The organism is Reyranella humidisoli (assembly GCF_019039055.1).
Taxonomy (GTDB): Bacteria; Pseudomonadota; Alphaproteobacteria; order Reyranellales; family Reyranellaceae; genus Reyranella; species Reyranella humidisoli.
Map to the genome: position 1 here is coordinate 2,560,687 of NZ_JAHOPB010000001.1, position 56,548 is coordinate 2,617,234.

The window sequence follows — 56,548 nt, forward strand, 5'->3', positions numbered from 1 at the left end:
AACTTCTTCTCGCCGGCATACTTGTCGGCTTCGTTCAGGATCTCGACCAGATTGCCCAGCATCTTGCTGAACTGGCCGACGACGAGCGTGTGGATCATGCGAACCTCGGATGGGAGTTGTGGATGCGAGCGCAGGGCCCTACGCGATTCCACCGCCCGCCGCCAGAGCCCCTCATGTTCCTCTCCCCCCTAGCGGGGGAGAGGAGTCTGAGCCTTCAGCATCTCCACATGCTCGGTGAGATGGCGATGGAAGTGGCCGATCGCCTGCTCGTAATGGCCGAAGGTGAAGTGGGTGTTGGCACCCGAGGCGAGGCCAAGCTGGATCTCGCGGGCGGCGTGGCGGTCTTCCAGGATGCCGCTCTCCTGCACGAAGTTGGCATCCTTGCGGGCCTGCTCGATGTCGAGCGGCTTGCCGTTCTTGATGCGCGGCGCGAGCTGGTAGACGACCCAGTGCGTCTCCGACGGCGACACCGGCTCGAGGATGATCAGGATCGCGTGGCTCGACAGCACGCTGACATGGGTGTTGGGGAAGAGCTGGTGGACGTCGGTGATGCGGCCCTGCGTGCTCCATTCCTCGCGCGGCATCGCTCGCAGCTTCTCGATGCGGCGGAACGGGAAGACGATGCGTGAGTTGCGGCCGTGCAGCTCGACGACATTCAGGTTGTCGTAGCCGTAGGGAAAGAACGACTGATTGTGCAGCGCCTTGATGTGGTAGCCCTCCATCGAGGTCTCGCCCAGCACCTTCCAGTTCGCCTTGTCGTCGAACTCGATCTTGTTGAACAGCACGTAGTCGTCGGTCAGCACTTCCGGGAGGTCGCCCAGCGCGCCGTCCGACAGCGGCTCGTCCTGCGTCACGAACACGATGCCGTTCCGCTCCTGCACCGCGGCGACCGGCACCAGCCCGTGCGCGTCCTTGTCGAGGCCGGGGAAACCGTCCTCGCCCGGGATGTGGCGCAACGCGCCGTCGAGCCCGTAGGTCCAGGCATGATAGGGGCAGGCGAAGGCGCGCTTGCAGCCCTCGCCTTCCTCGAGCTTCATGCCGCGATGACGGCAGGCGTTGCGGAAGCCGCGCACCACGCCGTCGGTACCGCGTACCACCAGTAGCGGCGTGCCCACCGTTGTCCGCGCAATATAGGAGCCGGGCTCCGGCAGCGCCGCCGAGGGGCAGAAGGCCATCGGCACGCGGCGCAGCACCTGCAGCTCGGCCTCGAACCGCTCGGGCGAATGATAGTTCTCGACCGGCTCGCGCCAGACCACTGTCCCTTTGTCGGTTGTCTTGCCGTCGATGTGCGCGAGGATGCGATCGATCAGGTCGGTTTCGTTGAGCAGCGCAGCCATCTTCGTTCCCTCAGCAATCCGGCGGGGCGATACTAGGTCCCGCCTGTCGGGGCGGGCAACATGGCGCTGCTTCGATGCGAAACGGACGGCGGCGCCCGCGTCTGTTAAGCAGGTCGATGCTCGATCGTTCGTACCTGCTCATCTGCCTCTTCGCGCTGATCGCAATGTTCGGCGGCGGACTGATCGGCCTCTATGTGGCGCGCGCGCTGCCCAGCCATCACCTGACCAAGGAGTCGGGCGCGGTGGTCAAGCTGTCGGCGGCCGTGGTGGCGTCGCTCACCTCGCTGGTTCTGGCGCTGATGCTGTCGGCGGCCAACGGCGCCTATTCCGTCAATGCCGGCATCGTGACCAAGCTCGGTTCCGACATCATCCAGCTCGACCACATGCTGCGCGCCTACGGGCCCGAGGCCGACGCCGCCCGGGTCCATCTGCGCGACTATGCCGGCCGCAAGAGCGAGGAACTGTTTCCCGCCGCGCCGCCGCCGTCCCGCGATTCGCGCGGCACCGCCGATCTTCTCGACCGGCTGCTCGATTCCATCCTGTCGCTCACGCTGCCCGACCGGCGGCACACGGCGCTGGCGGCGCAGGCGCTCAGCATCACCAACCAGATCTACGCCGAACGCTGGCTGCTGTGGGAAAATCCCGGCACGACGGTGCCGGCGCCGTTCCTGTTCGTGCTGATCTTCTGGTTGTTCCTGGTGTTCGTGAGCTTCGGCGTGTTCGCGCCACCCAACCTCACGGTGGTGGCGAGCCTGTTCCTCTCCGCGCTCGCCGTCACCGGCGCGATCTTCCTGATCCTGCAACTCGGCGATCCCATGCATCACAGCTGGCTGCAGATCTCCGGCGAGCCGCTGCAGCGCGCCCTGTCGGAGATCGGCCGGCCCTGATCCGCCGCCGCTGGAGCGGCGATCACGCACAGGTGAACTGCCGGTTGAAATTCCGGGAGCTGCCGATTGACACGGGTCAAGGAGCGCTCTTGATTCGATCATCAGTCTGGCCGCCAAAGACTGCATCGACGATCGCCTCCTCGAACGGGAGCGCCCGATCGGATTTGTTTCGGCAGGAAGGCTGCGGGGCAGGATGAGCGACGTCGACCGGCCTAGGAATATCGTCCTTGCAGGGGGCTGGCTCAGCCGAACGCCGGCATCCTTCCAGCAGGCGGTGCTCGCCCGGTGCATTCTGCGCAGTTTCAAGGCTGGCGCCGCGATCTTCCGCAAGGGCGATCCGCCGGGCGGCCTGTTCGGCCTGGTGAGCGGAGGTCTCGCCGTCGACATCGCGCCGGCCGAGCGCGGGCCCTACATGGCCTACTTCCTGACTCCCGGTGCCTGGTTCGGCGGCGCGCCGGCATTCAGCGGCCAGCCGCGGCAGGTCGGTTTGAGGGCCACGCGGAGCACGGAACTTCTCTATCTGCCGCTACACGCCATCAATGCGATCATTGCCGAGGATCCCATGGCGTGGCGGAGCTTTGCGCTGGTCGGCTTCGCCAACCTGGAGACCGCCATCTCGGTCTGCGACGACCTCATGATCCGCGACCATACCAAGCGCTTCATCGCCATGCTGCTGCAACTGGGCAGCTGCCGGCTGGCCACGCCAACGGGGGGCGAGCCGATGGAGATCGATGTCGGTCAGGCCGAACTCGCCACCATGGCCAATGTCGCGCGGAACACGGCGGGCATCATCCTGCGCACGCTTGCGCAAGGCGGGTTCATCGACATGTCCTACCGTCGCATCAGGATCGTCGATCCCGATCGGCTGCGGGCCAGGCTGACGCGGCGATCCGCGACGCCCAAACGCCCGCGGTCAGCGGAGCCCGACCTCCACCTTGTGGATCCTGCCGCCAAAGCGAAACGGCCGGCGGTCGAAGTAGGCCATCGAGACCGGCGAACCTAGGTCGACGCCGACGTCGAACGTCTCGCTGGCGGTGAAGGCCGCCGGCACCGTGCGCTGGACCGTGGTGCGCGCCACCTCGACACCGTCTACCTTGAGGACGACGGTGGCCGGCGAGAGCGGCCGCTTGTCCATGAACGTCGTGTCGACCTCGATGCGATGTCGCCCCGCGGCGATCTTCTGCGCCGATCGCGCAGTGTACCGCTCGATGATCATCATGTTGTATTCGTAGACGAGCTGGCCGCCATCCATGAACAGGGTGAGACCGCCGCTGGCGCCGCCCATTGCATACAGCACCCCCGACGCGTCGTTGCCGAACTCGGCGTCGATGGCGACGTGGCTGCTTTCGCGGCCCAGTCCCGGCGCCGTGAACTCCGGCATGCGCGTCGTCGTGTCGTCGAACAGCCAGCTCGTATAGGGCGTCTTGAGACGGTCCTCGGGATGGATGCGCAGCCAGATGCCCGCACCGACCGGAAACACCTTGTTCTCCCGCGCTTCGCCCAGGAAGACCTCCTTCAGGCGGGCGAGGTGCTGCGGATCCTTCGTCGCCAGATCGTTGGCCTGCGAGAAGTCCTTCGACAGGTCGTAGAGTTCCCAGACGTCCTTCGACGAATCCCAGGTCGCGAGACCGGGGCTCACCGTCAGCCACGGCGTGAGCGGCCCGAAGGTCGAGGCGAACCAGCCGTCGCGATAGACGCCGCGGCTGCCGTTATTGTCGAAGTACTGCGTCGTCTTGCGGCCCGCCGCGCGGCTGTCGTCGAATGTGTAGGCGAGGCTGACGCCGTCGATCGGGTCCTGCACGAAACCGTCGACGACCTTGGGCGCCGTGATGCCGACGGTTTCGTAGATGGTGGGCACGATGTCGTTGACGTGGTGGAACTGCCCGCGCGGCGTGCCGTCGGTCTTGATCTTCTTCGGCCAGGAGACCGCCATCGGGTTGCGCGTGCCGCCGAAGTGCGAGGCAATGAGCTTCGTGTACCGGAAGGGCGTGTTTCCGGCCCACGCCCAGCCGGCGTGATACATGTTGTCGGTCTTGGGCGAGCCCAGCGCATCGAGGCCACCGATCCTGTTCAGCGCCTCGATCTGCTGCTCGACCGTGTTGGGGATCTGGTTCTGCGCCAGCAGTTCGCTGATCGAGCCGTTCTGGCCCTCGGCGCTCGAGCCATTGTCGCCGAAGATGTAGAAGATCAACGTGTTGTCGCGCTGGCCCTGGCGTTCGAGCTCGTCGATGAGCTTGCCCGCCTGCACATCGACATGCTCGACGAAGCCCGCGAACACTTCCATCAGCCGGAGCTGGAAGGGCCGCTGGCTGGCCGGAATGCTGTCCCATGACGCCATCGACTCGGGTCGCGCCGTGAGCGCCGTGTCGGCCGGGATCCAGCCCAGCTCCTTCTGACGCTTGAAGACGCGCTCGCGCATGGCGTCCCAGCCGTCGTCGAACCGGCCTTTGTACTTGTCCGCCCACTCCTTGAAGATCTGATGCGGCCCGTGTCCGGCGCCCGGCGCCCAGTACATCAGGAAAGGCTTGTCGGGCGCGTAGGAGCGGTGGTGGCGGAGCCACGTCACCGCCTTTTCGGCGAGATCCTCGCTCAGGTGATACTTCTCGTCGTGCGGCGGTTCGACCGGCGTGGTGTTCTCGTACAGGCGCGGCTCCCACTGCGAGGTTTCGCCGGCGACGAAGCCGTAGAAATAGTCGAAGCCATGCCCGGTCGGCCATCGGTCGAACGGCCCCATCGCCGTCGTCTGGTCCGCCGGCGTGTTGTGCCACTTGCCGAAAGCCGAGGCCTTGTAGCCGTAGTGGCGCAGCGTTTCGGCGACCGTCGCGGAGGTCTTCGGGATCACGCCGACATAGCCGTCCCAGTCGACCGCGCGTTCGGCGATGGTGCCGGCGCCGATACGCTGGTGGTTGCGGCCGGTCAGCAGCGAGGCGCGGGTCGGCGAGCAGATCGCGGTGGTGTGGAAGCTGTTGTAGCTCACGCCCGTTCCGGCGATCCGGCTGAGCGTGGGCGTCCGGATATCGCCGCCGTAAGTGCTGGGCAGGCCGAAGCCGACATCGTCCAGCAGGATGATCAGGATGTTGGGCGCACCGGCGGGCAGATGGCTCGCTTCCTCGCGGCGCTGGTGCCTGGACGCCTGCAGCGTCGATGCCGCCACGCTCGCCGACGGCACGGGCGGAAACGGCAGGACGGACCCGTCAGCTCCCGGCGGGCCGGCGTGGGCTGGCGCGGCGAGCAGAAGGGTGCCCAGAGCCCCGACGAGAAGCCTGCGCTTGAACATGGGTCAGTCCCCCTCAGCGAAATCCATGTATCCCGGACGCGATCAGTTCGCGGTCAGGTATTTGACGTCGAGCCTGTCGATCCTGCCGGTAAACTTGAAAGGCGCGCGCTCGGCGTACGCGGGCGACACGGGCGAGTAGCTGTCGCGCCCGACATCGAAGGCGTCGTTGCCGCTCATTGCATATCCCGTCGTGCGCTGGACACGACCCCGGGCCATCTCGGTGCCGTTGACGCGGATCGTCACGTCCATGGGCCCATTGCGGACCTTGGGGTCGGCCCGTGACTCGATCTCGATCTTCACCCGGCCGCTCGGCAGGGCGCCGGTGGTCTCGATGCGCGTCCGCTCGATCTCGTAGAGATTGTACTCGAAGCTGATCCGGCCCTTGTCGACCCAGGCCGCGAGGCCGCCGGAGAAGCCGCCGAGGGCATAGAGGACGCCTTCCGAACCGGCCGTCAGGTCGGCTTCGATGGTGACCAGGCTGCTGCGCAGTCCGAGCTTGGGCGCACCGGCTTCCGGAATGCGGACCACGTCGGCCGTGTAGTGGAATTCCGTGGCCGGGTTCTGCTTCGTGTACTCGGGATGCAGTCCCACCCAGAGGCCGCCGCCGATCGGATAGGCGTGGTTGGCCTTGGCCTCGACGTCGAACAGCCTGATCATCTCGGCCAGCTTTTCCGGCTGCTGCTTTGCCAGATCGACGGACTGCGAGAAATCGCGCTTCAGATCGTAGAGTTCCCAGACGTCGTTGTCCGGGGTCCACTTGAAGATCGCCGGGTCGATGCCGGTCTGCCAGGGCAGGCGCGGTCCAAGCGCGGAGGCGATGAAGCCTTCATGGTAGATCGAGCGGCTTCCCATGATCTCGAAATACTGCGTCTTCTTGCGGTCGGGCGCCTCGGCCGACGACAGCGCGTAGACCATGCTGGTGCCGTCCAGCGGCTCCTGCGTCACGCCATCGACTTCCTTCGGCGCCGGGATGCCAAGGACTTCGTAGATCGTCGGCACGACGTCGTTGACGTGATGGAACTGCGGATGCGGTTTGGCGTCGGCTTTCACCGACCGGGGCCAGGACACCGCGAGGGGATTGCGTGTCCCGCCGAAGTGCGAGGCCAGCAGCTTGGTGCCCTGATAGGGCGCGCTTCCCGCCCATGCCCAACCGGCGTGATAGTGGTTGTCCATCTTGTCGCCGCCGAGGGCATCGAGGCCCCCTAGCTCGTTCATGACGCGGATATGGTCCTTGATCTCGGTGGCGGTGCCGCTCTGCGCCAGGAACTCGCTGATGGAGCCGCCCTGACCCTCGGCGCTCGAGCCGTTGTCGCCCCAGATGTAGAAGACCAGCGTGTTGTCGCGAATCCCCAGCCGCTCGAGCTCGTCGATCAGCCGTCCGGCCTGGGTGTCCGTGTGCTCGGCAAATCCCGCGAAGACTTCCATCAGCCGCCGCTGGAACGGCTTCTCGCTCTCGGGAATGTCCTTCCACGCCGCAAGCGTCGCGGGGCGCGGCGTCAGCCTTGTATCCGCCGGGATGTAGCCCTGCTGCTTCTGCCGCGCGACGACGCGCTCGCGCATGGCGTCCCAGCCGTCGTCGAACCGGCCTTTGTACTTGTCTGCCCACTCCTTGAAGATGTGGTGTGGAGCGTGGACGCCGCCGGGCGCCCAGTACATCAGGAACGGTTGATCGGGCGCCAGCGCACGTTGCTGGCGAATCCAGGCGACGCCCTTGTCAGCCAGGTCTTCCGTCAGGTGATAGCCCTTGCGGTGCGGCGTCTCGATCCGATTGAGATTCTCGACCAGCGCCGGTTCCCATTGCGAGGATTCGCCCGCCAGGAACCCATAGAAGTAGTCGAAGCCCACGAGGCGCCCGGTCGGCCAGCGTTCGAACGGTCCGGCTTGCGAGGTGTCCGCGTGCGGCGTGTTGTGCCACTTGCCGAAGGCCGAGGTGGCATAGCCGTAGTAGCCCAGCACCTTGGCGACCGAGGCGCCGGTCGCCGGCCACATCCCCGAGTAACCGTCCCAGTCGTTCGCGAGGCTGGCGATCTGGCCCGCGCCGACGCGGTGATGGTTCTGGCCCGTCAGCAGCGAGGCCCGCGTCGGCGAGCACATCGCGGTCGTATGGAAGCGGTTGAAGGACACGCCCGAGTTGGCGATGCGGGACAGCGTCGGCGTGTTGATGTCGCCGCCGTAGGTGCTCGGCAGCGCCGGACCGGCATCGTCGATCAGGATGATGAGGATGTTGGGCGCGCCCGCGGGCAACCGCCGGGGCACGGGCAAGGGATGGTAGGTCGATTCCTGCATCGTCCGGGCGGCCTTGCTGCCCGACGGCACCGGCGGGAAGGGAAGTTTCTCCTGTCCATAGGCCGACGGCACGATGGCCGTTGCGAGCGCGATGGCGACGGTGGAGCAGAGTAGGTTCGATCGCTTTGTCATGCCGGTCTCCTGCGGGAGCGAGCTCGCGTCGTGAAGCGCGCCTTTGTCCGTTCGTCCTCTGGGTTCGCCCTCTCGGTTCGCCCCCTTGGTTCGCCTTCTCAGTTCGCCTCGTCAGTTCGCCGAGTCGGGCGCGCGCGCGGACGCGCCGTTGACGTAGAGCGGCACCGACAGGGTGAAGAATCCACCCGTGCCTTCGAGCCGGTTGCGGACGGCGAATTCGCTATAGACCTTCACGCGCGCGGCGACGGGGTAGTTGCCGACCTTGAAGTTGTAGCCGAGCGTTCCGCCGACCGCGGCGACCTGTCCCATGAACTGTCCGAAGACCGCGCCGGCGCCACTGTCGGGCGTGAACTGGCGGTAGAAGTAGCCGACGGCGCCGATCGAGAATTCCTTGCTGAGATACTGCGTCACCGCCCATTCCAGGTGGAACTCGTCGCCGGTCTTGTACTGCGTGGCGGCGTTCTCCTGGCTGAAGGTGGCGCCGACCGCGAGGGAGAGATCGAGCCCGATCTTCGGATCGAACCAGGTGAAGGAGCCGGTCACGTCCGCCGCCCAGCGATGGTTGGCGATGTTGGCGAGGGCGCCGTAGCGATAGTTTCCGACCGGCACGAAGCCCGTGAGCGCGGCGTTCCAATGATAGTTGCCCGCGTGCCAGCCGATTGATGCCGAGACCGCGGGGTCGCCCAGCGTGAACACCGAGTCCGATTGCGCGCCGGCCGCCGAGAGTCCCAGCAGGGACGACGACAGGCGAGCGCCGGCATTCACCGTCGGGCCGCCGATCGGCCACAGCAGGGAGAAGGCGAGATTGCCGCCCAGTACGTCGACCGGCGTCGACCACATGACGCTCGGCAGGTCGAGGATCACCGTCGCATTCACATTGGCGACGGCCTGGCCGCCCAGCGTCGGAAACACGGTCTGCGTCGCGGTCGCGGCGCCGCTGTAGATGTAGAGATTGTTGGCGAAATAGACACCAGGCGGCGGCGTGATGCCGGCGTTGGTGCCGCGCAGGCCGAGAAGATAGACGCCGTGCCCGCCCTCGGCCGCATGGACCGCCGGCGCGGCTACCAGGAGCGCGACCAGAAAGGTCAAACGGCGCAAGAGCGAATCAAATGGCTGCGTTCTCATCGATCCAGCCTCTTCGGAGCAGAGCCTGCCTGATAGCGCGCGATGGGATCGGCAATTGACCGTGCGCAGTCAATTCGGTGCGGTGACCGCGCGTTTTCCGGCAGCGGTCGACCGGCCCGGTCAGAACGACACCGAGAGATGAATTCTTCCCTCGACCACATCGAGGCCCCCTTGGCCGAAGCTGAGATAGCCGGCGCTTGCTTCGAGGAGCACGGACTCCGACAGCAGCACGCGGGCACCCGTGCGAACGGTGAAACTCCACGGCGAGGGCGTGACGAGCTGCAGGGTACTGGACAGGATCTGTCCGCCGTTGGGACGCGCGTATTCGTAGACGGCGCCAAACTCCGCGTACGGCATGATGCGCGTGCCGTTGGCCGTGACGAACATCCGGTTGATCTCGGCGGCCGCTTCGATGGCGCCATAGTCGTAGGTGGCGCTGGGAAAGGTGACACCGATCTGCTGGCCGAAGACGGTCGCATTGAGGTCGTAGCCGTCGCTGAACGTGCGGGCATATCCTGCGGAAAGCCTCGGGCGCACGGTGACGCCTTCGACGTCGTATTGTCCGTGCAGGTTGACCGCGGCCGACAGGCGTTGCGACTGGAAGGTGCCCCCGAGCACGGACAGGCCCATGTCGTTGCTGCTTCGATTGTAGCCCAGCGCCGCGTCGATCGCCCAGTTGGGCGACAGGACGAAGGCGGCGTAGGGACCGACGGTCACGCCGCGCGAGGAGCCCTGGAAGAAGCCGCCATATCCCGTGCTGCGGCTGTCCTCCCAGGTGGCCGTCAGGCCAACGACGATACGATCGTTGACCTTGCGATCGAGACCGACGGTCGCCGTGCGGGCCGAACCGGCGACGTCTAGCCCGTAGCGTCCGTCGTTGGAGCTGAGCACGCGAATATCGGTCCACAGATTCCAGTCGGCCTCCGTGCCGACTCCGAGGTCGCGGCCGGGCGTGACCGGCACCCCGAAGTCCGTCGCCTGGCACTGGTTGGGGAGACAGAGCGGCGCGGCCGGTTCGCAATCGGGCCGTCCCTCCGTATCGCCGGGCCGGCGATTGCGAGGATCGGGACAGTCGAGCGGACGGTCGTCACGTGGCAGCATCTCTCCCTGGGCGGGCGCTGCGCTGGCTGGCGCCGGCACGAAGCCGGACGGTGGCGTTACCGTACCCGGAGGGCCCGGCACGACCACCACGCTCCCACCGCCACCCGGCGGCAGTGTCCCAATCGGCGGCGTCACGCCACCGGGCATGCCGGGTGTCACGCCGGTGACGGGTGGCAGCGTGCCGATGGGGGGAGTCACGCCACCGGGCATACCGGGCGTCACGCCGGTGACGGGCGGCAACGTGCCGATGGGCGGCGTTACGCCACCCGGCATGCCGGGCGTCACGCCGGTGACGGGCGGCAGCGTACCAATGGGAGGCGTCACGCCACCGGGCATTCCAGGTGTCACACCGGTCACGGGTGGCAGCGTACCGATGGGGGGAGTCACGCCACCGGGCATGCCGGGTGTCACGCCGGTGACGGGTGGAAGCGTGCCGATGGGCGGCGTTACGCCACCCGGCATGCCGGGCGTCACGCCTGTGACGGGCGGCAACGTACCGATGGGGGGCGTCACGCCACCGGGCATGCCGGGCGTCACACCGGTCACGGGCGGCAGCGTGCCGATGGGAGGCGTCACGCCACCGGGCATTCCAGGTGTCACACCGGTGACGGGTGGCAGCGTACCGATGGGGGGCGTCACGCCACCGGGCATGCCGGGCGTCACGCCGGTGACGGGCGGCAGTGTGCCGATGGGCGGCGTCACGCCACCGGGCATGCCGGGTGTCACACCGGTCACCGGGGGCAACGTACCGATGGGAGGCGTCACGCCACCGGGCATTCCAGGTGTCACACCGGTGACGGGTGGCAGCGTGCCGATGGGAGGCGTCACGCCACCGGGCATGCCGGGTGTCACGCCGGTTACGGGTGGCAGTGTGCCGATGGGGGGAGTCACGCCACCGGGCATGCCGGGTGTCACGCCGGTGACGGGTGGTAGCGTTCCGATGGGAGGCGTCACGCCACCCGGCATGCCGGGCGTCACGCCGGTGACGGGCGGCAGCGTGCCGATGGGAGGCGTTACGCCACCGGGCATGCCGGGCGTCACACCGGTGACGGGTGGCAGCGTACCGATGGGGGGAGTCACGCCACCGGGCATGCCGGGTGTCACGCCGGTCACGGGGGGCAACGTGCCGATGGGGGGAGTCACGCCACCCGGCATGCCGGGTGTCACGCCGGTGACGGGCGGCAGCGTGCCAATGGGAGGCGTCACGCCACCGGGCATGCCGGGCGTTATGCCGGTGACGGGTGGAAGCGTTCCGATGGGAGGCGTCACGCCACCGGGCATACCGGGCGTTATGCCGGTGACGGGTGGCAGCGTGCCGATGGGAGGTGTTACGCCACCGGGCATGCCGGGCGTTATGCCGGTGACGGGTGGAAGCGTTCCGATGGGAGGCGTCACGCCACCGGGCATACCGGGCGTTATGCCGGTGACGGGTGGCAGCGTGCCGATGGGAGGTGTTACGCCACCGGGCATGCCGGGCGTTATGCCGGTCACGGGTGGCAGCGTGCCAATGGGAGGCGTCACGCCACCGGGCATGCCGGGTGTTATGCCGGTCACTGGCGGCAATGTTCCAATGGGCGGCGTCACGGCGCCGGGCAGGGTTGGCGTGATGCCCGTAACGGGCGGCAGGATACCGATCGGTGGCGTGACGGCGCCGGGGAATGTGGGAACGACAGGCCGCGTGGGCGTGATCGGGACGGTTCCGGTGCCTGGTGGCAGCGTGCCGATCGGGGGCTTCACGCCGCCCGGCAGCATGGGCGTCAGCGGGGAGAAACCGGGAAACAGCTTGCCGATCGGCGGGACCACGAGGCCGGGCGGCCTGATGTTGGGAAAGGAGATGTGCGGCGGCAGCGTGAGGCCGGCTTTCTGGTTCTGGGTGTCGAGCAGGCAGTCCTTGTTGCCGGTCGTGTCGTAGAGCTTGTGCGTTCCGCCACTGCCGTTGGAGACGAAGGGCGAAAGCGTGACGTTCAGTCCGCGCCTGTCCTTGGACCATTGGTCGACCGTCGTATTGCCTTGCGCCGCAGTGAGCCGAAAGGAGCCTGCACTTGTCGCCGACAGCCAGACAGACTTCGCCGCATTGTTGGTGTTGCCGAGATAGAACAGACCGCCGCTCGCATTGCAGTTGCCGGCAAGAGCCGACAGAGGCGTGCTTGCGAGGAGCATGGCCGCCAGCGGCGCCAGGGGATTGCGGGCGATGCGCATGAACAACATCCCATCATCGAACGCGAGGCACGGTGAGACGATGACCGCCGCCAGTCAGTAGACACGCCGGCTTTGCTTAGCTGAGGCGCCGCGTTCGAATTGCCCGTACACGGTCATTCCGGGATCGGCCCGCGCTCCAGAGCGGATTCGTGTCCCGGGGATCGGACGTTGCTTTTTTCCTCCCTCTGCTAAGGGCGCAGGCGTTCGGCGAAGAAGGCGAGGATCTCGTCGCGGGCGGTGACGGTCGGTTGGCCGGCTTCGTCGATCAGATGGACCGTGACGACGCTGTGCGGCGTGGGCACGAAGCTGTCGAAGAACGGCGGCAGGTCCTGCTTGTTGGCCGCGGCATCGGGCAGGACGCGCGAGATGAAGCGGTCGCCCAGCGCTTCCGAGAAGGCGGCGAACCGTTCGGCGCGGCAGAACTGGTCGCCGGCAAAACGATAACCGCGCACGGTGAGATCGTCGCGCTCCAGCCGCTCGCGGATCGCGGCCAGTTCGCTCGCGGCAAGCCCGGTGCCGGCGGGATCGTCGAGCGGCAGCGACGGTTGCGCCAGGACCGGTGCGCGCACCGACGGTTCGAGCATCATCGACAGGGCGAAGTTGCCGGTGAAGCACATGCCGATGGCGCCGACGCCGGGGCCGCCGCACTCGACATGGGCGACGCGCGCCAGCGCCCGTAGCCACTGCACGGCGGGTGAGGGGCCGCCGTTGGCCAGCGCGCGGAACTCCGCGCTGATGCAGGCGCGTCGGAAGACCGTGGCGCCTTCCTCGGCGGAGGCGACGGCGCCATCGCGGCCGAACAGCGAGGGCATGTAGACGGCAAAGCCCGCATCGCGCACCCATCGGGCGAAGCGCGCGACGTGGGGGCTGATGCCCGGCATCTCGGTCATCACGATCACGGCGGGTCCTCTGCCCGCGACATAGACTGTCTTCGTCGCGCCGTGCAGCGTGAACTCGCGGCGTTCGAAATCGTCGAGCGGATCGTCCTGAGTGAGCGTGCGCGCCGGCATGCCTTGTCCTCCGTTGGGTGCCGCCATCGTTGCCGCGGCGCGGCGTTTCCGATAGGTGTCCAAATCGACATCGAACGAGCATTTTATGCCATGACGCGAATCACCGTCCTCGAACTGCCCGGCCGCATGGCGTCGAGCGCCGCCATCACCCACGACGTGCTGGCGACCGCCAATCGCGTAAGCCTTGCGGCGGGCCGACCGGCGCCCTTCGAGGTGCGCACGCTCCTCTGCGCCGACGCAAAGGCGCGCGCGCCGGCGGCGGGGACCGATCTCGTCGTCGTGCCGGGCCTCGGCGTCGACACCGAGGAAGCACTCCTCGCCCGGATCGCGGCGCCCGATTGCCGCCGTGCGATGCGCCTCCTGGCGAATGCCGCGCGGGCGGGAAGCGCCATCGCCGCCTCCTGCGCCAGCACTTTCCTGCTGGCCGAGGCGGGCCTGCTCGATGGCCGTCGCGCGACGACCACCTGGTGGTTCGCGCCGTTGTTCAGCCGTCGCTATCGCGACGTCGTGCTGCTGACCGACCAGATCGTGGTGGCGGACTGGCCGATCGCCACGGGAGGCGCCGCGATGGCGCAGATGGACCTGATGCTGGCCGTCGTCGCGCGCTTCGCGGGGGCGGGGCTGGCGAAGGCCTGCGCCGGCTACCTGCTGCTGGACGGTCGCACGTCGCAGGCGCCCTACATGGCGATCACCTACCTCGCGGGACAGGATCCGGCGATCGCGAAGGCGGAGAGCTGGGTCCGCCGCAACGTGGCGCGCGACTTCGCCATCGAGGATCTGGCGAAGGCGATGGCGATGACGCCGCGCACTTTCGCCCGCCGCGTGGCGGCGACCTGCGGCCTCTCGCCGATCCGCTTCGTGCGCCGCATCCGCATCGAGACGGCCCGCTTCCTGCTCGAGACCACGAAGCGGCCGGTCGAGGAGATCGCGCGCTGCGTGGGCTATGCCGACGCCTCGACGTTGCGCCGCCTGATGCGCAGCGACACGCAACGCACGCCGGCGGATTTCCGCCGCTAGGCCTTTTCGGGCGAGCCAGAAGCGCTCTGGCTTCGGGTCGGCGAGGGCGCCACCGCATCCGGTGTCTTCGTGCCGTCGCGCGCCGGCCACTGGTCGGCGACGGCGGGCAGCTTCGTTTCCTTGCCGGTGATGCGCGCGGGGGCGACGGCATAGACGGTGATGTGGTCGAGGCGAGGGTAGAAGCCCTTGGGGCGCCCCACGTCGCGGCAGTGATACTTGGCCATCAGCGCGTCGCAGAATTTCTGCTTCAGGGCACGGTCGTCGACGATGCGGATGATTCCATGCACCACGACGCTGGCATGGGCGATCGAGACGTCGCATTCGAAGCGGCCATAGTCGAAGACCTCGCCCGGCTCGTCGACCACCAGGCAGACGCGCGTTGCGGCATCGACGTTGGCACGGAAGTGGCCCGGCGCGGCGCTGTTGTGCATCAGGATCTCTCCGTCCATCCAGACATAGAGCAGCGGCGTCACATAGGGCGCGCCGTCAGCGCCGACGGTCGCCACACGGGCACAGTGGCCGCGCGCGAGCAGCCGGTGCGCGTCCTCCTCGGACATCAGCTTGTCGGTGCGTCTGACCGGCGGTGCACTGCTCATGGTTCGTCCCCCGTGGGTGAGCGACGCTAGCGGACCGTGCGTCCCGACACACACGAAGGCTGCTCACGTCGGTTCGATATTATTCTCGGCCTCGTCGCCAAATTTTCTCGCCTCCGGCCCGGCGGATTTCACCCTATGGTCGGCGCGCCCCATGGTTTACCGACTGCCCCCACTCAGCTCGATGCGCCTCTTCGAGGCCGCGGGCCGTCATCTCAGCTTCAAGGCCGCCGCCGAGGACCTGAACATCACGCCGAGCGCGATCAGCCACGGCGTGCAGACGCTCGAAGACTGGCTGGGCGTCGAGCTCTTCGTGCGCGGCAACCGCTCGCTCGCGCTCACCGAAGCCGGCGCCGTCTATCTGCCCCAGGTCCAGGCGGCGCTCGAACTGCTCGCACGCGCGACAGAGACGGTGCCGGGCCGCAAGCCGACCGGGCGGCTGGCGGTGAGCGTGCCGCCGACCTTCGGCATGCGTTGGCTGCTGCCGCGGCTGCGGCGCTTCAACGAGCGCCATCCCCGAATCGAAGTGACCGTCGATACGTCGCAGCGCCGGGTCGAGTTCTCGCGCGACGGGATCGACGTCGCCATCCGTATGGGCCGCGGCGACTGGACGGGACTGCACGCGACCTGCCTGGTGCGCGAGAGGCTGGTGCCGGTCTGTGCACCCGCGCTCGCGGCGTCGATCCGCTCCGCCGACGATCTGCGGCGCGAGACCCTCCTGCACGTCACCCGAGCGGGCGAGGACTGGGCCGCCTGGGGCGGGCTGGCCGGCATCGACCTGTCCGCGACCACGGGCGGCGTGCGCTTCGACACGATCCAGATGGCGCTCGAAGCCGCGGTGGCCGGCATCGGTGTGGCGCTCGGCCGCCTGCCGCTGGTCGAGCCGGATTTCGCGGCCAACCGGCTGATGCCCGTGCTGGGCCCGCCGCTCGTCTGCGCCACCGGCTACTGGCTGGTGATGCAGCGCGAGACAGTGATGCGTCCCGAGGTGAGTGCGTTCCGCCGATGGATCGACAGCGAACTCAAGGCAGCCGACGAAGGGGGTCGGGCAGAAACGGCACCGGCCCGGCCGCGCGCCGCGGGCGCCAGGTAGGGCTATCGCATATGAAGCAAGGGTCCCTCACTGCGTTCTCAGGGCGGAGATTACTCCGCCCTGAGAACGCAGTGAGGGATCTTCCTCTTTCTTCTAGAACGCCGACAGTTCCGACGTTTCAGGTCATATGCGATAGCCCTGGAACTCCAGGGAGGTTCGGCTGACTTCTCGTCGCGCGCGTTGAAGGGATCGCGGTTGCGGCCATCGCGGCCCGTCCGTCAGGCTCGCGCGCATGAAGAACACCCGACACGCGGGCGGCATCGGCTGGCCGCCGACCGTCGACCCCGATCGCCTGCTCTGAGCCGTTCCATGCCGTCGCGTTTCGACAGGAGCGGACCATGAGCCGTGTGCGCCGCTCGCGGCCGGTCCTCGCCCTCGATGCGATGGGTGTGCTGTACGAGACCGGCGACGATGTGGGCGGGCTACTCGTTCCCTTCGCGCAGGGCCGGGGCTCGCCGGCCACCGTCGCCGAGATCGAAAGGGCGTATCTCGCGGCGAGCTACGGCCAGATCGATGCGGCCTCCTTCTGGGAGCGGCTCGGCCTCGATCCCGCCGTGGAGGACGAATACCTCTCCGGCCACCGCCTCTCGGCTGGCGTGCATGCGCTGCTGGACGGTGTGGGCGGCCTGTTCGACTCGGTCTGTTGCCTGTCCAACGACGTTGCCGCTTGGTCGGTCAAGTTGCGACGGGCCCACGCGCTCGAGCCCGCGATCCCGCTCTGGTTCGTCAGCGGCGAGATCGGACTGCGCAAGCCCGATCCCGGCATCTACCGCCACATGCGCGTGCATCTCGGCGGGCCCGCGACCGGCATCCTCTTCGTCGACGACCGGGTGCCCAATCTCGATGTCGCGCGCAAGCTCGGCCTGCACACGCTCCTGTTCGATCCGGCCGGAAAGACGGAGCCGGGCGCGCATCCGCGGATCGCGCGGCTGGAGGAACTGCTCGATCCGAAGATCGTCGCGCGCGCCACCGGCCGGAGACCTCGCCGCTGAGCGGCCTCGCTATTCGCCACTCACCACTCGCCGCAGCCGAACTTCAGCAGGTTGCCGTGCGGATCGTGGACGTAGAACTCCTTCATGTTCCACGGCCGCACCTCGAAGGGCGAGAGCCTCTCCACGCCTCGCTTCTCGAACTCGGCATGCAGCGCCGCCACCTGGCCGCCGCGGATGTAGCAGCTTGTGTTCTCGGGAAAGCGGCGATCGTCGGTCTTCCAGAAATGGATCTCCATCTCGTCGCGCCTGACGATCAGGTAGCCCGCATCCTGGTAGCCGACCGTGAAGCCGAGCTGGTCGGCATAGAAGGCGGCACTCTCGGCGATGTCGAGGGAAGCGAGGATCGGGATGGTGCGGGCGGGATCGTGGGTCATTGAACCCGCCTCATATCAGGGAGCGCCGTGGCCCAACATCACGCTGTGCGAGGGACGGCCGCCGATGGCCAGCCAGCCCTTGGCCGCGGCGAAAGCCACGGCCGCGTCGACCGCCGAGGGACGCTCGCCGCTCATCTCGCGATGGACCAGTTCCAGCCCGATCCAGGTCTGGCGATCGCCCCGGACGCCCCTGACGGCGCGGCAGACGCGGACGGCCAGATCGTAAATCGCCTGCTTCCGTTCCATCTCCTGACCTCCAGAAAGGTTTTTGTGGGGCGTTTCGCCCTCCTTAACTGACGAGCCCGCCGACGGTTCCCCGGCCATCCTGTGTAGATAAGACATGACTCCGCTCCCGCCGGTCCAAGCGTGCGAGTTTCAACTATGGGAGAGTGGCTTCAGCAGAAGCGTCGACAGCAGGCCGCGCGGAGGGGGAAAGCGGGAACCGGGCTCATGGGCCGAGAGATGCGCCCTATCCCGGCGTACAACAATGGATTGGTTTGCCGAATTTCGGCCAGCGCGCAGCCAGTCTGTTCTCTCGGCCTATTCGACCGTGCGGGGCTTGCCGCGCGGCGGAAGCTTGCGCGCCGTCTCCAACTCATGCGCCAGTTCCGCGAGGCTCAGCATGCCGGGCCGCAGCGGAAGGCGCGCGACGCCGGAATTGCGCCGGTTCTCCTCGGGCCAGAGCGCCCGCCGCGCGAAGGACCGCGCCTCGTCGAACTTGCTCGACCTGATCGCGATGATCGCGGCACCCAGGCAGCGCTGCTCCCATTCGCCGAACGGAGCCACGCCGCGGCCCAGCGCGTCGAGGATCTTCGTGATCGCCTCGACGGCCATCTTCTTCTTGTCCTCGGAGGCGAGCTCTTCGGAGGACACGGACAGCGATTTGCGCAGGGCTTCGATATCGGACATGGCGGCAGTCTAGCCGCTCAAGGCCGATCCCGCCGCCTCTTTTCACGCTTCCTGCACAGCGCGGGAATCAGGCCTGGCCGGCGCCCCAGAAGCGCCGCAACCCCGCGGCGTCGCCGTTGAACAGGTTGCGGTCGCAGTGGCTGACGCCCTTCACGATGTTGGTCTGGCCGTAGGCGGGCTTCCCGTCGCTTTCGTCGCCGGCATACTGCCAGAGTCGCCAGCCGGTGGTTTCCCAGGCCAAAGGGATCTCCGGCGAATCGTGATAGTCGGCGACCCACAGGCCGCAGCGCGCCAGGATCGAATCGGGCGTGATGCGCGCGCCGAGGCTCAGGTTGGAGTTGGGCAGCGGCTCGCCGTTGGCCCAGGTCGGGTGGACGTAGACCACGGGCAGCCGGCCGGTCGCCGAGGCCACGGCCTGCACGAACTCCTCGGCCTGGTCGACCCGCATCGAGTTGCGCGGGTTGTTCTCGTTGGCCTCAAGGTCGAGCGCCAGCAGGGTGCGCGGGCCGGGGCGGGCCACGGAGAGGAAATAGGCCGCCTGTCGCGCGCCTGGCGTCTGGCCCGTGCCGAAATGATAGGCGCCCCAGAGGAGACCGGCTGCCTCGGCCTGCGGCCGCCTTCCGGCATAGGCCGTGTCGAGATAGTCGCCGCCCTCGGTCGCCTTGTGGATGACGCCCAGCATGCCGCTCTGCCGCACGGCGCGGAAGTCGGAGACGGCCACGCTGCGGCTGAGGTCGATGACGGCATCGAGTCCCAGCGTCGCCCGGTCCGGCGGCGGCGGTGCGATCGGGTAGGGCCTGGCGGTCGAGACGGGCTGGCCGGGGGTGCACCCGGCGGCCGTCGTCGCGGCGAGACCGGAGAGCAGAGTCCTGCGGGAGATCATGCCGCGAGAGTAGGGCGTCCGGCGCACCGGGCAAGCCCGTGTCAGGTCTTGAGTGCCGCCTGCCGCGCGCGCAGTTCGTCGCTGGGCCGGACGTCGCGCGAGCGGCCGTAGATCGTGAGGGCGACCAGCAGCACCGCGACCATGAAGCCGAACAGGGTGCGATAGGCTTCCTCGGAGCGCGCGCCGTCGGGCAAGGGCGGGAAGGCGCCGACGATGACGCCGGACAGGCTCTGCATGCAGGCGACGCCCAGCATGACGCTGGTGTTCATGGTGGCGATGCCGCGGCCGATCAGCCGGTCGGGGAAGATGCCGCGCCCGTGCGTCATCACCATGGTGCTCGATGCGCTCAGGAACCCGATGCCGATGATGGCGGCCATGGCGACCCACAGCGGCGCATTGGCCCACAGCGCCAGCGTGGCGAGGATGGCGGCGATCAGGAGGGTCCCGGTGATGGCGATGCGCTTGCGCGTGTCGAACACGCGGTCGAGCGGGCTGATGGTCAGCATGCCGATCTGGTAGGCGATCACCGCGACCAGCAGCACGTTACCCGACTCGACGCGGGTGAGCCCATGGACCTCGCGCAGGAACGGGCCGCCCCACAGGCCCTGCACGGTGAAGGTGCAGGCGTAGTTGCAGAAATTGAGCGCGAGGATGAACTTGAGTTGCGGGTTCTTCAGCACCTCGCCCAGCCCGCGCATCATCTCCGCCGCCGTCTCGGTCTTGCGCTCGAGGAAGGGATGCCCCGGCGGCGCGTCGCGCACGACGGTCCAGACGGCGATCGCCGTCAGCGCGGTGAAGACGACCATCAGGCCGAACACGCCGCGCCAGCCGATCTCGCCGGTGCCCCAGGCGAGCGGCGTGGTGGCGAGCAGGTTGCCCAGCAGCCCGACCGACAGCACGATGCCCGCCAGCGTGGCGAAGCGATCGGGCGGGAACCAGCGCGAGATCACCACCATGCTGCCGATCAGCATGACGCCGAAGCCCGCGCCCATCAGCGCGCGCCCGGCGAGCAGTTGCGGCCAGGCCGGCGCCAGGGTGAACAGCGTCGCGCCGATCACCGCGACGACCAGCATGCCGGTGACGGTGCGGCGTGGCCCATAGCGGTCGAACAGGAAGCCACAGGGGATCTGCATTGCCGAGAAGCCGAAGAAGAACGCACCGGTCAGAGCGCCCAGCGCCTCCGGCCCGATGCCGAGGTCGCGCATCAGGTCGAGCCCGATCGTGACGTTGGCCGCGCGGAAGAAGTGGCTCGCGACATAGGCTGTCGCCAGCGTCGCCACGATGATGATCGCCTGTCGCCGGATGCCGGGATCCATGCCCGCCATCAGGCCGCGTTTCCTCTGTTTCCCATTTCCGCTTTCTCGACCGGTGGAGCCGTCGGCGCGTTGGTGTTGGGATCAGTGCTATCGGGCGGGGGATGTCATCGCAATGCGGACGAACGAAATCGTTCCGCTCGCCGGGACAACCCGTCGTCTATGGCTGACTGTTGAAGCAGGAAAGGTCCTTCGCTGCGCTCAGGATGACAATTCTGTGGAAATTGGCGCAGTGCGCTGATCACCTGACCCGGTGTCATCCTGAGCGCAGCGAAGGACCTTTCCTCGGATGCGGCCATCGGCTTCTTCGCGGCGCAGTGCCTGGGCGGTACACACGCACCTGCCATGAAGTCCCTCGAACCGGCCCCTCTGCGCGTCCTCGAACGATTGTCGATCCATCCCTGGCTGGTGGTCGGCGTCACCTGTGCCGGCGCGTTCATCGGGCAGCTCGATGCCAGCATCGTGCAGCTCGCGCTGCCGGCGCTGGCGCAGGGCTTCGACGTGCGGGTCGATTCCGTGCGCTGGGTCGCCATCGCCTATCTGCTGGCCTTTGCCTGCAGCCTCGCCGTGTCGGGACGCGTCTCGGAGATGATGGGACGCAAGCTGCCCTACCTGCTGGGCTTCGCGCTGTTCACGCTGGCCTCGCTGCTGTGCGGTCAGGCCGAGACGCTGGAGCAGCTCGTGGCGCTGCGGGCGCTGCAGGGCGTGGGCGGCGGGCTTCTAGGCGCCAACAGCATGACCATCCTGGTGAGCTCGGTGCCCGCGGACAAGCGGCCGCATGCGATTGGCTGGTTCACCACGGCGCAAGCGGTGGGCGTCAGTCTGGGGCCGATCGCCGGCGGCCTGCTGCTCGACGGGCTGGGCTGGCGCTGGATCTTCTGGGCGGCGGTGCCGTTCGGCCTGCTCGCCTTCGCGATGGGCTGGCTGGTCCTGCCGCGCTCGCCCGAGGGTTCGCGCAAGAGCGACGAGACCTTCGACGTTGCGGGCGCGGTGCTGCTGGTGCCGGCACTCGGGCTGGGCCTGCTGGCGCTGACGCAGGTGTCGGTCTGGCCGGTCGCGTCGCCCGCGATGCTGGCCTCGGCCGGCGCGTCGATCCTGTTCCTGGTCCTGTTCCTGTGGCGCGAGCAGCGGGCACGCTGGCCGGTGGTCGACGTCGCGCTGTTCCGTGCGCGCGACTTCACGATGGGCTTCATAGGCGTGGTGATGGGCTATGCGCTGCTCTACGGCATGTTGTTCCTGATGTCCTTCGCCTTCGTGAAGGGGCTCGACAACTCCGCGCGCGTGGCCGGGCTGAAGCTCGCGACCATCCCGGTCCTGTTGGGCCTGCTGGCGCCGCTGGGCGCCCGGCTGGGCGCGCGCATCACGGCACGTCGCACCGGGGCTGCGGGCATGGCGCTCTGCCTCGCGGCCATCCTCGGACTGGTGGCGATCTCCTTCGGGCCGGACCGCCTCGTCGTGCGCCTCGTGGCGCTGGCGATGTTCGGCGCGGGCCTCGGCCTGTTCCTGGCACCCAACAGCCACGCCACCATCGCCGCCGCGCCCGCAGGCCACGCCGCCTCGGCGGGCGGGCTGGTCAATCTCGGCCGCGTGCTGGGAAGCTGCCTCGGCGTCTCGGCCGCCTCGTCCATGCTGTCGTGGCGTCTCGGTCTTTCGGGTGCGGCCGACACGATGGGCCCGGCCTTCATCGAGGCGGTGGAAGGCAGCCTGCTGGTGCTTGCCGCCTTTGCCGTGGTGGCCGGCGCCGCGTCGCTGGCGGTGCGTCCCGGCAGCCAACCCTAGAAGAGACTCGCGGTTGCCACGGCAACGGTTTCGTCGCGGCCGTTGACGATCCGCAGGTCGAGGACGTCGCCGCGGCGGTGACCACCGACCTCCAGCACGTCGTCGCGCTGGAGCATGCGCGTGAAGGTGGCGTCGAGTCGTCCCCGCGAGATCCAGGTGTCTTCACCGAACAGGTCCTGCGCGAATCGCGAGAGATAGGCGAACGACATGGTGGCCGCCGGGATCGCGACCCGTGCACCCAGGGCCTGCGCCAGTCGGTCGTCGGTATGATGGTTCTCGCCCGGCAGGCTGAACAGGCGCGACTTCTCCATCGTCATTCGGATGCGGCGCGATGGCAGGGCGAGGGAGGGCGCCAGTGCGACGCGCGCTGCCAGCGGTCGAGGCGGAGCGACGGACGGCACGCCGTCGCTGCGGACGGCGCAGGTATGCTCGAAGACCGCGAGCGCGTTGCCGTCGGCGTCGAAGAACGAGCCGCGCATCACGATGAAGTCGCGGCCGCGCTTTCGGTCCTTCGCGACCAGTTCCACGTCGGCGCGTACGGGCCGTCCCAGGGCAAACGGACGGCAGAAGCGCGCCGAACTCTTGGCATGCAGGAACGGCACATCGACCAGATGAGGATATCGCCGGCGGAACAGCTCGAAATGCCCGGCCTCTCCCGGCGCACGCTCGAGGAAGCCCGACGGGAACCAGACATAGGTGGCAAGGAAAAGCGGATGGACGAGGCCCTCCGACGGATCGCCTACCCGCCAGCCTCTTGCGTCCTCGACCGCATCGGCGAACTTTCGCACCTGCTGGATCGTGGGCTGGAAGACGGTGCTTCCCAGCGTCTGCGGCACGGGCAGTTCGTCGAAGCTCGGGGTCGCGTTCGCCGTCATCCTTGGTCTCCGGGGGCGTCTGGCTTGATCTCGATCATGGCGAGGGGATATTGAAACAGTCATGCGGAATGTCCGCCCGGGTCACGAAGCCTGCAATGCCCGGGGCCGGTCGAGAGAAGGCTTCGACGATTTCCGGAGTTGAATGATGACCCATTGGCCGCGCGCTCCCCGCAACGAGATCGGGACGCCGCTGCGACGCGGCCTGCGCCACTGGGCGCCCGTTGCGCTGGCGGGTTTCCTGGCCCTCGCCGTCGCACTGCCGGCCGGCGCCCAGACCAAGGCGGCCGACAATGCGCCGCCGGTCGTGCTGGTGCAGCCGGCCGAGCTGCGCTCGCTGGCGCCGCAGTCGGAATATATCGGCCGCATCGCGGTGTTCGACAAGGTGGAGCTGCGCGCCCGCGTCAAGGGCACGCTGGGCAAGCGCGAGTTCGCCGACGGTGCCAAGGTGACGGAAGGCCAGCTCCTGTTCACCATCGATCCCGCGCCCTACCGCATCACCGTCAACCAGAAGCGGGCGCTGCGCGACGGGGCGCAGGCCGCGCTGATCAACGCCGACGCGCAGCTCAAGCGCGCCGCCGACCTGTTGAAGACCAACAACGTCTCGCAGGTGGCCTACGACCAGCGGCTGAGCGAGCAGCTCCAGGCCAAGGCGACGCTCGACGACGCGGAGGCCCAGCTCGAGGATGCCGAGCTGCAGCTTTCCTATACCAGGATCACAGCGCCGATCGCCGGCCTGGTCGGCCGCGCTGCCGTCTCGCCGGGCAACATCGTGGGGCCGGACTCCGGCGTGCTGGCCACCATCGTGAACGAGCGGCAGATCCGCGTGCTGTTCTCGGTCTCGCAGGCCGAGCTGCTGAACGTGCGGCGCGACCTGCGCGCGGGCGAGCACCTGCCCGTCCGGCTGCGCCTGGCCGACGGCAAGCTCTACCCCGAGAAGGGCAAGGTCGACTTCATCGACGTCACGGTCGATCCCAACACCGACGGCCAGATGGCGCGCGCGGTGTTCGACAATGCCGACGAGCTGCTGACCGACGGCCAGACGGTGCGGGTCATCGTCGAGGGCAACGAGCCGGCCAAGGCGCTGGTGGTGCCGCAGCCGGCGATGGCGATCGACCAGACCGGCCCCTATGTCTATGTCGTCGACGGCAAGGGCGTCGTCGAGCAGCGCCGCATCACCGTCGACTTCGTGCGCGACGGCATGATCGCGGTGGCGAGCGGCCTCAAGGAAGGCGACCGGGTCATCGTGCGCGGCCAGCAGCGCGTGCGCGCCGGCATGGCGGTCGAGGCGCAGGCCGCGCCGGCCCCCGCCGGCCAGCCGAAGCGCTGATCCCATGGGCATCGCCTCGCTCTTCATCCGTCGCCCGCGGCTGGCCTTCGTCGTCTCCGCGATCATGGTCATCGCGGGCCTGCTGGCGCTGGGCAGCCTGCCGATCGCGCAGTTCCCCAACATCGTGCCGCCGGAAGTAACCGTCACGACCAGCTATGCCGGCGCGTCCGCGCAGGTGGTCGAGGAGAGCGTGGCGCAGATCATCGAGCGCAACGTCAACGGCGTCGAGAACATGATCTCGATGAAGTCGACCTCGGGCAGCGACGGCAGCTACAGCCTCAGCATCTATTTCAAGGTGGGTTCCAACCCGCAGGACCATACGGTCAACGTCAACAACCGCATCAACCGCGCCATGCCGCAGCTTCCCGACGAGGTGCAGCGCAACGGCGTGCTGGTGAAGAAGCAGTCCTCGGCTCTGCTGCAGGTGATCGCCGTCTATTCGCCCAAGGGCACGCGCGACGCGCTGTTCCTGTCGAACTTCGCCACCATCAACGTGCTCGACACCATGCAGCGCGTGCCGGGCGTCGGCTCGGCCGGCCTGTTCGGCGGGCTCGATTATGCCATGCGCGTGTGGCTCGACCTCGACCGCATGTCGAGCCTCGGCATCACCTCGCAGGACGTGGTGAAGGCGATCGAGGCCAAGAACATGCAGGCCGCGGTCGGCCGCGTCGGTGCCGCGCCGCTGCTCGACGGCGTCGACTTCCAGCTCAACATCACCGCCAAGGGCCGGCTCACCTCGGCCGAGGAGTTCGGCAACATCAGCGTGCGCGTCACGCCCGACGGCGCGCTGCTGCGCATCCGCGACATCGGCCGGGTCGAGCTGGGCTCGGCCAACGCCGACGTCACCACGCGCTACAACGGCAAGCCGGCGGCCGGCATCCAAGTCTACCAGCTGGCCGGCGCCAACGCGCTCGCCACCGCCGAGGGCGTGCGCCAGGTGCTGAAGGAGCTGGAGGACCGGCTGCCCGAGGACGTGGCCTTCGACGTGATGTACGACACCACCGTGTTCGTCGAGGCGACGATCCACAGCGTGGTGAAGACCCTGATCGAGGCCTTCGTGCTGGTGGCCCTCGTGGTCTTCCTGTTCCTCGGCAGCGTGCGCGCCACGCTCATTCCCATCATCGCCGTGCCGGTCGCGCTGGTCGGCACCTTCGCGGTGATGCAGGTGCTGGGCTTCTCGCTCAACACCGTGTCGCTGCTGGCGCTGGTGCTGGCCATCGGCATCGTGGTCGACGACGCCATCGTCGTGGTCGAGGCGGTCGAGCACACGCTGGAGAAGGAGCCCGGCCTCACGCCGGCCGAGGCCACCGAAAAGGCGATGGCCGAGGTCACGGCGCCGATCATCGCCATCACCCTGGTGCTGCTCTCGGTGTTCATTCCCACCGCCTTCATGCCGGGCATCGCGGGCAAGCTCTACCAGCAGTTCGCGGTGACGATCTCGGTCGCCATGGTGATCTCGGCGATCAACGCGCTGTCGCTCTCGCCGGCACTGTGCGCGCTGCTGCTCACCCGTCGCGGCGCGCCGCGCGGTCTGATGGCCCGCATCCAGCGCGGCCTCGACGCCACGCGCAACGGCTACCTGCGTGTCGCGGGCCCGCTGATCCGCCGCAGCCTGCTGGCGGTGGGCTTGGTCGGGCTGTTCGCCCTGGCGACCGGCGGGCTGCTGCGCGTCGTGCCCACCGGCTTTCTGCCCGACGAGGACCAGTCCTCCTTCATGGCCGAGATCCAGCTGCCCGACGCCGCCTCGACCAGCCGCACGCTGGAGGCGGTGATGCAGGTCGAGACCATGCTGCAGGGCCAGCCGTGGCTGCAGAACTTCTTCACCGTGAGCGGCAACAGCCTGCTCGACGGGCTGAACCTGCCCAACCGCGCCATGATGATCGTGTCGCTCAAACCCTATGCCGAGCGTCCCGGCCGCGAGATGTCGGCCTTCGCGGTGCTGGAGCGGCTGAACAAGGCGTTCGACCGCGTGGCCGTGGCCAACGTCTACGCCTTCAACCCGCCGCCGATCGCGGGGCTGGGCAATTCCTCGGGCTTCGAATTCGAGGTCCAGAGCCTGACCGGTGCGCCGCCGGAGGAGATCGTGGCGGTGGCGCGCGGCGTCATCAACGCGGCCCAGGCCGCGCCCGAGCTGGCGGGCGTCTTCACCACCTACAGCGCCTCGACGCCGCAGATCCGGCTGGAGCTCGACCGCGACCGCGCCGAGACGCTGGGCGTCGCGATCCCCGACATCTTTGCCGCCCTGCAGACCGCGATGGGCAGCCGCAACGTCAACAACTTCAACATGTTCGGCCGCACCTGGACGGTGCGCGTGCAGGCCGACGCACTCGACCGCCGAACGATCGAGGACGTGAAGCGCGTGCGCGTGCGCTCCTCGAGCGGCAAGCTGGTGCCGCTGCAGGCGATGGCCACGCTCGAACTCACGACCGCGCCGGCCACCATCAATCGCTACAACAACCTGCGCTCGGTGACGCTGAACGGCGCGCCGGCGGCGGGCTATTCCTCGGGCGAGGCGATCGCTGCGATGGAGCGGGTGGCGCGCGCCAGCCTGCCGCCGGGCTATTCCTATCAATGGGCCGGCACCGCGCAGCAGGAGAAGGAGGCGGGCAGCCAGACCGGCTTCGTGCTCGCGCTGGCGGTGCTGTTCGCCTACCTGTTCCTGGTCGGCCTCTACGAGAGCCTGGCGCTGCCGGTGGCGGCGCTGCTGTCGGTGATCGTGGGCCTGTTCGGCGCGCTGGCGGCACTCTGGCTGACCGGCCTCGCCAACAACGTCTATGCCCAGATCGGTATCGTCGTGCTGATCGCGCTGGCGGCCAAGAACGCCATCCTGGTGATCGAGGTCGCCATGCATGAGCGGGCCGGGGGCAGCGACCCGGTGACGGCCGCCACCTCGGCCGCCGGGCAACGCTTCCGCGCGGTGATGATGACCTCGTTCGCGTTCATCCTCGGACTTGTGCCGCTGGTGATCGCCTCGGGGGCGGGCGCGGCGACCCAGCGCGCCGTCGGCACCGCCGTGTTCGGCGGCATGCTGGCGGCCTCCTGCCTCGGCATCTTCGTGATCCCCGGCCTCTACGTCGCCTTCGAGAAGATGCGCCGGGCCGTACCCGAGATGCTGCGCAAGCCCTTTGGAAGCCTGAAGCCCCCGGAGAAGCGCCAGGGCTGATACGCCGCCGAGCGCACGGCGGCTTCATCGGAGTGGCATTGGCCTCGGAGGAGAAGCAGGAGCTGATTGCGGGGTGGGGACACCGCCGTTACGCTTCCGGGCTTGCCGCCTCACCGGGAGATGCCGCGTGTCCGCGAGAACCATCCTCATCACGATCGGGCTTTCGGCCTGGCTGCTGGCGTCGGCTGCGACCTTTCTCTTCGTCGCCTATACGACCTTCTTCGGGATCGCCGTCATCGGCCTTGCCATTTGCTGGATTGCCACACAGGTCGAATTGGATGGGGATGCGCCGGTGGGGAACGGCCTCAACCCGGGATTCCTCGCAGCGCAAGTGCAGGCCAAGCGCGACCTGTCGAAAGAGCAACGCCTCTCCGCGCAGCATGAGCAGTCGCTTGCGAAGCACTCGGCGGGCTTCTTCAAGCTGTTTGGCTTGAGCCTCGTCGTCGTCGGCCTGTGCGGCGGCCTGTACCACCAGCTCTGATGGCTCATGCCCGTCGTCCCGACCGGAGTGAGCCGGTGGAGGGACCTTTCGCTTTCCTGTTCAGGCGCGCGACCGGTGTTTGTGCAGCCGGTGCCGCAGGCGGTCGGCGTGGGTGTGGAGGCGGCGGCGCAGGCCGCGCAGCAGCCCACCCTTGGACGTGGCCTCGAAGATCTCGCCGGGTCCCTCGGGATCGAGCACCTGGTTGTCGGCCAGCCACGTTTCGACCTCGTGCAGGTCGGGGATCTCGTAGGGGCGCAGCGACCGGCCCGCGCCGCGCAGCGCCTCGATGGCCGCGATCAGCGAGCCCTTGCCGTCGACCGCCGCCGCGACCGCTTCGACCGTCACGCCGAGATGCTCGGCCAGCAGCCGGTCGCGCAGCGCGCGGATGGTCGGCGCGGCGCCCTCGTTGCCGGGCACGCGCGCATCGAGGGTGACGTCGCATTCGGTGTCGAGCCGCATCGAACGGTTGTTCATGTTCGACGAGCCGACATGCAGCACCTCGTCGTCGACGATCATCATCTTGGCGTGCACGTAGATCGGCTCGCCGGCCTGCGTGAACGGGTGATAGATGCGCAACCGCGCGTGGCAGTCGAGATGCTCCAGCGCCGCGTAGAGCCGGGCGCGCGCGGTATCCATCGCCACCGGCTCAAGCCAGCCCTGTGATTTGAACGGATTGACCAGCACGATCTCGGGCCCGTCGGGCTCCTCCAGCCGGTGGGCGATCGCCTCGGCGATGCGGCGCGAGGCGAAGTACTGGCTCTCGGCGTAGATGTACTTCCGGGCACGGGCGATCAGCGCCAGATACGTCGCCTCGATTTCGTGCACCGGCGGGCCGCCATCGTCTCCCTCGGGCCGCGACCGGCTGATCGACACCGAGACGTCGCGGAACTGCGCCTCGACCCCCTCGGGCCAGCAGTCGATGCCGCATTCGACCGGTTCGAGCGCATGGCCGCCCGCTGCCTGCCAGCGCTTGCGCGACAGCTCGCCCAGCGCCTGCGCCACCGGCCCCTCCAGGATCGAGGTCGCGTCGTGCCAGGGTGCGTAGGGGCCGCCATCGGGCCCGATGCGGCGCGGGTCGCCGTCGCGATGCTCGGGCGTATCCCAGCGGTTGCTGGTCATGTCGATGCCGCCGCAGAAGGCCAGGCAATCGTCGATCACGACGATCTTGTGATGGTGCGAGGCGCCCAGCGTCGAGGCGCCATCGAGTCGCGTGTGGATGCGCGGATGGGCCATCCAGCGCATCAGCGTGAAGATGGTGGTGCCGCGGAACAGCGCGCGCAGCGCGCCAATGTTCCAGCGCAGCAGGAAGACCTCGAGGTCGGGATTGCGCTTTACCAGCCACAGCACGAAATCGCCCAGGGTGCCGGGCTCGCCCGGCAGCCGCTCTTCGGACAGTTCGATGCGCGCGTCGAAGTCCCAGCCGATCAGCATGATGCGCCGCCGCGCCTTCAGCATCGCCTTGCGGCCGGCCTCGAAGTAATCGCTCGCATCGACGATCAGCCCCGCCCGCGTCGCCGTCTCCCGCCGCCAGTAGAGATTTACGGGCTCCGAATCTTCATTGTCTCGCATGGGCCCATCGTAGCGCATCTGGCGGTTGTTTTGGTGACGACGAGCCCGCTATCGGCAAGCGTGGCCCGGTGCCCCGAACCCGAAGCCATTACATCTGGAGACATGGCAACGACGGGATTGCGCGAAAAGTTCCAGCAGCTTTACTTCGGCGACGACAGGCAGGCCCGCCGGTTCTGCCAGAACCTCTTCGACCGACGCCGACATTGCTGCACCCAAGCGGCGGCTCTTCGGGCTGCGCGTCGATCGGCGTCCGTCCACCGGCTCGAACCTCGCCTTCGTCGGCTATGCGGCCGATCCGGAGCGCGACCTGGTGATCACGATGGGCGTGGTCGAGAATTAGTTCGGCCGGGCGGCGCAGGAGGCCAGTTCCCTGCGGCGGGCGGCGTCTTCGGTGGCGTGCCGGTCGACGGGCGTGCGGTTGCACCAGTGCATGTGCTGGACGATGTTCGAACTCCACCGCATCCCGTCGAAGGTGCAGCTCGATGAAAGCGCCTCGGCAAGCTCCAGCTGCGTGCGCGACCGGGCCACGTACTCGTTGCAGCTCTTGATCTGAACGGTGCCGAAATCTCCCCGGCACGTGGTCAGGGCGTTGCGGCGCGCTTCGTCCTCGCGGCCGCGCTCGCGCGCCGAGGCGCGCTTGCACCAGGCGGCATGGTCGGCCGGCTCGGCGCTCCAGCTCGGTCCTGAAACGCTGCAGCCGGATGCCATCTGGACCTGGCTCATCGCCCGGGCGACGTAATCGGAACAGTTTTCTATCGTGAGGCCGAACGTGCCCTGGCCGAAGGCCGGTCCGGCAATCAATAGCGCGAGGGAGGCGACGCTGCCCGCCAGGGCTCTGGAATACATGCCGTCCTCCACCGTCAGGCGCGCGATGAGGCCGCCGCAATCCGCCCGATGCTGCACGAACAACGGCCCTTCGCCGTGCAAGTTCCGTCGGCCTGAAATCGGGCGTCAGCGCCCGCGGCGCTTGTCGATGAACCGCATGATCGGCGTGACGGTCGTGCCGTGCAGGGTGATCGAGACGAGGATCACCAGCGACACCGCGTTCCACAGCAGGTCCGCCTCCTCGAATGGCGCCCGGCCGAGCGCGAAGGCGATGTAGTAGACGGACCCGATGCCGCGAATGCCGAAGAAGGCGATGATCGCCCGTTCCGGCGTGGGCTCCTTGCGGCCAAGCAGGCTGATCCAGGCGACCAGCGGCCTCACGACCAGCAGCGTGACCGCGGCGAACCCGACCATCGCCCAGTCGGTGTGGCGCAACAGGCCGCCCTCCGCCAGCGCGCCGCCGAACAGCACGAGAAGCATCATCATCAGCAGGCGTTCGATCTGCTCGACGAAGTCGTGCAGCTTCTCGTGGTAGTGATGCCGCCGTTCGAAGCCGCGGAAGGCGACGGCGGACACGAAGACGGCCAGGAACCCGTAGCCGTGCGCCATCTCGGCGAGGCTGTAGGCGATCGCGGTGATGCCCAGCGCCACGAACCCGTCGCCGGTGCGCGAGAGCTTGGAGCGGTTGGGGAGGCGGAAGGTCAGCCAGCCGAGGCCGCGGCCGACGGCGACCCCGACGGCGATCCCCGCCGCCAGCCGCCAGCCCAGGTCGAGCGTCACCCAGTCCAGCCAGGACGCGCCGGCCGGGCTCACCGTCGCGAGCAGGATGGCAAGATAGACGAAAGGAAATGCAAGCCCGTCGTTCAGTCCGGCCTCGGCCGTCAGGGTGAAGCGCACCTCGTCTTCGCCGCCCTGGCCCGGCGGGCCGACCTGGACGTCGCTCGCCAGCACGGGATCGGTGGGCGAGAGCGCGGCGCCCAGCAGGAGCGCCGCGGCCAGCCCGACGCCCAGCAGCCCGTGCGCCAGCAGGGCGATGGCGACGATGGTGAGCGGCATGGCAACTCCCAGCAGCCGCCAGGTCAGGCCGGCGGTCGCCCAGGCCAGCGGCCGGTCGAGCTTGAGCCCGGCCCCCATCAGCGCCACGATGACCACGGCTTCCGTCAGCCGTTCCGTCAGCTTGAGATGGGCTTGGGGCGAGGGGGCCTGCGCCTGGTCGAAGAGGCCGGCCAGCAGGGCGCCAGCCGCGACACAGAAGATCGGCAGCGAAAGCGGCAGCTCCTTCAGCACCATGGGAAGCCATGCCGTCAGAAGCACGATCGCGCCGAAGCCGGCGAGCATCACGATATAGGGGTCCATGATCCTCGCTCGGGACCGAAGTCCGGGGCCGCGAAATTGCGGACCCCAACGTGCGGACCCGTGCGTCGTTCCGCCTTCGGTTCGATACCGACCGAACCACGACGCGGAAATGCCCTGAATTGAGGCGGTACAACCTCACGCTTCTCGCGGAGAATGGCGACCAAACGCACTCGAAGTGCCGCACGCTCCGGGAGGATTGCATGTTCGATCTGATCGTCATCAATGCCGACATGGCCGACGGGCTCGGCAATCCGATGCGCAAGGTGGACGTCGCGGTGAAGGACGGGCGCATCGCCGCCATCGGCCGCGATCTCGGGCCGGCGCGCGAGACGGTGGACGCGGCGGGCCTGGTGCTGGCGCCCGGCGTGATCGACGTCCACACCCATTACGACGCGCAGCTCACCTGGGATTCCACGGCCTCGCCGTCGCCGGCGCTGGGCGTCACGACGGTGGTGATCGGCAATTGCGGCTTCGGCATTGCCCCGGCGACGCCGGCCACGCGCGACACGCTGCTCAGGAACCTCTCCGAGGTCGAGGCGATGTCGCTCGACGCGCTGCGCGAGGGCGTCGACTGGCAGTTCGACGATTTCGCGAGCTACCTCGACTTCATCGCCCGGCGCGGAGTCACGCCCAACGTCGCCTCCTTCTGCTCGCACTCGGCGCTGCGCACCGTGGTGATGGGCGACGCGGGCTCCGAGCGCGAGGCGACGGCCGACGAACTCGCGAAGATGTCGGCGCTGTTCGACGAGGCGCTGGCGGCCGGCGCCATCGGGCTGGGCTCCTCGACCTTCGAGAATCACAACGGCTATGGCGGCATCCCGGTGCCGTCGCGCCTGGCCAGCGACGACGAGTTCCGCGCGCTGGCGCGGGTGATGGCGCGGCACGGCCACGGCGTCACCATGGCGACCTGCGGCCAGCGCTCGACCATTCCCTTCATGGAGGAACTGGCCCGGCTCTCCGGCCGGCCCGTCATCTATTGCCCGCTGCTCGACTATCCGACGAAGCCCGAGCATGCGCCGGGGATCTCCGCCGCCTGCGCCGAGGCGCGCACGCGCGGCCATGCGGTCTATGCCCAGGCCTCGTGCCAGCCGCTCAACATGAATTTCGGCCTGCTGAACGCCTACATGCTGCAGACCATCGCGCCGTGGCCCAAGGCCGGGGACAAGGCGCAGCATCGCGCGCTGTTCGTCGATCCCGCGTTTCGCGCGGCGTTCAAGACGTCGCTGGCCACGCCGGTCGAGGGCGGCCGCATCTTCAACGGCACCTGGCACCTGATGGAAGTGGCGGTGTCGCCGACCGAACCCACCCTGGAAGGCCGCAGCATCGAGGAGATCGCGCGCGAGCGCGGCGTCGATCCGGTGGACGCGCTGCTCGACATCGGCCTCGCCGACGATCTCGAGACGACCTTCATCGTGCGGCTGCTGAACGTCGACGAGAAGCGTGTGGGAGACCTCATCGCGGACGACGGCAACCTGATCAGCCTGTCCGACGCCGGCGCGCATCTCACGCTGTTCTGCGACGCGGGCTACGCCATGCACCTGCTCGGCCGCTGGGTGCGCGAGCTCGGCCGCTTCAGCCTGCCGCACGCCATCCGCAAGCTGACCGGCGATCCGGCGCACATCTACGGCATCATCGACCGCGGCCGCATCGAAGTCGGCGCCTGGGCCGACCTCATGCTGTTCGATCCCGCGACCATCCACGTCAGCAAGACGCGGCGCGTGGCCGACCTCCCGGCCGGCGCCAACCGCCTGATCCGTAGCGCGCCCGGTCTCAAGGGTGTGTGGGTCAACGGCGTCCAGGTGTTCGATGGCGAGGACTATGTGAAGGTGAAGCCGCCCGGCCAGGTCCTGCGCTCCTTCAGCACCGCCCGGCCCACGCTCGCGATGCCGCACGCCCGCGCGGCGGAGTAGTTTCCGCCCGCCCGGTGCCCCAGAAACCGCCGCCATGCTACCCTGAACGCATGGCACTGAAAGGTCTTCGCGAAAAGTTCCAGGATCTCTATTTCGGCGACGGCCCGGAGGCCCGCCGGTTCCGCTACGGGCTGGTCGGCTTCGACCTGGCCACCATCGCGGTGTTCCTCATCTCGCCCTTCGGCGGGCATCAGCCGTGGATGATCGCCCTCGATCTCGCCATCGGCCTCCTGTTGACGATCGAGTTCGGGGTGCGGCTGTGGGTGGAGCGGCGGCCGCTGCGCCACCTGGTCAGCCTCTCCTCGGCGGCGGACCTGATCGTGATCCTGTCCCTGCTGCTGCCCGTCTTCCTCGAGAACCTGGCCTTCCTGCGCATCGCCCGCGCGCTCCGCCTGCTGCGCTCCTACCACCTGCTGCGCGACCTGCGGCACGACTCGAAGTGGTTCCGCCTGTACGAGGACGTCATCCAGCGCACGGTCAATCTCGGCGTCTTCATCTTCATCGTGACGTCGGTGGTCTACGTCACCCAGCGCAAGATCAACCCGCAGATCTCGACCTACATCGACGCGCTCTACTTCACCATCACGACGCTCACGACCACGGGCTTCGGCGACATCACCCTGAAGACCCCCGGCGGCCGGCTGCTCGCCGTGATCATCATGGTGGTCGGCGTCGGCCTCTTCCTGCGCCTGCTGCAGGCCATCTTCCGGCCCAACAAGGTGCGCTTCGAATGTCCCTCGTGCGCGCTGCTGGTGCACGACCTCGACGCCGTCCACTGCAAGCATTGCGGCATCGTCCTGCAGATCCCCAACGAGGGGATTTAGAGTCTTTCCTCCCCATTCAAATGGGGAGGTGGCGGCGTCTTACGCCGTCGGAGGGGTCATAGCGTTGCGCCGCCCATGACCCCATCGCCCCGTATGACGGGGCACTTCCCCATCTGAATGGGGAAGCAATTGATCCTTGATAGCCAAGTCCAAGCCGCACGCTGTCGTCCGGAGCAAAGCCGCCCGCAGGGCGGCGCAGTCGAGGGACCTCTTTTCGCTCCGGTCGGGACGATGGCTTGTTAAAGCGCTGGTCCCGCCAGGATGGCTCTCGCCTCGGTGGCGATCGTCTCGGCGATGGTGCCGTAGCTGTCGGAATAGGCCGAGCCGTCGCGCCAGACCGCGGCGATGGAGCGGCTGGCGCTCCAGCCGGCCATGGTGAGGCGGGTCACCATGTCCTCGCCGCCCACTTCCGAGCGCAGATAGAGTTCCGGCAGGATGGCGAAGCCCAGGCCCGAGCCGCACATCTGGCGCAGGCTGTCGAGACTCGTTCCCTCATAGCCTTCGAGCAGGGTGGCCTTCAGGTCCTCGCAGATCTCGCGGGCCTGGCGGTGCGCGTGGTGGCGGCGATCGAGGCTCAGGAAGCCGATGCCCGCCAGATCGCCGCGGCGCACCTTCGCGGACCGGCCCAGCGGATGCTCGGGCGGGCAGACGATGTGGAGCGGCTCGCGGAACAGCGGCTCGATGTGCAGGTCGCTGCCGGAGACGGGCAGGGGCGACAGCACCATGTCGAGCTCGCCGCGCGCCAGCTCGCGCGCCTGCTCGTCGGGAATGCCCTCGCGGATGTAGAGCCGCATGTCGGGAAAGCGCCGGTGCAGCGAGGCCACGATCCGCGGCATCAGGTAGGGGCCGAGCGTCGGCGTGACGCCGAACCGGATCGTGCCGCCGATGCCGGCTTTGGCGCGCCGGACCATGTCCTCGGCATCCTTCACGTCCAGCAGGATCTTGCGCGCCCGCGTCACCAGGTCCCGCCCGATCGGGGTGAGCTGGACCGGGCTCTCGTTGCGTTCGACCAGCGTCACGCCGAGGCGCGCCTCGAGCGCCCGCAGCTGCTGGCTCAGCGTCGGCTGGGCGATATGCACCAGATCCGCGGCGCGGCGGAAATTCCGGGAGTCGGCCAGGGCGACCAGATAGCTGAGTTGGCGGAGCGTGGTCATGTGCCGTGATAGTCTAAGACTATCGGATTCGTCGTATCAATTCTATTTTATCAATCATCCGCCCGCGTCCATTGTGCCGCCTCACCGACGAGCACCCACAAGCCACCCCACGAAGCGGACCCCCGAATGACCGAGTTTCTGTTCCAGTCCTTTCTCGGCACACCGGTCTGGTTCTGGCTGGCCTTCGTCCTGATGGTGGCGGCGCTGACCGCCTTCGACCTCGGCCTCCTGCACAAGGAGGACCGGGTGATGGGCATCGGCGAATCGCTGAAGCTGTCGGCCTTCTACATCTCGATCGCGCTCGCCTTCGGCGCCTGGGTCTGGGCCGAGAAGGGCGCCGACCTCGGCATGAAGTACTTCACCGGCTTCTTCATCGAGAAGGCGCTGTCGATCGACAATATCTTCGTGATCAGCCTGATCTTCACCTTCTTCGCCATCCCGGCGAAGTACCAGTACCGTGCGCTGCTGTGGGGCATCATCGGCGTCATCGTGCTGCGCGGCCTCATGATCGCCGCCGGCGCCGCGCTGGTCAGCGAAGCCTACTGGGTGCTCTACCTGTTCGCCGCGTTCCTGATCGTGACCGGCATCAAGATGTTCTTCACCACCGAGTCCGAGCCGGACCTCGCCAACAACGCCGCCATCCGCTGGATTTCCCGCCGGATGCGCGTGACGAAGGAACTGCACGGCGACCGCTTCTTCGTCACCCAGCCCGACGAGCGGACCGGCCGGATGGTCCGCGCCGCGACGCCGCTGCTCCTCGCCCTCGTGGTGATCAACCTGGCGGACCTGGTGTTCGCGGTCGACTCGGTGCCGGCGATCTTCGCCATCACCACCGACACGTTCGTGGTCTACACCTCGAACATCATGGCGGTGCTGGGCCTGCGCGCGCTCTACTTCGCGCTGTCGGCCATGATCGACCGCTTCCACTACCTCAAGCACGCGCTCGCGGCGGTGCTGGTCTTCATCGGCTCCAAGATCTTCGTCTCGGACTTTCTCCTCGACGACGACAAGTTCCCGCCGGTCGCCAGTCTCGCCGTCACCTTCGGCCTGATCGCCACCGGCATCGGCTGGTCGCTGTGGAAGACGCGGGACACGGCAACGACGCGGTGAGGGGTGTCGGAGCCTCGATTGATCGGACTAAGTGCCGAGATGAGCCAGAGCTCGCCGTGCTTCACTAGTCCTGCCAGTCGGAAGCCGCGTCAATGAACGCCTGATCGTCTCGCGCGCGACTGATCTTTGCTACTGCAAGCGACTGGCGATGTGCTTCCCTTCTGAACGCCGCCGACCGCACGTCCGGTACCCAGACTTGGATCGACCGCAACGCCAGAGCCTGTAGCTGGTCGCGAAGTCCTTGCGCGTTTGCCCGCTTGTCACTCATGTTCTCAGCAGGGGAGGAATGGCAAACGATGTCATCGATTCGTGTCCATCTACGGTCAACACGATATTTGAATTTGATAGTGGATGAGGTGATAGCTTCTCTCGTTCCGCGATTGTCCCAAGAAGTGCCTCGATGAAGTCGTTCAGATCTGTGGATTTGTTTATTACGTCATCCATGATCTGGCCCATAGCATCTGCGTGGCTAAGCTTGTCTTCGGGATCGTTCAAGCAATCCAATATGCCTTGGGTCATCAAGTTCAATGACATCGTGTATAGTGAAGAATGCCGGGGCGTGCCTGAATAGATTGACATGTCGCTATCGTGTGGAATCCTGGCATACGCATTGTCGATCTGCGCACTCGTAGGATGATGGAAGGCGAAGTTGTTCCGGATCGACGCCATTAGCTCCATATCGGACAGGTGCTTTCGAACTCTCTTTAGAGCGGCTTGTCCCTTCGCATTAAGGAGCGGCAAGTAGGTATGGCCGAATTTTTGACTAAGCACGTGCTTGTTGAGTGCCACGTATCCTTCCTGCGTAGTGCCGATCAAGAGCCGCGCAATTGTGAAGGAACGGCTTTCCGCAAAAAGCTTCATGACGTCATTTGACTGTTCTTTGATCGAGAAGATCAGTAGCCGATAAAGCGTGTTAATCTCGTTCGCTATGTGCCCAAACAGCAAAAAGTTGCGACGCACATCGGTTGGAAGAGCATCCAGCGCACCCTTGTTGATCTCGATCTTGTAGATATTGAGTGGCTTTGACACGGTGGTGGGTCTAACTGGCATGCTGTCCTCCCCACCCGGTAGTATCGCACCTATAAATTTGCCGTGGAACGGGCTGGCTCTATCTGATGAGAAATCGTGCTGATGGCCGAGGAAACATTTCCAGAGCGAGAGCGGCTACAGTCCTGCGACGGGCTGGGAACGTCTAAGTTAAGTCTATCCCGTCACCGCCAACGCCTGCGTCAGGTCCGCGATCAGATCATCCGGATGCTCGATCCCCACCGACAGCCGGATCGTCGTGTCCAGAACACCGATGCGGTCGCGGACTTCTAAAGGCACGCCGGAATGCGTCATCGCGGCGGGGTGGCTGGCTAGGGATTCGGTGCCGCCGAGGCTCACGGCGAGCTTGAAGATCTTCAGCGCGTTCAGGAAGGCGAAGGCTTCCTTCTCGCCGCCCTTGATGTCGAACGAGAAGGTCGAGCCCGCGCCGGTGCACTGGCGCTCGTAGAGCGCCTGCTCGGGCGAGCCCTTGGGCAGCAGGCCGAGATAGTGGAGCTTCGCGACGCCGGGATGGGCGGCCAGCCATTCGGCGACCTGGCGCGCATTGGAGTTTGCGCGTTCCATCCGCAGGCCCAGCGTCTCCAGCGAGCGGCCCAGCATCCAGCAGGAATGCGGGTCGAGCTGCGTGCCGAAGCTGCCGCGCAGCGCGCGGATCGGGCCCATGATGGCCTTCGTGCCCATGGCGGCGCCGGCGATCAGGTCGGAATGACCGCCGACATATTTGGTGAGCGAATAGACCGAGACGTCGGCGCCGTGGTCGAGCGGGCGCTGGAAGACCGGCCCGAGCAAGGTGTTGTCGCAGGCCAGCACCGGCGGGCCGCCCGGCTGTCCCCGGCCGATCTCGTCGGCGATGCGCCGCAGCAGCGCGATGTCGACCAGCGTGTTGGTCGGGTTGGCCGGCGTCTCGATCATGATGACGGAGATGCGGCCGCTCGACACGATCTTGCGGCGCGCCTCGGCGACGGCGGCGCGGATCGCGGCCTCGTTCACGCCGTCGACGAAGCCCACGGCCGAGATGCCGAAGCCCGACAGGGTCTTGGCGAGCAGCGTCTCGGTGCCGCCGTAGAGCGGCTGCGAATGCAGGATCACGTCACCCGGCCGCGCGAAGGCGAGCAGGGTGGTGGAGATCGCCGACATGCCGGAGGAGAAGAGCGCGCAGGTCTCGGCGCCCTCGTAGACCGCGAGCCGGTCCTCGACGATCTCGCTGTTGGGATGGTTGAAGCGCGAATAGACGAGGCCGGCGGCGCTGCCGGCGGGCGGCGTCTTGCGGCCCGAGGCGTAGTCGAAGAAGTCACGACCCTCCTCGGCCGAGCCGAACACGAACGTCGAGGTCAGGAACACCGGCGGCTTCACCGCGCCCTCCGACAAAGCGGGGTCGTAGCCGTAGGACAGCATCAGCGTCTCGGGCTGGAGCTTGTGGTTGCCGATGTGGGTGCGATAGGGGCGGGGGGCGGTCATGGCGTGTCTCCTCGGGGGACGGGGCGGTCGTGGCCGCAGGACGCCAAGAGACGAGCCCCTCAGTGTGGCGAAATGAAGTGAGGGTGGGGGATTAAGGTCGCGCGCCGCCCTCCGCGATGGGCGCGGAGCGACCGGCGCGCAAAGGTTGCACAGTGTCCATTCGCGGACACGATTGCCGTTCGAAGGGCGGGAATAGTGCCGGCCGGGCCGATCCCCTGCTAAAACGCCGGGCATGACGATGCCGGGTCCGCCTGAAGCCACGCCGTTGCCGCGCGAACAGATCGACGAAAGCGCGTTCCGGCTGCTGGTCGAGGGCGTGCGGGACTATGCGATCTACATGCTCGATCCGGCGGGCCACGTCGCGAGCTGGAACAGCGGGGCGGAGCGGTTCAAGGGCTACACGGCCGCCGAGATCATCGGCAGCCATTTCTCGCGCTTCTACGGCGAGGAGGATCGGGCGAGCGGCCTGCCGGCGCGGGCGCTCGACATCGCCTTGCGCGAGGGCAAGTTCGAGGCCGAGGGCTGGCGTATCCGCAAGGACGGGTCGCGCTTCTGGGCCCATGTCGTCATCGACCCGATCCACGATGCGTCGGGCGTTCTGCGCGGCTTCGCCAAGATCACGCGCGACCTCACCGAGCGGCGCGCCACCGAGGAGGCGCTGCGCCGCAGCCAGGAGGAGTTCCGCCTGCTGGTGGAGAGCGTCACCGACTACGGCATCTACAAGCTCGATCCCGAGGGGCGCGTCGCGACCTGGAACGCCGGCGCCCGGCGTATCAAGGGCTACGAGCCGGAGGAGATACTGGGACGCCACTTCTCGGCCTTCTACACCGAGGAGGATCGTGCCGCCGGCGAGCCGCAGCGCGCGCTCGATACCGCCGCGCGCGAGGGCCGCTTCGAGAAGGAGGCCTGGCGCGTGCGCAAGGACGGCACGCGCTTCTGGGCCAGCATCGTCATCGATCCGGTGCGCGGCGCGGACGGCTCGCTGCAGGGCTTCGCCAAGGTCACGCGCGACATCACCGAGCGCCGCGACGCCCAGCTCGAGCTGGAGCGCGCGCGCGAGGCGCTGTTCCAGTCGCAGAAGATGGAGGCGATCGGCCAGCTCACGGGCGGCGTCGCGCACGACTTCAACAATCTCCTGACCGCGGTGATCGGCAGCCTCGAACTGGTGCGCAAGCGCCTGCCGGCCGGCGACCGCAACCTTGCGCTGATCGACAATGCCATGCAGGCCGCGCGGCGCGGCGGCGCGCTCACCCAGCGCATGCTGGCCTTCGCGCGCCGCCAGGAACTCGATCCCGAACTCGCCTCGGTCGCCGCCCTGGTCGACGGCATGAAGAGCCTGTTCGACCATACGCTGGGCCCCGCCATCGTGCTCGACATCGACTGCCCCGCGACGCTGTCGCCGGTGCGGGTCGACACCAACCAGGTGGAAATGGCGCTGCTCAACCTCGTGGTGAATGCGCGCGATGCGATGCCGCGCGGCGGCGTCGTCGCCGTCTCGGCGCGCGAGGTCGCGGTAACGGCGGCGATGGCCGCGTCCCTGTCGCTGAAGGAAGGGCGCTACGTGCGGCTGCAGGTGAGGGACCAGGGCCACGGCATGGACGCCGCCACGCTGGGGCGCGCGACGGAGCCGTTCTTCACCACCAAGGGCGTGGGCAAGGGCACGGGCCTCGGCCTGTCGATGGTGCACGGCCTCGCCGGGCAGTTGGGCGGCCGGCTGCAGCTCGAGAGCCGCGAAGGCCAGGGCACCACGGCGTCGCTGTGGATTCCGGTGGCGGGCGGCGACGCGCAGGCGCCGCAGGCGCCGGTCCCCGCGACCTCGACCCCGCGGCCGCTCTCCATCCTCGCGGTCGACGACGATGCGCTGATCCTGGTCAACACCGCCGCGATGCTGGAAGATCTTGGCCACGAGGTCACGATCGCCTATTCCGGCCGCGAGGCGCTCGCGGCGCTGGCGAAGATGGCGCGCGTCGACCTCGTGATCACCGACCAGGCGATGCCCGGCATGACGGGCACGCAGCTCGTCGAAGCGATCCGCCGCACGCATCCCGCTCTGCCGGTCCTGCTGGCCACCGGCTACGCCGAACTGCCCAACGGCGAGAGCACGAAGGTCCCGCGCCTCAACAAGCCCTTCCTGCAGGCCCATCTCGCCCAGGCCATTGCAGACGTGATGCAGGGGCGGCGGTAGCCGCGTTCCCCCAAGGCTCCGGGCCGGACGGGCAATGCGGTCCCCCAGGTCTTTCCGATGCAGATAGATCAAACACTCGCCTCATCCTGAGGAGCGCCGCCCCTCGAGTACCTCGGGGTAAACTCCACGGCGCGTCTCGAAGGATGGGCAACAAACGCGGTGCTCGTGCCCATGCTTCGAGACGGCTGCTCCGCAGCCTCCTCAGCATGAGGTTGGTGGTGTGATTCCGGGCTACTCGGAAGACCCTGAAGTGACACGACTCCATGGCCGCGTTATAGGCTGCGCCCCATTGCGGCTGCAGGACGGCATGAGACCCTTCAATTTCTACAGTGGTGTTTTCTGCGTCACTTCGGCAACCCTGATGCTGCAGTTGATCCAGACCCGGATGCTGTCCGTCGTCGTCTGGTACCATCTCGCCTTCTTCGTCATCAGCATGGCCATGCTCGGCCTGACCGCCGGCGCCGTATGGGTCTACCTGAAGGGCTCGCGCTTCACCGGGAAAACCCTCTCCTACGACCTCGCGAACTACAGCACGGCATTTGCCCTTTCCGCGGTGATCGGGCTCGCGCTGCAGGTGACGCTCGTCCCGACGTCGCGGTTTGCCTTCACGACGGTCGTGATCTGGCTCGAACTGGCCCTGGTGATCGCGGCGCCGTTCTTCTTCTCGGGTGTCGTGGTCAGCCTCGCCCTGACGCGCAGCCCGTTTCCGATTGGCCGCGTCTATGGCATCGACCTCATCGGGGCCGCGATCGGCTGCTTCGGCGTGCTGGTCCTGCTCAATGAGTTCAACGGACCGACCGCCATTCTCTGCAGTGCGGCGCTCGTCGCGCTGGGGGCGGTGTTCTTCGCGAACTCGGGTGTCGGCGCCGCTCCGGCGCAGCCAGCGTTCCCGGCCCGGATACTGGGCTGGCATCGCGCGTGGCTCGTGGTTCTCGTCGCGGTGGCGGCACTCAACAGTGCCGACACGAGGCGGATGGGCTTCTATCCGATCTTCGCCAAGGCGACGATGCAGCTCGATGCCCTGCCCTGGTTCGAGAAGTGGAATTCGTTCTCCCGCATCGTCGCGACGCGGCCGGCGCTGCCGGTGAGTGCGCCGCAACTGTCCGGTCCATCGCCCGCCTTCGTGCCTACCGATGCACCCGTCCCGCAGAGTGGCATGTCGATCGACAGCGATGCCGGCACGGTCGCTTACGGAATCGAGGGCGACCTCGCGCGCGCTTCCTTCCTGAAGAGCGACATCACGAATCTGGCCTATTATCTGCCGGATCTGAAAAGCGCCGCGGTGATCGGGGTGGGCGGCGGCAGGGACATCCTCGCCGCGCGCCTGTTCGGGGTTCCGAAGGTCACGGGCATCGAGGTCAATCCGACATTCATCGACCTGCTGCGGCCCGACGGGCTGTTCGGCCCCTTCGTCGGCATGGAGAAGATCGGCGGCATCACGCTGGTGGTGGACGAGGCCCGGAGCTGGCTCGCGCGCAGCCGCGAACAGTTCGACATCATCCAGATGAATCTGATCGACACCTGGGCGGCGACGGGCGCCGGTGCGTTCTCGCTCAGCGAGAACGGGCTCTACACGGTCGACGCCTGGGAGATCTTCCTGCGGCGCCTGTCCGCGGACGGCGTCTTCACCGTGAGCCGCTGGCATGCGGCGCAGGACGTCGCCGAGACCGGCCGGATCCTGAGCCTGGCCGTCGCCTCCCTGCTCGAGATGGGCGTCAGGGAGCCCGCGAAGCACATATTCCTCGCATGGCTGCGGCCCGGCGACGAAGGCGCCGGAATCTCCACCCTGATCGTTTCACGGTCGGCCTTCACGGAGGCCCAGCTGCAAAGCCTCGCGACGGCGATCGATCGGTTGAAGTTCGAGCCCTTGATCGTGCCCGGTCGGAAATCGCCTTCCGAGACGCTGGACCGTATCGTCAACTTCACGAACCGCGCCGACCTCGAACGCTTCACGGGAAGCTTTCGCCTCGACATGACGCCGCCGACCGACAACCGGCCCTTCTTCTTCAACCAGCTGCCATTCTCCCAGGTCTTTGCGATCGGGTTCAGCGAGGTCCCGCCCGGGGTCCGCAAGGGGAACTTCCTCGCGACCGCCACGCTGGCGGGGCTCTTCGTGATGGCGCTGCTCCTCGTCCTCGCCACCATCGTGCTTCCGCTGCGGAATGCGTTGAACGATGTCGGTCGACGGCTCGCGGTGGGCGGCACGGCGTACTTCGTGCTGATCGGCGTCGGCTTCATGCTCGTCGAGATCGGCCTTCTCCAGCGGTTCAGCGTGTTTCTCGGTCATCCGACCTACTCGCTGAGCGTCGTGCTGTTTTCGCTGATCCTCTCGGCGGGAATCGGCAGCCTGCTGTCCGATTCCGTCCGCATCGGCAGCCCCCTCAGCTTCTCCGTCTGGGTCGTGATGACCAGTGGATACGTCTTGTCCCAGGCGCTCTGGGTGCCCCCGCTGCTTCTCGCGCTCGACAGCGAGACCCTGCTGGTCCGCTGCCTGGTGAGCGTCGCGATCATTACGCCGGCCGGGTTGCTCATGGGCTATGGCTTCCCGACGGGAATGAGCTTCATCTCGGCGGTCGACAACCGGCCCACGCCCTGGTTCTGGGGCATCAACGGGGCGGCCAGCGTTCTCGCATCGGCAACGGGTGTAGCGTGCAGCATCGCCTACGGGATCGGTGCCACGATTTCGCTGGGGGCGATCTGCTACCTGCTCCTCTTGCCGGTGGCCTTCGTCATCGGATTTCCCGGCACGGCCGCCGGGTCCCGTCGTACTGCCCTGGCGGCGTAAGCTCCCGGCGGCCTCCGGTCAGGCTCGCCGGCCGATCTTCGGTTCGGTTCCCGCGAGCAGGCGCGCGACGTTGGCGCGATGCAGAACGATCACGTAGAGGCCGCCCGCGATGACGAGCAGGCGATAGGGCAGCGGCTCCGGTAGCAGGCAGACGAGGAGGGCGGCGGTCGCGGCGGCCAGCATCGAGGCCAGCGACACGATGCGCACGACCGCCAGCACGAGCAGGAACACGAAGGCCGCGCCGAGTCCGACGGGCCAGGCGAGTGCCAGCAGCACGCCGAGCCCCGTCGCCGCCGACTTGCCGCCGGTGAAGCCCAGCCACAGCGAGCGGCTGTGTCCCAGCAGCACCGCGAGTCCGCACAGGCAGACGGCCCACGCGACGCCGTCCGCCGGAACGCCGAGCCAGGGGTAGAACCAGCGCGCGAACAGGATGGCGGCCACGCCCTTCAGCACGTCGACCAGCAGCACCACCAGCGCCGGTCCCTTGCCCAGCGTGCGCAACACGTTGGTGGCCCCGGTGGAACGCGAGCCATGCTCGCGAATGTCGATGCCGCGAAGCATCTTGCCCGCGAGATAGCCGGTGGGCGTCGCGCCCAGCAGATAGGCGACGGCCACGCCGGCGAAGCAGGTTAGCCAGAAGATCATCGGGCGGATGTGGATTCGTGCATGAAATTGCTCCGTGGAATTATCCTGTTTGCCGAATGTCGCGATCCGCCGCCAGTCGCTTGCCGGCTTCACACCTCCTGAATTAGGGTGCCGCCCACAAGATCAGGGGTCGGGAAGGCCCTGCAGATCAGGGAGGAAGTTTGATGCGTAATCCGACACGGCGCGGGCTCATTGTTGCGGGTGCGGGCGTTCTTGCGGCGCCATCGATTCTCGGTTCGTCTGCATGGGCGCAGGGTGCGTTTCCCAACAAGCCGATCCGCATCGTCGTGCCCTATCCGGCGGGCGGGCAGACCGACGGCATCGCGCGGGTCTATGGCGAGTATCTCGGCCGCAAGCTCGGCACCTCGGTGGTGGTCGAGAACAAGGGCGGCGCTGGCGGCACGATCGGCGTGGCCGAGGTGAAGCGCGCGCCGCCGGACGGCTACACCGTCCTCTGCACCATCTCCTCGTCGCTGATCCAGAACCGGGTCACGGTGAAGGACCTGCCCTACGATCCGGAGAAGGACTTCACCTATCTCGCCATGACGACCAGCCTCGGCGGTCCCGTCGTCGCGGCCGAGAAGACCGGTGCGACCAACCTCAAGCAGTTCGTCGAGTATGCCAAGAAGGTCGACAAGCTGAACTTCGGCGCCTACGGGCCGGGCTCGACGCCGCAGATGCTGATCGAGACGATGGCCAAGCAGTACGGGTTCAAGGTCGAGGTCGTGCAGTATCGCGGCGAGGCGGCGATGTTCGCCGACGTCGCGGCCCAGGCACTCGACGGCGGGGCAGGCAGTCCGGCCGGTGCGGCGGCGGTGATCGCCTCCGGCAAGGGCAAGGCCATCGCCATGATGGGCGACCGTCTGCCGGCCTTTCCCGGCGTGGCGACGATGACGGAGCAGGGCGCGGTCGGCGGCTTCTACGAGACGCGCGCCTTCGCCGTCTTCGCGGTCCCGGTCGCGACGCCCAAGGACGTCTCCAAGAAGCTGGCCGACACACTGTTCGAAGCCGGCACCGACGAGAAGGTGAAGGCGCTGATGGCCAACTATCTGATCGTCGGCCCCCTCGACATGGAAGCGACCAACAAGGTCTTCCAGCGCGACACCAAGATCATGCTCGAGGTGATGAAGGAGATCGGTATCAAGGCCGAGTAATCGGCCGCGCGAAGCGCGGCCGGAGGAGCGTCAGGAGCTTGCCTTCGGCAAGCTCCGGGAGCGCCGCCCGGTGTTGAGACAACGCTCAAACGGAAGGCCTGCTATGGGATGGCACGACACCCTGGCGGCGAAGTCCGCGCAGATGGGCAAGACCTCCGCGGAGTTCAGAGCCGGCGCCCGGCGAAAGCTCAAGGCCACCGCGCTCTTTCTCGTCGTCGCGGTCGTCGTCGGCTACTTCGTGGGCTGGCTGTGGGCCCTGCTGCCGGGACTCGTGGCGGCGTGGTCGGCGTTGCAACTCCTGAGCGCGACCCTGATTGCGTCGCGGCTGGAAGCCATCGAAAGGCAGGCATCACCCGATCGTTCGTGACATCATCGCGTCACCAGATTCAGCAACAGCGAAGGAACGCAGGACCATGGCATTCACTCTGACCAGCGACAGCTTCAAGGAAGGCGCCGCCCTCGGCATGGAGCACATCCTGTCGGCCGAGTACGGCTTCGGCTGCGGCGGCGGCAACAAGTCGCCGCATCTGCGCTGGTCGGGTGCGCCCGAGGGTACGAAGAGCTTCGCGGTGCATTGCTTCGATCCCGACGCGCCGACGGGCTCGGGCTTCTGGCACTGGGTGGTGGTGAACATCCCCGCCGGCACGACCGAACTGGCGCTCGACGCCGGCAACCCCAAGGCGGGCCTTCTGCCGAAGGGCGCGCTGCAGACCCGCACCGACTTCGGCGCGCCGGGCTATGGCGGGCCGTGCCCGCCGCCGGGCCACGGCCCGCACCGCTATGTGTTCACGGTGTTCGCGGTGAAGGAAGAGACGCTGCCGGTGGCGGCCGATACGTCGGCGGCGATCGTCGGCTTCCAACTGCACTTCAATACTCTGGCCAAGGCCGCGCTGACCGGGAAGTTTGAGCGGACGGCTTAAGCGAGCCGGCGGAGCCGGCTCGCTTAAGCCGGCGAGCGTCAGGACATTGCCAACGGCAATGTCCGGGAGCGACGTATGGCTCTCTCAGCCACTCGGACTCTTTGACGCCCATCCCCCGCGCAAGCCGGGGGAAGAGACTGAGCGCATGGCAGCACCGAGCGGCGCTCCCGGACATTGCTGCGCTTGGCGGCTTGTAACCAAGCCGCGACCTGACGCTCTACGGCCGAGCATCGCTCGGCCTAGCGCTCGTCCAACGGCGGAAAAGCCCACTTCCCGTCCCGGATCGGCAGGAACGATCCGTCATCGACGCCGACCTCCTCGGCGATGCGCTCGTTCGTCACCTGGTTGAGCGCCAGGATGAGGTCGCCGTTTTTCTTCGGGTCGAGCGCCAGGTTGGTCATCTCGTCGGGATCGGCCTGCAGGTCGTAGACCTCGAGGTCGTTCTTCGCGAGCAGCTCCTCCATCGTCTTCGGCGTGTTGAACAGGACAGGCGAGAAATAGCGCGAGAAGCGATGGCGGCCGTCGAAGATGCTGCGGATCGACGTCCGGTTCCGGAAGTCCGGCGGATGCCCCGCCAGCATCATTTCCTGCTGCGCCGGTGGCTTGGTCCTGTAGGTGCGCGTGTCGATCGTCATCGTGGCCCATGAGGGGTCCGTATAGGACAGCATGTCGAAATTGAAGAGAGCGGCCGGTCGCACGGCCTTCTCTCCCGCGGCGTCCGAGTCGCGCAGCAGCGCGGAGAAGTCCTTGCCCGGCAATCCCTCGCCGGCACGGGCGCGGGCGGCGCCGTCCTTGCCGGTGAGCGCCAGGATCGTCGGCGTGAGGTCGAGCTGCGAGGTCAGCGCCTGGCATTGCTTGCCGCCCGCGAGAGCCGGATGGACGATCATGAGCGGCAGGTGGTTCTGTTGCCGGTAGGCGGTGGTGCCCTTGCCGCGCATCTGGTGGTTGCCGCCCAACTCGCCATGATCCGCCGTGAAGACGACGATGGTGTTCCGCGCCATACCGTTGTCGTCGAGCGCCTGCATCAGCCGCTCCACCTTGCGGTCGCAATCGCGGATGGCGTTGAAGTAGTAGTTGCGCAGGGCGCGCCAGCGCCGGTCCTCGTCCGGCCAGGCGCCCACCAGCAGGTCGATCGATTGCTGGTAGTAGAGGTGCGCCTTCGGCCGCCCCGGCGCATCGAGCGGCTGGTGTCGGCTCGCGGGCAGCGGCACGCCGTCCCAGGTCGCGCGGTAGAGTTCGTCGTCCGGGGCGCGGGCGATGCCGAACGCATGGCGCTTGCCCTGGATGTTCTCGCTGCCGATGTCGGAGTCGAAGTACATCGTGTCGTGCGGGTTCACGAAATTGACGGCGAGGTACCAGGGCTGGCCCTTGGTGCGCAGCGCCTGCGCTTCCGTCCGCAGCCACGAGATCGCCGTCGCCAGCGTGCCGTCGTCGTAGGAATAGCCGCCCAGGGTTCCGTCGATCATGTCGCCGATGCCGAAGAAGTCCTGGAAGCCGTAGGACTGCAGGGTCTTGCGATAGTCGAGCAGCGGCGCGTCGACCGGCTTGTCGTTGAGATCGAGGTTCGCCGAGAGATGCCACTTGCCCTGATACGCGGCGTGATATCCCAGCTCGGCGAGCCGGTGGCCGATCGTCTTGATCTTCGTCGAGAGGTCGCGTTGCCAGATGGAGTTAAGGTTGTCGGCGATGCCGGTGTGCTGGATGTGCTGGCCGGTATAGACGACCGAGCGCGCCGAGGAGCAGACGCAGGAGGCCGCCTGGTGATTGAGGAAGGTGATGGCCTTCTTCTTGATCGCCTCGCGCCCCGGCACGGGGAACGGCCAGGTCGGGAAGAAGTGCTCCTGGTCGACCAGCACGAATAGAATGTTGTAGCCGGCGGGCATCGCGGCGCTCGAAGAAGTACCCGGCGTCGCTGGGCTCGGAGCTTGCGCCTGGGCGATCCGTCCAGCGAGCAAGGTCGACCCGAGCAGGGCCGCGCCTGAGGCCATCGCCGTGCGGCGCGACGAAGTGGACGAATCGTCCTGGGGTCGTTTCGCCATCCTGCTGCTGCTCCGGCATGTAGAGACTCAGAATGCTACGCGAGCCACGCGGTCGAAGGCCATCGCTTATCTCACTTCGCGTTGCCCGTAGTCTGCCCGCACCATGCTGGGGGAGTTCGAGAGCATGGCTCGCCATGCGCCTCACCGCGGAGGCGAACGACGCGCGCACCGCCGCGTTGCGTGCGCGCCGACACGGTTCGCCAGCCTGGTCGCGATCGCGCCGCCTCGTGGGTCACGCCAGGGAGCGCACGTGATGCGCTCGCCCTCAATAAAGGCTGAGCTTGTAGTTCAGCACCACGCGCAGTTCCTCGCCGTTGGTGACGGCGCCGCCCTGCCAAATCGTGAAGCGGCCGTACTGCACGCGGAACCACAGTCCCTGCAGGCGGTCGTGGTCGGGCCGCCAGTCGACGTGGATATCCCATTCGCTCTCGACCAGCGGCGGGCCGGCGGCGGCGGCGCTGGTCCAGCCGTTGAAGAAGTGCGTGGAGACGGCGGCCGGCAGGCCGAGCCCGATCAGGCTGTGCGACAGGCCGACCATCACCGCCTGCTCGCCGGCGCGCTGGAAGTTCTGGATCAGCGCGCTGGTGTAGAACGGGCTGGCGCTCCACGGCGTCAGGATGCCGAGGCCCGGGCCGGTGACGGAGTATCCCAGGGTGAGGATGCCGTTGTTGTAACCGAGATCGACCTTCGCACCGAACTCGCTGGTGGCGAAGGGCGTGCCGCCGTTCATCTGCGACAGGCCGGTGCTGTTCTGGGTGACGAACTGCGCGGCGGCCAGCGTCGAGAAGCCGCCGCCGAAATCATGGCCGATCTTGCCCTCGCCGTAGAAGATGTTGAGCAGGTCCTGGCTGTAATAGTTGATGGCGCCGAGACGGGCCGGCCCCCAGCTCAGCAGGCCGCCCAGCACGCCCACGCCGGCATTCGAGGCCGGAACGCCGGCCGCGCTCGCCATCGACTGGAAGGTAATCGCATCGCGCGGCTTGATGGCGTCGATGAATCCGCCGCCGTAGCGGAAGCTGGGACCGCCGCCCAACGTGCCGTCGCCGCCCAGCGTGCCGCTCACCGTGTAGCCGGAGAAGGTCTGGGGAGCCATGCGGTTGTCGTGCGGTCCCAGGAACGGCGTGTTGTAGAGATAGCGGCCGAGCGTGATCCGGTGGTCGTCGAACAGGTGCGCCTGGCCGTAGAGCTGGCCGAACACCGCGAAGCCCTGCTGGTCGGGCAGCAGCAGCCCGGTGTTGCCGTATTGCGCCGGCGCGATCACCGGAAACGAGGTGTAGAGCACCGCGCCCAGGGTCACGAGGTCGAACAGCTTGCCTGTCTCGGCCGAGACCGAGCCGCCGCTCGCCCAGGCCTGCTCCATCGTGCTGCTGGCCGGCGAACTCGACACATAGTCGCGGAAGTAGCTGCGCGCCTCGAAGCTCACGCGGGAATCGCGCAGGAAAGCCGGCGTGTCCTTCCACTTTTCGCGCACTTCCGGGAACGCGGTCAGCGGCGGCGGCTTTGGCGGCACGAAGATACGCTCGATCGCGGTCAGGTCCTCGGCGGGCGTCCGCGGGATCGGATATTCCTGCTTGCTGTTCTGCGCGAGCGCGCTGCCGGGCAAAGCCAGCGTCGCCGCGACGAGCCCCGCGGCGGCGAGGATCGAAGCGGAGGCCCGGTGCAGGTGCCTGGTCTTCCTCAAGAGTCCTCTCCGTTCCATGTCCTGCGGCCGCCTTGCCGCATGCATGACCGAACTCTCAAGTTGGATCGACTGGGACGGCACGAACTTCTTCCATCGTTCTGAGCGCCGATATTCAAGCACGGATCACACGTCGATGAATCGTGAAATAAATGAAGGGCAGAATGGATGATCGATACCAGGCCTGACTGTCGATGCGAGGGTCAGGTGATGTAGACCTGAGTGCGATGGTAGTTGAGATAGGATCGTTGGTTATCAGAGAAGCCCTGTGCAAGCCACGGCATCGGCGCTTCTGAGAAGCCGAGCTGCTTCCAAGCATGCTCGCCAAGGCCGAGACGGCGAAGGTCATTCTGGTCGAAGCGGGGCGATACGCGGACCTCGCCGCTGTCCTCGAAGGAGATGAAACCGCGATCGAACAGCAGGTCGGCATCGGGCGTCAGGAGAAGGCCGTTCGCACCGTCGAGCCGCTGTTCGGGCGTCTCGCATGACCGCCAAGGCCTGATATGGCTGGCGATCAGCAGCGCGGGATTGGTGATGCCGGTGAGCCGACAGGCTTTCTCCACCTTCTGCACGTTGGAGCGGAACGTGCCCTGTCCCCGACGCGCCTGGATCGTGGCGTTGCGAATCGTATCGCCGAGGGTCAGGTTGCTGCGAATATCGGCTTCGATGCGGTCGTCGAGTTCTTCGGCGACATTCTGAAACGTCAGCCGATTCGCGCCGCCGGATTCGAGGCGAACGTCGTCGATATGTGTATACGCTCTGACAACGTCGTAGATTTCCCTCGAGATGGCGGCCAGATAGACGCCCTGATTGCCCTTGCCCGTTGCCGGCCGAATAGGAGAATACTTTTCCGGCAGCAGCGGGCCGATCAGGTGCAACAGGTCGCGCGGGCGGATGGGTGAATCGAGCCGCGTCCAGAACACCGGCAGCAGCCAGCCTTCGTTGCTCCAGTACGATCCCGTCGAGCCAAATTCGGAAGGCTTCGGCGCCGTAAAGGCGAAATCCGCGACCCGTCCGACATAGCGGATGAGCTGGTTCGCATAGGAGAGGACGATATCTCCGGGATTGGCCGCGCGCATATTGTCGTAGAAGCGATTGCGGACACCGTTCTTCGAGGTTTTCGGCGACCATAGGTACTGGTGTTCAATCTCCTGATTGAACGTCTGCTTGTGATTGACCCACCAGAATTGGCGCATGCGGATAGCAATCTAGCCGCTGTAAGGGGCAGCGACCAGGTGGGAGGTACTGGCTGGCCGTGTGGCGGCACCTCGCGGGCGCTCCCGGACATTGCTGCGCATGTCCTGACGCCCCAGGGGCCGCGCGAAGCGCGGCCCGCAAATCCCCCTTTCGCTCGGGCGGCGTGCTGGGCATAAGCGGGGTGCGGGGGAGGGCCGGTCTGCGGTCTTCGCGCTGGATAGGGAACGGAAATGACGGCGCTGTGGGGGGAACGCAGGACTCACGTCCTCAGGCTTGTCGCGACGGTCGCGACCGCAGCGCTGGCGGCGGCCTGTGCGAGCGGCGGCGAGTCCTACCAGGCCGAGGCCATGCAGGCGTCCGACAAGGGCGATCTCAAGACCGCCACCAGCCTCGCCCAGAAGGAAGTCGACAAGTATTCGGCGTCCGACCAGTGCTCGTCCGCCACCAACTACAATTGCGGCACGCTGGCGCTCGCCTATTCGAGTCTCGCCGAGTACCAGATCCGCAGCGGCGACCGGGCCGCCGGCGAGCGCAGCTTCGACCGCGCCAAGGGGGCGCTGCAGCTCGTGGCGAAGGACAACAAGCCGAGCGCCACCGGCATGGTCTATCGCGACGTGTCCGAGGCCTACTGGAAGGCCGGCGACAAGTCGCGCGCGATCGCCGTCTTCCGCGAGGGCACGACCCGCGGCGCCGACGAGTGGCTCTATACCTCCTCCGCCGCCAAGGCCGTCGCAGAGCAGGAAGGCCGGCCCGCGACGCCGCCGCCCGGCACCGCGCCCGCCGGCAGCCCGCCCGCGTCCGCCGCACCCGGTGCTGCCCCTGGTGCCACCCGCCGTGCCGCTGCTGGCGCGACCCCGGCCGGGCCGGCCGATGCCGACGTCCGGGTGCTGCCCACGCGCGTCAACGATCCCGCCGTTCGGCCGAGCCAGGTCAACGATCCAATGGTCGGCGGACCCTCGCCGCTGGCGCCCAGCCCGCTCTCGACCCGCTGAAGACCCGCTCAGGGTTTCTGCGGCCGGAAATCCTGGTCGGGGAAGGGTGTGCCCCGGGGCGCCTGGATGACGATGAAGCCGCGCTCGGTGGCCTGGTGGCAGGCGTTGCAGGTCGCGGTGAGGCGGGCATAGGCTTCGGTGAATTTGGGCGCGTTGCCGCTCTTGATGGCGGCAGCCAGCGCTTCCATCGGCTCCTTGGTCGTCGCTTCCATCAGTTCGCCGACATTGGTCTTGCCATAGACCGGCCAGACCTCCGCCGCCCCTTCGAAGGATTCTTCGAGTTCGTGGAGCGCATAGGCGGCATAGGCCCAGTTCTTCTCCTGCCCCGCGAGGCCGAGCTTGGTGTGCCGCGGCTGGATGGTCATGGTCATCAGATCGCCGAGGCTCGGCTTGAACGCCGAGGGCGCCGGAGGTGAGGCCGGCGCCGCTGTCGCTGCCGGTGGCGTGGCAGGTGATTGGGCGGCGACCAGCCCGACCGTTGCGACTGTGATCGCGCCCGTCAGCAGCGCGAGGGAAATGGCCTTGAGCGACATGTGACTCTCCGCAGCTCTCGCCGGACCTTCTGGGCGATGACGATACCGGCGATAGCGCAGGCAACGACGACCAGCCAGAGCGCGCTCATCACATCAGCGGGAGCGGCGGGACTCGAGACGTATACCGGCGTTTCCGACGCCTGTGCCGCATTGATACCAGGTGGCCGGCAGGCGCAGAGTGGCTGGCAATGAAGCGGAGGTCTTTCCTGGGGGCGCTGGGCGTCGGCATCGCGTCGGCGTCGACCGGCGGCTGCGGTTCGACGGCCAGGCTGGCAGCCCTGCCGGAGAAGCTCGGCAACCACGGGCGGTTCGCCGGCATGCCGGAGGATTGTCGCGTCGTGCTCGACGGCAGCAACGACCGGCTGTTCGGCCGCATCGCCTTCGCCGCCCTGCGCCGCGAGATGGACTACGCCCAGCGCACCGGCACCACCGTGGGCGAGGCGAACTATCTCGCGATCTCGGGCGGCGGCGAGAACGGGGCGTTCGGCGCGGGCCTGCTCACGGGCTGGACGCAGCTTGGAACGCGGCCGGTGTTCAAGGGCGTCACCGGCGTCAGCACCGGGGCACTGAGTGCGCCCTTCGCCTTCCTCGGGCCGGACTACGATGCCGACCTCGCGCGCGTCTATACCGACAGCAGCGCCGCCGACATCATGACCAGCCGCGGCCTGCTGGTCGGGCTGCTGGGCGATTCGCTCTACGATTCCGCGCCGCTGCGGCGCATGATCCGCGGCTTCGTCACGCCCGCGCTGCTCGCCGCCATCGCGCGCGAATACAGCGAGAAGGGCCGGTTGCTGTTCGTGGCGACGACCAATCTCGACGTGCCGGTCGGCGTGCTGTGGAACATGGGCTCGATCGCCGCCAGCGGGCATGCGCGCGCGGCCGAGTTGTTCACCGAGATCCTGCTCGCCTCGGCGTCGATCCCCGGCATCCTGCCGCCGGTGATGTTCGACATCGAGATGGGCGACAAGCGCTACCAGGAAATGCACGTCGACGGCGGCACGGTGGCCCAGGTCGTCATCTACCCGCCATCCTTGGGCGGTGACGACATGCTGAGCGACGGGACCGCCACGCCGGGGCTGGTCGAGGCGCTGATGCGACGGCCGCGGCGGTTGTTCGTCATCCGCAACGCGCGGCCGGGCGCGGACCCGGAAACGGTGCCGCGCGACACCATGAAGATCGCCGACCGCGCCATCGCCACGCTCATCCAGTCGCAGGGCCTGAGCGATCTCTACCAGCTCTACGTCATCGCCCAGCGCGACGGCATCGAATACAACGTGGCCTGGATTCCCCAGAGCTTCACCGACCGGCTGAACGGACCCTTCGACCAGGCCTATATGCGCAGCCTGTTCGCGGTCGGGCGCGACACGATGCTGAGCGGATCGGTCTGGACCGGCGTGCCGCCGGGCTTCAATGCGATACCCGTCCACAGCATGTCGCCGGCCAACCGGCGGGGCGGGACCGGCCCTTCGTAGGCGCCGGTCCGGCGCGGACCGCTACGCCACCTTCTTCGCGGGCGGCGGCGACCAGGTGCCGTCGATGATCGAGGGCTGAGTCTCAGTGGGCCAGTACATGCGCAGCATGAGCTGGAACTTGCCCTTCGGCGCGGGCAGCCAGTTCGATTCCCTGTCGGCGCCCGGCGATTCGTTCTGGATGTAGAGGTCGATCGAGCCGTCGGCATTGGCCTTCAGCTTCTGCCGCGCGCTGATCGAATAGCGGTTGATCGGGTTGGCGACGAAGTAGAAGGCGGCATCGTACATGGTGATCGACCAGAAGCCCTTGACGGGCGGCACCTGGCCCTTGGCGAAGCGGATCACGTACTTGTTCTTGCCGTCATAGTCGCTTCCGTCCGCGTCCTTCAGCGACATCGGATAGATCGCGTCCTGCGGGCGGTTAGCGCCCAGCCCGATCGCCGTCACCAGCGCGCGGTTGAGATAGTCGGTGCCGTAGAGGCCGGTGACGGTGTCGTAGAGCCAGCCGTTCACGTTCTTGACCGACTTGTTCACCTTGAGCTGCAGCATGATGCGGTCGAAGGCGATGTGGGGGATGCGCGCGACGAAGTCGGCATTGAGCTTCGTCTTGTCGAAGTCCTTGCCCGGCACCAGCCCGATGCGGGCGAAGCGCGCGACCGTGGCGGCATCGGCCGCGACCGGCGGGTTGGTCTTCATCAGTTCGGCCAGCAGGGTGAAGTAGGAGACGGCGTCGAGCGCATTCACCTGCTCGCGCACCGCCGTCTTCATGTCGACGGACGGATCGACCGTGGCGGCCGGCGGCGTGTAGTCCTTGCCCCAGGAGCTGAGCGGCACCAGCTTGCACTGGTCCTGGAGCGCATGGACGGCGGCATAGTCCTCGGGCGTGCCGGTGCAGTAGATGCGGCCCAGCATCCAGACCAGGCTGGTCGGCGACTTGTATTCCTTCACGCCCGCGGGGAGCGTGCCCTTCCAGCCCGGGCCGGTGATGGCGTAGGTCTGCGCGCCGGTGCCGGTGGTGCGCGAACCGGGCACCTGGAAGACGGTGGTCCAGCCGTCGAGCAGCGGGAACAGGTAGTAGCGGCCCTTCATGTCGGGCAGGCTGAGCACCCACGGCTCCTTGCCGACATCTGCCCAGGCGATCGTGTAGAGCGTGTCGGCGTTGGGCGCGGTGACGTCGCGGAAGGCAGCGTTGGGATATTCGCGGACGCGCGCGAACTGGCCCATCGGCGCGCGCGTGCCGGCCGGCGCGGCGACGTTGGTCATGATGCGCCGCGTCATCTCCATCGTGATCAGCGGATAGCCGTAGATGTAGGCCTCGGTCGCCAGCCAGAACTCCTCCAGCCCGCCGAGGATCGGCACGCCTTCCTGGGCGCGGGCGGGCAGCAGCCCGCCGAGGGTGGTGAGCGTGCCGGCGAGGCCGCCCAGGGCGGCGGTGCGACGGGTGATGGTCATGGCTGAACCTCTCTCCTTCAGAAGCGGACGGTCGCGCCCACGACGGGGCCGTAGAAGACTTCGTTGAGGCCGAAGGCGGTGGCGCCGCTGCCG

47 protein-coding genes (2 of these 47 running past the window's edge) are annotated in these 56,548 nt (G+C 67.6%); 19 read left to right on the plus strand and 28 right to left on the minus strand.

Translation table 11 applies throughout. The features are described from left to right. On the minus strand, positions 1–98 hold the 5' end (the start) of the coding sequence (locus KQ910_RS12315) for a DUF1993 domain-containing protein (RefSeq protein ID WP_216960278.1). The gene continues 421 nt to the left of window position 1, outside the view; the window shows 98 of its 519 coding nt (coding positions 1–98); its start codon is at positions 96–98; its stop codon lies off the left edge, out of view. A 90-nt stretch (positions 99–188) separates the two neighbouring features. After that, a complete protein-coding gene (locus KQ910_RS12320; protein WP_216960280.1) occupies positions 189–1,337 on the minus strand; it encodes an aromatic ring-hydroxylating oxygenase subunit alpha in 1,149 nt (382 codons plus the stop codon). Positions 1,338–1,453: 116 nt separating this feature from the next. Between KQ910_RS12320 and KQ910_RS12325 the strand changes: the two genes are divergently transcribed. Then, complete coding sequence (locus KQ910_RS12325) at positions 1,454–2,224, plus strand: bestrophin-like domain (protein ID WP_216960283.1); 771 nt, start codon at positions 1,454–1,456, stop codon at positions 2,222–2,224. 193 nt (positions 2,225–2,417) lie between these two features. Then, complete coding sequence (locus KQ910_RS12330; RefSeq protein ID WP_216960286.1) at positions 2,418–3,227, plus strand: Crp/Fnr family transcriptional regulator; 810 nt, start codon at positions 2,418–2,420, stop codon at positions 3,225–3,227. On the opposite strand, the gene KQ910_RS12335 is transcribed toward KQ910_RS12330, so the two are convergent. The 5 genes from KQ910_RS12335 to KQ910_RS12355 form a co-directional block, all read right to left on the minus strand. After that, a complete protein-coding gene (locus KQ910_RS12335; protein ID WP_216960289.1) occupies positions 3,138–5,501 on the minus strand; it encodes an arylsulfatase in 2,364 nt (787 codons plus the stop codon). The genes KQ910_RS12330 and KQ910_RS12335 overlap by 90 nt on opposite strands. Positions 5,502–5,543: 42 nt before the next feature. Beyond that, positions 5,544–7,919, minus strand: a complete 2,376-nt coding sequence (locus KQ910_RS12340; protein ID WP_216960292.1) for an arylsulfatase — start codon at positions 7,917–7,919, stop codon at positions 5,544–5,546. Positions 7,920–8,030: 111 nt separating this feature from the next. Continuing rightward, on the minus strand, positions 8,031–9,017 hold the full coding sequence (locus KQ910_RS12345; protein ID WP_216960295.1) for a SphA family protein: 987 nt from the start codon (positions 9,015–9,017) through the stop codon (positions 8,031–8,033). Between the two features lie 147 nt (positions 9,018–9,164). Beyond that, on the minus strand, positions 9,165–12,344 hold the full coding sequence (locus KQ910_RS12350; protein WP_216960298.1) for an autotransporter outer membrane beta-barrel domain-containing protein: 3,180 nt from the start codon (positions 12,342–12,344) through the stop codon (positions 9,165–9,167). Positions 12,345–12,532: 188 nt separating this feature from the next. Further along, on the minus strand, positions 12,533–13,354 hold the full coding sequence (locus KQ910_RS12355) for a dienelactone hydrolase family protein (protein ID WP_216960302.1): 822 nt from the start codon (positions 13,352–13,354) through the stop codon (positions 12,533–12,535). A gap of 90 nt (positions 13,355–13,444) precedes the next feature. Between KQ910_RS12355 and KQ910_RS12360 the strand changes: the two genes are divergently transcribed. Further along, entirely contained in the window at positions 13,445–14,371 is a 927-nt protein-coding gene (locus KQ910_RS12360; protein ID WP_216960305.1) for a GlxA family transcriptional regulator, read from the plus strand. Here KQ910_RS12360 and KQ910_RS12365 read toward each other — a convergent pair. After that, positions 14,368–14,967, minus strand: a complete 600-nt coding sequence (locus KQ910_RS12365) for a pyridoxamine 5'-phosphate oxidase family protein (protein ID WP_216960308.1) — start codon at positions 14,965–14,967, stop codon at positions 14,368–14,370. The two genes, KQ910_RS12360 and KQ910_RS12365, sit on opposite strands and share 4 nt — an antisense overlap. Positions 14,968–15,118: 151 nt before the next feature. Here KQ910_RS12365 and gcvA point away from each other — a divergent pair, with 151 nt between their 5' ends. Both gcvA and KQ910_RS12375 read left to right on the plus strand, forming a co-directional pair. Then, a complete protein-coding gene (gene gcvA / locus KQ910_RS12370; protein WP_216960310.1) occupies positions 15,119–16,057 on the plus strand; it encodes a transcriptional regulator GcvA in 939 nt (312 codons plus the stop codon). Between the two features lie 338 nt (positions 16,058–16,395). Continuing rightward, positions 16,396–17,049: an HAD family hydrolase gene (locus tag KQ910_RS12375; protein WP_216960312.1), complete on the plus strand. Its 654-nt coding sequence runs from the start codon at positions 16,396–16,398 to the stop codon at positions 17,047–17,049. Positions 17,050–17,069: 20 nt separating this feature from the next. On the opposite strand, the gene KQ910_RS12380 is transcribed toward KQ910_RS12375, so the two are convergent. The 5 genes from KQ910_RS12380 to KQ910_RS12400 form a co-directional block, all read right to left on the minus strand. Continuing rightward, positions 17,070–17,423 carry a bleomycin resistance protein gene (locus KQ910_RS12380; protein WP_216960314.1) on the minus strand — a complete coding sequence of 118 codons (354 nt, stop codon included), beginning with the start codon at positions 17,421–17,423 and terminating at the stop codon, positions 17,070–17,072. A gap of 15 nt (positions 17,424–17,438) precedes the next feature. Continuing rightward, positions 17,439–17,669 carry a hypothetical protein gene (locus KQ910_RS12385; protein ID WP_216960315.1) on the minus strand — a complete coding sequence of 77 codons (231 nt, stop codon included), beginning with the start codon at positions 17,667–17,669 and terminating at the stop codon, positions 17,439–17,441. Between the two features lie 294 nt (positions 17,670–17,963). After that, positions 17,964–18,332 carry a hypothetical protein gene (locus tag KQ910_RS12390; protein ID WP_216960317.1) on the minus strand — a complete coding sequence of 123 codons (369 nt, stop codon included), beginning with the start codon at positions 18,330–18,332 and terminating at the stop codon, positions 17,964–17,966. Between the two features lie 67 nt (positions 18,333–18,399). Continuing rightward, entirely contained in the window at positions 18,400–19,215 is an 816-nt protein-coding gene (locus KQ910_RS12395; RefSeq protein WP_216960318.1) for a glycoside hydrolase family 25 protein, read from the minus strand. A gap of 41 nt (positions 19,216–19,256) precedes the next feature. Continuing rightward, positions 19,257–20,540: an MFS transporter gene (locus tag KQ910_RS12400; protein WP_216960320.1), complete on the minus strand. Its 1,284-nt coding sequence runs from the start codon at positions 20,538–20,540 to the stop codon at positions 19,257–19,259. Positions 20,541–20,873: 333 nt separating this feature from the next. Between KQ910_RS12400 and KQ910_RS12405 the strand changes: the two genes are divergently transcribed. Continuing rightward, entirely contained in the window at positions 20,874–22,307 is a 1,434-nt protein-coding gene (locus KQ910_RS12405; RefSeq protein ID WP_216960323.1) for an MFS transporter, read from the plus strand. Here the strand turns inward: KQ910_RS12405 and KQ910_RS12410 are convergent. After that, positions 22,304–23,182, minus strand: coding sequence for a hypothetical protein (locus KQ910_RS12410; RefSeq protein WP_216960326.1), 879 nt, complete (start codon positions 23,180–23,182; stop codon positions 22,304–22,306). The two genes, KQ910_RS12405 and KQ910_RS12410, sit on opposite strands and share 4 nt — an antisense overlap. 145 nt (positions 23,183–23,327) lie before the next feature. Between KQ910_RS12410 and KQ910_RS12415 the strand changes: the two genes are divergently transcribed. From KQ910_RS12415 to KQ910_RS12425, 3 genes are all read left to right on the plus strand, one after another. Beyond that, positions 23,328–24,509 carry an efflux RND transporter periplasmic adaptor subunit gene (locus KQ910_RS12415; protein ID WP_216960329.1) on the plus strand — a complete coding sequence of 394 codons (1,182 nt, stop codon included), beginning with the start codon at positions 23,328–23,330 and terminating at the stop codon, positions 24,507–24,509. 4 nt (positions 24,510–24,513) lie between these two features. Next, positions 24,514–27,672, plus strand: coding sequence for an efflux RND transporter permease subunit (locus KQ910_RS12420; RefSeq protein WP_216960330.1), 3,159 nt, complete (start codon positions 24,514–24,516; stop codon positions 27,670–27,672). Between the two features lie 127 nt (positions 27,673–27,799). Next, a complete protein-coding gene (locus KQ910_RS12425; protein ID WP_216960333.1) occupies positions 27,800–28,153 on the plus strand; it encodes a hypothetical protein in 354 nt (117 codons plus the stop codon). Between the two features lie 60 nt (positions 28,154–28,213). On the opposite strand, the gene KQ910_RS12430 is transcribed toward KQ910_RS12425, so the two are convergent. From KQ910_RS12430 to KQ910_RS12440, 3 genes are all read right to left on the minus strand, one after another. After that, entirely contained in the window at positions 28,214–29,722 is a 1,509-nt protein-coding gene (locus tag KQ910_RS12430; protein WP_216960338.1) for a phospholipase D-like domain-containing protein, read from the minus strand. A gap of 336 nt (positions 29,723–30,058) precedes the next feature. Beyond that, positions 30,059–30,568 (minus strand): hypothetical protein, encoded by a 510-nt coding sequence (locus KQ910_RS12435; RefSeq protein WP_216960341.1) that lies wholly within the window; start codon positions 30,566–30,568, stop codon positions 30,059–30,061. A gap of 105 nt (positions 30,569–30,673) precedes the next feature. After that, on the minus strand, positions 30,674–31,903 hold the full coding sequence (locus KQ910_RS12440; protein ID WP_216960343.1) for a cation:proton antiporter: 1,230 nt from the start codon (positions 31,901–31,903) through the stop codon (positions 30,674–30,676). Between the two features lie 200 nt (positions 31,904–32,103). Here KQ910_RS12440 and KQ910_RS12445 point away from each other — a divergent pair, with 200 nt between their 5' ends. Then, the gene (locus tag KQ910_RS12445) at positions 32,104–33,813 is read left to right on the plus strand and encodes an N-acyl-D-amino-acid deacylase family protein (protein ID WP_216960347.1); all 1,710 of its coding nucleotides are present in this window, start codon (positions 32,104–32,106) and stop codon (positions 33,811–33,813) included. Positions 33,814–33,863: 50 nt separating this feature from the next. Then, complete coding sequence (locus tag KQ910_RS12450; RefSeq protein WP_216960350.1) at positions 33,864–34,637, plus strand: potassium channel family protein; 774 nt, start codon at positions 33,864–33,866, stop codon at positions 34,635–34,637. A gap of 239 nt (positions 34,638–34,876) precedes the next feature. Here KQ910_RS12450 and KQ910_RS12455 read toward each other — a convergent pair whose 3' ends face one another. Then, positions 34,877–35,791, minus strand: a complete 915-nt coding sequence (locus KQ910_RS12455; RefSeq protein ID WP_216960353.1) for a hydrogen peroxide-inducible genes activator — start codon at positions 35,789–35,791, stop codon at positions 34,877–34,879. Between the two features lie 126 nt (positions 35,792–35,917). Between KQ910_RS12455 and KQ910_RS12460 the strand changes: the two genes are divergently transcribed. Further along, positions 35,918–36,901: a TerC family protein gene (locus KQ910_RS12460; protein ID WP_216960356.1), complete on the plus strand. Its 984-nt coding sequence runs from the start codon at positions 35,918–35,920 to the stop codon at positions 36,899–36,901. A 64-nt stretch (positions 36,902–36,965) separates the two neighbouring features. Here the strand turns inward: KQ910_RS12460 and KQ910_RS12465 are convergent, their stop codons facing one another. The 3 genes from KQ910_RS12465 to KQ910_RS12475 all read right to left on the minus strand — a co-directional run bounded on the left by KQ910_RS12465 (position 36,966) and on the right by KQ910_RS12475 (position 39,406). Further along, a complete protein-coding gene (locus tag KQ910_RS12465; RefSeq protein WP_216960359.1) occupies positions 36,966–37,169 on the minus strand; it encodes an antitoxin MazE family protein in 204 nt (67 codons plus the stop codon). Then, the gene (locus KQ910_RS12470; protein WP_216960362.1) at positions 37,166–37,951 is read right to left on the minus strand and encodes a hypothetical protein; all 786 of its coding nucleotides are present in this window, start codon (positions 37,949–37,951) and stop codon (positions 37,166–37,168) included. Before KQ910_RS12470 ends, KQ910_RS12465 begins: the two co-directional genes overlap by 4 nt. Before the next feature lie 153 nt (positions 37,952–38,104). After that, a complete protein-coding gene (locus tag KQ910_RS12475; RefSeq protein ID WP_216960376.1) occupies positions 38,105–39,406 on the minus strand; it encodes a cystathionine gamma-synthase family protein in 1,302 nt (433 codons plus the stop codon). 232 nt (positions 39,407–39,638) lie between these two features. On the opposite strand from KQ910_RS12475, the gene KQ910_RS12480 reads away from it, so the two are divergent. Then, positions 39,639–41,591 (plus strand): hybrid sensor histidine kinase/response regulator, encoded by a 1,953-nt coding sequence (locus KQ910_RS12480; protein WP_439653321.1) that lies wholly within the window; start codon positions 39,639–39,641, stop codon positions 41,589–41,591. A gap of 307 nt (positions 41,592–41,898) precedes the next feature. Beyond that, positions 41,899–44,376 carry a hypothetical protein gene (locus KQ910_RS12485; RefSeq protein WP_216960379.1) on the plus strand — a complete coding sequence of 826 codons (2,478 nt, stop codon included), beginning with the start codon at positions 41,899–41,901 and terminating at the stop codon, positions 44,374–44,376. A gap of 18 nt (positions 44,377–44,394) precedes the next feature. On the opposite strand, the gene plsY is transcribed toward KQ910_RS12485, so the two are convergent. Continuing rightward, positions 44,395–45,021, minus strand: a complete 627-nt coding sequence (plsY, locus tag KQ910_RS12490; RefSeq protein ID WP_216960382.1) for a glycerol-3-phosphate 1-O-acyltransferase PlsY — start codon at positions 45,019–45,021, stop codon at positions 44,395–44,397. 164 nt (positions 45,022–45,185) lie between these two features. On the opposite strand from plsY, the gene KQ910_RS12495 reads away from it, so the two are divergent. The 3 genes from KQ910_RS12495 (at position 45,186) to KQ910_RS12505 (ending at position 47,095) form a co-directional block, all read left to right on the plus strand. After that, entirely contained in the window at positions 45,186–46,175 is a 990-nt protein-coding gene (locus KQ910_RS12495; protein WP_216960385.1) for a Bug family tripartite tricarboxylate transporter substrate binding protein, read from the plus strand. Positions 46,176–46,278: 103 nt separating this feature from the next. Then, positions 46,279–46,542 (plus strand): hypothetical protein, encoded by a 264-nt coding sequence (locus tag KQ910_RS12500; RefSeq protein WP_216960388.1) that lies wholly within the window; start codon positions 46,279–46,281, stop codon positions 46,540–46,542. A 46-nt stretch (positions 46,543–46,588) separates the two neighbouring features. Beyond that, positions 46,589–47,095: a YbhB/YbcL family Raf kinase inhibitor-like protein gene (locus KQ910_RS12505; protein ID WP_216960390.1), complete on the plus strand. Its 507-nt coding sequence runs from the start codon at positions 46,589–46,591 to the stop codon at positions 47,093–47,095. Positions 47,096–47,334: 239 nt separating this feature from the next. Here the strand turns inward: KQ910_RS12505 and KQ910_RS12510 are convergent, their stop codons facing one another. The 3 genes from KQ910_RS12510 to KQ910_RS12520 form a co-directional block, all read right to left on the minus strand. Beyond that, a complete protein-coding gene (locus tag KQ910_RS12510; protein WP_216960393.1) occupies positions 47,335–49,134 on the minus strand; it encodes a sulfatase family protein in 1,800 nt (599 codons plus the stop codon). Positions 49,135–49,399: 265 nt separating this feature from the next. Then, positions 49,400–50,815: an OprD family outer membrane porin gene (locus tag KQ910_RS12515; protein WP_216960396.1), complete on the minus strand. Its 1,416-nt coding sequence runs from the start codon at positions 50,813–50,815 to the stop codon at positions 49,400–49,402. Positions 50,816–51,015: 200 nt separating this feature from the next. Then, positions 51,016–52,008 carry an HNH endonuclease gene (locus KQ910_RS12520; protein WP_216960399.1) on the minus strand — a complete coding sequence of 331 codons (993 nt, stop codon included), beginning with the start codon at positions 52,006–52,008 and terminating at the stop codon, positions 51,016–51,018. Between the two features lie 231 nt (positions 52,009–52,239). Between KQ910_RS12520 and KQ910_RS12525 the strand changes: the two genes are divergently transcribed. Beyond that, a complete protein-coding gene (locus KQ910_RS12525) occupies positions 52,240–53,001 on the plus strand; it encodes a hypothetical protein (RefSeq protein ID WP_216960401.1) in 762 nt (253 codons plus the stop codon). Positions 53,002–53,009: 8 nt separating this feature from the next. Here the strand turns inward: KQ910_RS12525 and KQ910_RS12530 are convergent, their stop codons facing one another. After that, positions 53,010–53,534 carry a cytochrome c gene (locus KQ910_RS12530; RefSeq protein ID WP_216960403.1) on the minus strand — a complete coding sequence of 175 codons (525 nt, stop codon included), beginning with the start codon at positions 53,532–53,534 and terminating at the stop codon, positions 53,010–53,012. A gap of 188 nt (positions 53,535–53,722) precedes the next feature. Between KQ910_RS12530 and KQ910_RS12535 the strand changes: the two genes are divergently transcribed. Beyond that, positions 53,723–55,006, plus strand: a complete 1,284-nt coding sequence (locus tag KQ910_RS12535) for a patatin-like phospholipase family protein (protein WP_216960405.1) — start codon at positions 53,723–53,725, stop codon at positions 55,004–55,006. A 21-nt stretch (positions 55,007–55,027) separates the two neighbouring features. Here the strand turns inward: KQ910_RS12535 and KQ910_RS12540 are convergent, their stop codons facing one another. After that, complete coding sequence (locus tag KQ910_RS12540; protein ID WP_216960407.1) at positions 55,028–56,455, minus strand: DUF1254 domain-containing protein; 1,428 nt, start codon at positions 56,453–56,455, stop codon at positions 55,028–55,030. A 17-nt stretch (positions 56,456–56,472) separates the two neighbouring features. Then, positions 56,473–56,548 carry the 3' portion of a hypothetical protein gene (locus tag KQ910_RS12545; RefSeq protein WP_216960409.1) on the minus strand. Its footprint extends 884 nt past the window's final position, so only the last 76 of its 960 coding nucleotides appear in the window; its start codon lies beyond the right edge, outside the window; it ends in the stop codon at positions 56,473–56,475.

What these genes read in the sequence shown, in the direction of transcription:
- KQ910_RS12320 (WP_216960280.1), bottom strand. Translation starts at nt 1,337, where the DNA reads ATGGCTGCGCTGCTCAACGAAACCGACCTGATCGATCGCATCCTCGCG.
- KQ910_RS12325 (WP_216960283.1), top strand. Translation starts at nt 1,454, where the DNA reads ATGCTCGATCGTTCGTACCTGCTCATCTGCCTCTTCGCGCTGATCGCA.
- KQ910_RS12330 (WP_216960286.1), top strand. Translation starts at nt 2,418, where the DNA reads ATGAGCGACGTCGACCGGCCTAGGAATATCGTCCTTGCAGGGGGCTGG.
- KQ910_RS12335 (WP_216960289.1), bottom strand. Translation starts at nt 5,501, where the DNA reads ATGTTCAAGCGCAGGCTTCTCGTCGGGGCTCTGGGCACCCTTCTGCTC.
- KQ910_RS12340 (WP_216960292.1), bottom strand. Translation starts at nt 7,919, where the DNA reads ATGACAAAGCGATCGAACCTACTCTGCTCCACCGTCGCCATCGCGCTC.
- KQ910_RS12350 (WP_216960298.1), bottom strand. Translation starts at nt 12,344, where the DNA reads ATGCGCATCGCCCGCAATCCCCTGGCGCCGCTGGCGGCCATGCTCCTC.
- KQ910_RS12355 (WP_216960302.1), bottom strand. Translation starts at nt 13,354, where the DNA reads ATGCCGGCGCGCACGCTCACTCAGGACGATCCGCTCGACGATTTCGAA.
- KQ910_RS12360 (WP_216960305.1), top strand. Translation starts at nt 13,445, where the DNA reads ATGACGCGAATCACCGTCCTCGAACTGCCCGGCCGCATGGCGTCGAGC.
- KQ910_RS12365 (WP_216960308.1), bottom strand. Translation starts at nt 14,967, where the DNA reads ATGAGCAGTGCACCGCCGGTCAGACGCACCGACAAGCTGATGTCCGAG.
- gcvA (WP_216960310.1), top strand. Translation starts at nt 15,119, where the DNA reads ATGGTTTACCGACTGCCCCCACTCAGCTCGATGCGCCTCTTCGAGGCC.
- KQ910_RS12375 (WP_216960312.1), top strand. Translation starts at nt 16,396, where the DNA reads ATGAGCCGTGTGCGCCGCTCGCGGCCGGTCCTCGCCCTCGATGCGATG.
- KQ910_RS12380 (WP_216960314.1), bottom strand. Translation starts at nt 17,423, where the DNA reads ATGACCCACGATCCCGCCCGCACCATCCCGATCCTCGCTTCCCTCGAC.
- KQ910_RS12385 (WP_216960315.1), bottom strand. Translation starts at nt 17,669, where the DNA reads ATGGAACGGAAGCAGGCGATTTACGATCTGGCCGTCCGCGTCTGCCGC.
- KQ910_RS12390 (WP_216960317.1), bottom strand. Translation starts at nt 18,332, where the DNA reads ATGTCCGATATCGAAGCCCTGCGCAAATCGCTGTCCGTGTCCTCCGAA.
- KQ910_RS12395 (WP_216960318.1), bottom strand. Translation starts at nt 19,215, where the DNA reads ATGATCTCCCGCAGGACTCTGCTCTCCGGTCTCGCCGCGACGACGGCC.
- KQ910_RS12400 (WP_216960320.1), bottom strand. Translation starts at nt 20,540, where the DNA reads ATGGCGGGCATGGATCCCGGCATCCGGCGACAGGCGATCATCATCGTG.
- KQ910_RS12405 (WP_216960323.1), top strand. Translation starts at nt 20,874, where the DNA reads ATGAAGTCCCTCGAACCGGCCCCTCTGCGCGTCCTCGAACGATTGTCG.
- KQ910_RS12410 (WP_216960326.1), bottom strand. Translation starts at nt 23,182, where the DNA reads ATGACGGCGAACGCGACCCCGAGCTTCGACGAACTGCCCGTGCCGCAG.
- KQ910_RS12415 (WP_216960329.1), top strand. Translation starts at nt 23,328, where the DNA reads ATGACCCATTGGCCGCGCGCTCCCCGCAACGAGATCGGGACGCCGCTG.
- KQ910_RS12420 (WP_216960330.1), top strand. Translation starts at nt 24,514, where the DNA reads ATGGGCATCGCCTCGCTCTTCATCCGTCGCCCGCGGCTGGCCTTCGTC.
- KQ910_RS12430 (WP_216960338.1), bottom strand. Translation starts at nt 29,722, where the DNA reads ATGCGAGACAATGAAGATTCGGAGCCCGTAAATCTCTACTGGCGGCGG.
- KQ910_RS12435 (WP_216960341.1), bottom strand. Translation starts at nt 30,568, where the DNA reads ATGTATTCCAGAGCCCTGGCGGGCAGCGTCGCCTCCCTCGCGCTATTG.
- KQ910_RS12440 (WP_216960343.1), bottom strand. Translation starts at nt 31,903, where the DNA reads ATGGACCCCTATATCGTGATGCTCGCCGGCTTCGGCGCGATCGTGCTT.
- KQ910_RS12445 (WP_216960347.1), top strand. Translation starts at nt 32,104, where the DNA reads ATGTTCGATCTGATCGTCATCAATGCCGACATGGCCGACGGGCTCGGC.
- KQ910_RS12450 (WP_216960350.1), top strand. Translation starts at nt 33,864, where the DNA reads ATGGCACTGAAAGGTCTTCGCGAAAAGTTCCAGGATCTCTATTTCGGC.
- KQ910_RS12455 (WP_216960353.1), bottom strand. Translation starts at nt 35,791, where the DNA reads ATGACCACGCTCCGCCAACTCAGCTATCTGGTCGCCCTGGCCGACTCC.
- KQ910_RS12460 (WP_216960356.1), top strand. Translation starts at nt 35,918, where the DNA reads ATGACCGAGTTTCTGTTCCAGTCCTTTCTCGGCACACCGGTCTGGTTC.
- KQ910_RS12465 (WP_216960359.1), bottom strand. Translation starts at nt 37,169, where the DNA reads ATGAGTGACAAGCGGGCAAACGCGCAAGGACTTCGCGACCAGCTACAG.
- KQ910_RS12470 (WP_216960362.1), bottom strand. Translation starts at nt 37,951, where the DNA reads ATGCCAGTTAGACCCACCACCGTGTCAAAGCCACTCAATATCTACAAG.
- KQ910_RS12475 (WP_216960376.1), bottom strand. Translation starts at nt 39,406, where the DNA reads ATGACCGCCCCCCGCCCCTATCGCACCCACATCGGCAACCACAAGCTC.
- KQ910_RS12480 (WP_439653321.1), top strand. Translation starts at nt 39,639, where the DNA reads ATGACGATGCCGGGTCCGCCTGAAGCCACGCCGTTGCCGCGCGAACAG.
- KQ910_RS12485 (WP_216960379.1), top strand. Translation starts at nt 41,899, where the DNA reads ATGAGACCCTTCAATTTCTACAGTGGTGTTTTCTGCGTCACTTCGGCA.
- plsY (WP_216960382.1), bottom strand. Translation starts at nt 45,021, where the DNA reads ATGATCTTCTGGCTAACCTGCTTCGCCGGCGTGGCCGTCGCCTATCTG.
- KQ910_RS12495 (WP_216960385.1), top strand. Translation starts at nt 45,186, where the DNA reads ATGCGTAATCCGACACGGCGCGGGCTCATTGTTGCGGGTGCGGGCGTT.
- KQ910_RS12500 (WP_216960388.1), top strand. Translation starts at nt 46,279, where the DNA reads ATGGGATGGCACGACACCCTGGCGGCGAAGTCCGCGCAGATGGGCAAG.
- KQ910_RS12505 (WP_216960390.1), top strand. Translation starts at nt 46,589, where the DNA reads ATGGCATTCACTCTGACCAGCGACAGCTTCAAGGAAGGCGCCGCCCTC.
- KQ910_RS12510 (WP_216960393.1), bottom strand. Translation starts at nt 49,134, where the DNA reads ATGGCGAAACGACCCCAGGACGATTCGTCCACTTCGTCGCGCCGCACG.
- KQ910_RS12520 (WP_216960399.1), bottom strand. Translation starts at nt 52,008, where the DNA reads ATGCGCCAATTCTGGTGGGTCAATCACAAGCAGACGTTCAATCAGGAG.
- KQ910_RS12525 (WP_216960401.1), top strand. Translation starts at nt 52,240, where the DNA reads ATGACGGCGCTGTGGGGGGAACGCAGGACTCACGTCCTCAGGCTTGTC.
- KQ910_RS12530 (WP_216960403.1), bottom strand. Translation starts at nt 53,534, where the DNA reads ATGTCGCTCAAGGCCATTTCCCTCGCGCTGCTGACGGGCGCGATCACA.
- KQ910_RS12535 (WP_216960405.1), top strand. Translation starts at nt 53,723, where the DNA reads ATGAAGCGGAGGTCTTTCCTGGGGGCGCTGGGCGTCGGCATCGCGTCG.
- KQ910_RS12540 (WP_216960407.1), bottom strand. Translation starts at nt 56,455, where the DNA reads ATGACCATCACCCGTCGCACCGCCGCCCTGGGCGGCCTCGCCGGCACG.